Raw genomic sequence first — 57,671 nt, forward strand, 5'->3', positions numbered from 1 at the left:
TACAGGTAATGAAGGTGTTCATTTTGAAACAATGTCGTACGTAACGCAAGTGCCAGTGACTTTGTTTATCGCCCAAACGATTATTGGTGTTCTAGGAGCGGTTATGGATGAAGCTGCAGATATTGTTGCTGCGTTATTTGGTCTGCGTCGTGAAAAAATTGATCGTCACTTCAAGGACTATTGGCATGCGGGAATGAATGTTGGGCGCGATATTATGGGTACATTAATTAATGTACTATTCATGATTTTCATTGCGGAAACAATGCCGATGGTTTTTTTGATGCTACGAAATGGCAATAATTGGCCCTATATACTTGACCAAATTATGAACCTAGGTATTTTACAGACAGTTATTTCTGGAATCGGCATTGTATTAGCTGTCCCTGTCACTAGTGCTTTGGTTGGCTGGATTGCTGAGCGATACAAGGTGGTGGACTAATGAATGCAATTGGATTATTAATAATTATTTTATTTATTTTAATGGTATTTGTTGGCGGTGTTCAGGGAATGAAAGCTTTTGTAGGCTTGGTGTTGAACTTTATCGTCATTTTCATTTTAATGATTTTAATCAATTGGCAATTTAATGCATACATTGTTACGGCTTTAATGAGTGTCATTATTTTGGCTCTTGCAATTTATTTAGGTGCAGAAAATCAATTTGTGACTAATACAGCTTTTAAGACAAGCTTAATAGTTGTGTCAATTTTGATGGTAGTGGCGATTTTGGTTCAGCATTTAGGCCAGTTTCAAGGATTTGCAACCGAAAATTCGGAAGAACTGGAAGGCTTATCGTTGAATGTCGGTCTTCCTTTCACAAAGGTCGCTGTAATTGTAATGGTTATATCCATTTTAGGGGCTGTTGCTGAAGCCGCAATGGCTATTGTGGCGGACTTGAATGAGGTTATAGAGCGTACACCAAATTTGAGCAAAAAAAGTCTATATGCGCATGCACATATTATCGGTGGGCAAATATTAGGTACAGCTATTAACACACTTTTCTTTGGGGTTTTAGGGGCCAATCTACCGCTTTTAATCTGGTTTATTCGCTTACGGTATTCAATCGCAATGTTTTTTAATGCAAAGTTATTAATGATGGAAGTTGTTACAATGTTGTTGGGTATGCTAGGAATTTTGATGAGTATCTGGGTAGCTAGTCGATTAGTTGTACATGAATATGTGAAAATACAAAGCAAAAATATGAGAAAAGGAGAATGAAGTCCACTTCTAAGACTTCATTATTAAAACTTAATTCACTATGAAAGAAACTTTTGATTTAATTGAACGAATCACACGTAATGACGGCAGTTCTTATTTTGAACTAGGAAACATCCCTCATAATGGTCGTGCTGAGTATGCGGCTGAACACGGGTTTATTCAAAGTGTTCAGATTTTGAAAGTGAACATACCACGCTCCACTCACGTAGAAAAAGTGGAAGAGTATATTAATTCACACTATAAACTATTGCCTTTGGAATATGATGGCTGGGAAGAATGGGTTAAGACACCTGAAATTGAAGAAGAGTTACAAAGAATACTTTTGGATAATCGGTTGGGCTAACTGAAAACCGTATTTAAAGACCGATTAGTAACAATGTATATGAAAAGTAACCAAAATGTTGTAATTTTGATCAATTTTATATATAATTAAGAGCGTTGTTGTTTGATGTGACAACGCAAATAAGTTTGGTAGTGTAGCCAAGTGGTAAGGCAACGGTCTGCAAAACCGTGATCGCCGGTTCGACTCCGGTTACTACCTTCTAAATATGATAAACGCTGTAAAATTTTATGGATGCTAGTTTAATTGAACAAGCTGACATTATAATTTTAGCAGTGTTTTTTATATAAGAAATAGTTATGATTGAAGATTTTGCCTGCAAGCGAATAAAAAGCTATTTGGTGAAAAAATAGATAACATGAAAAATATTGTTGATGTCTTTCAACCATTGAATTGATGTTAGCGTTTGACGAGCAAATACAGGCAGACACTGCCAACTATTTTTTAAAAAATGAAGTCAAGAAATGATATAGATAGCATTGCTCTGCTGTTGCTGTTGCCACGCTATCCGTACTTTTTTATATGTTATAATATTCAAGATGATAACCCTAAATGACAATGTGAATATTTTGCCAGGTGTAGGTCCTAAGCGCCTAGATGCGTTACATGAAATTGGTATTTTTACCATTGAGGATTTAATTAATTATTTTCCATTTCGTTATGAAGACTTAGGAGAACGGCTACCCTCTGAAACATTGGATGGAGAAAAGGCTACTTTTAAGGGAATTGTGAGTACACCCGCTGTTGTGACTCGTTTTGGCAAACGATCTCAAACACGTTTTGGACTAATGATAGAGCATGAAAATATACGTGTATCATTCTTTAATCAGCCATGGATTGCTCAAAATGTCGAGGTCGGCCAAGAAGTTGCTGTTTATGGTACTTATGATGCTGCTAAAGCGTCCTTGACAGGAATGAAAGTGATCTCCAAGGCTTCCAATGAACTTGACCCAATTTACCCTTCGTCAAAACAAATAAGCGCTAAAACAATACGTCATTTGATAGAAATTGCGTGGGCTGATGTACGTGGTACAGTTGGCTCGTTAGTGCCCGATAAAATTCGTCAAAAATACCGTTTACTAGACAGAAATACGCAAATTGAAAATATGCATTTTCCCGCTGACATGGAGCAAGCTAAATTAGCACGCCGAAGTATAGCTTTTGAGGAATTTTTTATATTTCAAATGAGATTACAATTGCTCAAATTAGCTGATAAGAACTTTTCCGGTGAAGGTATTAATTATGATAGTAAAGCGCTAAACAAATTTGAAGCTGGCTTACCTTTCACATTGACGGGGGCACAACAAAAAGTTGTTTCTGAAATTTTGAAAGATCAAAAACGTCCAGTTCACATGAACCGCTTATTACAAGGTGATGTAGGTTCTGGTAAAACGGTAGTTGCAGCAATTGCATTATATGCTGTTGTCACCGCAGGAATGCAAGCTGCATTGATGGCGCCGACTGAAATTTTGGCTCAGCAACACGCCATTAATTTAGCTTCAATGTTTGAAAAATCAGGCGTTGACATTCGTATTGAACTATTGACCAGTGGTATGAAAGCTGCGGCTCGACGTCAACTATTAGAAGATTTAGCTGACGGAACAATAGATATCTTAGTTGGCACACATGCGTTGTTACAACCGGATGTAATGTTTCATCACCTAGGTTTAGCAGTGATTGACGAACAACATCGATTTGGTGTCAATCAACGTGCAAAATTACGTGAAAATGGTGTGAATCCTGATATACTAGCAATGACGGCCACGCCAATTCCTCGTACCTTATCTATCACTGCCTATGGAGAAATGGATGTATCAATAATTGATCAACTACCCAATGGTCGCAAGCAAATTCAGACACGAAAGATTAGTCATAATCAAATTGACTCGGCAATTAATTTTCTTAAACAACAACTCTCAGAGGGCGCGCAAGCATATGTTGTGACGCCTCTGATTGAAGAGTCAGAAGCATTAGATGTGCAGAATGCGCAAGCAATGTATGAAGCATTACAACTTGAACTGCCAAATGACACAATTGGCTTACTTCATGGTCGGCTCTCGAACGACGAAAAAAAAGCTTTGATGGCCGACTTTAAAAGAAACAAAATTCAGGTTTTAGTTGCTACTACAGTCATTGAAGTGGGTGTTGATGTACCCAATGCTAGTATCATGTTAATTATGGACGCAGATCGATTTGGATTGGCACAATTACACCAATTGCGCGGTCGAGTTGGTCGTGGTACGAGACAATCGTACACGATTTTAGTCGCAGATCCAAAGACCGATTATGGCCGTGCTAGGCTTGATGCAATGGTTGAGACAACAGATGGTTTTCTCTTAGCGCAAAAAGACCTAGAACTACGCGGTTCTGGCGATATATTAGGAACCAAACAGTCTGGTGTACCAGAATTTGCCGTTGGGGATCCGATTAAAGACTTGAAAATGATGGAAGTCGCTCAGCAAGAAGCAATTAGTATGGTTAGTACTGACGATTGGGATAAATCCTCTGAAAATCAGGAACTAGTGGATTACTTATCAAGAACAATGGCGCATTATCGGCACTTAGATTAAGCAGTGTTGGCGTAAGAATAGAGATTAAAAATGGAAAGGAACGTGTTCAGCTAATATTAGTTGACACATTTAAAAATATGAAAATCGCAATAGATGCAATGGGTGGCGATTACGCACCGATGGAAATAGTCAAGGGTGTAGAAATAGCTCGTGATCGTTATCCAGATATTGAATTTTTACTCTTTGGAACAAGTGAACAGGTTAAGCCACTTGTAAAGGATTGGTCACATATTACCTTAATTCCCACAACTGAAGTTATTGAGATGGGTGATGAGCCGGTTAAAGCAATGCGACGTAAAAAAGACTCATCAATGGTTCGTGCCGCAAATGCCGTTAAAGCTGGCGATGCCGATGCTTTATTTAGTGCTGGAAATACAGGGGCCCTACTATCAAGTGCTATTTTCTTGATTGGTCGTATCAAAGGTGTTGACCGTCCAGCTTTGGCCACCGCTTTACCAAGCTTTGCTGGTGAAAATGATCAATTTGTATTTATGGATTTGGGTGCAAATGCTGAAAGTAAAGCCTCACATTTATATCAATACGGAATTTTAGGGAGCTTTTATGCTTCTCATGTTTTAGGAATTAATGATGCACGAGTGCGTTTATTGAACAATGGCGCAGAAGAGGATAAAGGGGATGAGGTTCATAAAATAGCGCATCAGCTGATGAAAAACTCACAATCTTTTAATTTTTTGGGTAATGTTGAAGCACGTGAATTATTAGAAGGAACTGCAGACGTGGTGGTAGCTGATGGCTTTTCGGGCAATGCAGCATTGAAAGCAACGGAAGGCACTGCATTGATGATGTTGAAGCAAATTAAGCAGGCTATTATGCAAACAGGGCTTCGTGGTAAGATGGGCGGTCTCTTATTAAAGCCAGCTTTCAAAGATATTCAAAAGAAGTTGGACTATAATGAAGCTGGTGGTGCAGTAATCTTAGGTGTTAATGCGCCTGTCGTTAAAACGCATGGTTCTGCCAAAGCTAATGCAGTTGCTAATACAATGGGACAGATTAAAAAAATGATTGAAAAAAATCTAGTGCCAGATATTCGAACATACATTGCAGACCATAAGGATGAGTTGCAAGCTGCGAAGAATGAATTGCAGTCACAAATTAGTGAATAAGTTATGGTATAATAGTTCTTTAGATTAAAGATTCTGGGAGTAATTACTGATGGCAATGGAAAAAGAAGCAATTTATAATATGATGGCGGATGAAATTGCAGAACGATTTAATGTGAAAAGAGATACCATTACGCCGGATTTGAATTTTTTGACAGATATCGATGCGGATTCTATCGACTTTGTTGAGCTGGTATTAGAAGTAGAAGATATGTTTAATGTCGAAATTTCTGATGATGATGCTGAAAATTTGGTTACGTTGCAACAGACAGTCGACTACATTGTTGAACACCAAAATTAAATGTTTAAATACTTTGTGTCATTCATTGGACTAACAAACATTTACAATATAGATACGTTTTAATGATTCCAGGCATTGTACTGAATCATGATATATTTTTGTTAAAGTAAGTCCTCACAAATTGTTATTTGTTTGGGGACTTTTTGTATGGTTGGCCAAAATATTAATTGAAACGATGTGTTAAAATGACAGATAACGAATTACAAAATCTTGTTGAGAAAATATCATTTGATAGTTTTGATCGTCCATTTCAACATCATGCAACATTCAATAGCCATCTACGAACAACAGGTGGTCGCTATCTTTTGAAAACACATGATTTAGAACTCAATCCTAAAATGGTTACATTAGAAGACTTTAACAAAATTATCAAGCATGAATTGGTACACTATCATCTACATTTAAGTCACCAAGGGTACCAACATAAGGATAGCGATTTTAAACAATTATTAGTACGTGTGGGCGGTATTCGATATGCACCTGATATTGGTGAAAGACAATCATCTAAGTGTCAGTGGTTATATCGTTGTGAAAATGGGCATGATATTATTCGAAAACGCCGATTTCAAACTGAACGCTATCGATGTGGTCAGTGTCAAGCACGGATAAAATTTATTGGTAAATTATCGAATAAATAAACTGTTTTGTTATAATGAATGTACAAACACAATTGGAGATTATAATGATAAAATTGATTCTTTCAGATTTAGATGAAACGTTGCTCGATGATGATGGTACGATTAATTCTCAAAATGTCACTGCTGTTCAAAAATTTGTGAAAAATGGCGGCTATTTTGTTCCTAATACTGGGCGTTCTTATAAGTCTGTTTTTGGTACATTAAAGGATCTAGGCTTAAACAAGCAAAACAAACAGTACGTGGTTTCATACAACGGTGGTGCAATCGTGGAAATCCATGAAGATGGTGGCGAAAAGATTATTGTCCAACACGGCATGGATTTAGAATTAGCCAAGAAAATTTTCTCTCTTGGCCAGATTCAGGCGGACATTGATACACACATCTACACGATAGATACACTATTCATTTATAATATTTCAAAAAATGATGAACAATATATGAGAGAACGTAGTGTGCCATATCAAGAAATGGCCAACGATAAGTTAGATTTTCTTTCGAATGAAAAAACGATAATGAAAGTTATTTTTGAACATCATGATCCAGATGTATTACAAAAAATTGCTGATACGGTTAATGCTCAGCTTGCTGATAGGGTATTGACAACATTCAGTTCCAATCGTTATGTTGAGTTCAATCCCAAGGGGAGTGACAAGGGTTCTGCCGGATTAGAATTAGCTGACATGCTGGGAATATCACGAAACGAAGTTGCTGCGTTGGGTGATAATTTGAATGATGCAGCTCAAATCAAAGCCGCAGGCGTAGGTGTTGCCGTGGCAAATGCTAAACCGGAAATTAAAGAAATTGCTGACTTGGTATTGTCAAAAACAAATAATGAAGGCGCGGTTGCGGAATTCATTAATGAACATACAGGAAAATAAATGGGTAATTTAATTACGAGAATCATACTGTCGGTTGTTAGTTTCGCACTTTTTGTCCTAATATTCTTGTTGAGTGACCAACAAAACTGGCCATTATGGGTAACGATAACGCTTGTTGCTGTTTTGTTCATCGTGTTTAACATTTGTTTTGTATGGCTGTATTGGCAAAAGAAAAAGCGCACACTGGATGAGGATGACGATGCTTGAAACGACAAATGAAGTAAGACCAAAATCTTTACTGCTTAGAATAATCAATGTTGTTTTTACGCTATTTTTAATAGTTGTGGCACCCATCCCTTTGGTCCTTGCTACAAAAACAGATAATATATTTTTACAAATATTGTGTGCCGCAACAATGTTCATTTTTTATATAGGCATTGGGTTCTATGCTTATAGACTACTAAGAAAAAATGTACCTGGCCCAGTCTTTACCAAACCAGATATTCGAAACTGGCGAGGCCTCTGGTGGCTAGTAGGTATGTGGTTTGTTATGATAGCCATCGAGATGATACTAGCTCAATTACGGGTTCAACTAACAGGGGTTACCACAACCGAAAATCAAGAGGCTATTAATGAGCTAACTTCAAATTTAAATGTGACAATGGTTGCTATGGTAATTTATGGTACGTTTTTGGCACCTGTAGTTGAAGAATTAGTTTTTCGTGGGCTTATTTTAAATTATTTTTTCCGCAAAAGTTGGTGGTGGGCAAATATTATTTTGTCGGGGGCAGTTTTTGCACTGCCACACATGGATACGATTCCCACTAATCTCGCCGACACCTTAAGTTATGTGATATACGCTAGCATGGGGATGGTGCTCGCCTACATTTACAAAAAAAATGGTGATTTGAAAAATAGTATTGCCGTTCATATGTTGAATAATGGTATAACAATGATACCATTGCTAATTGTAGCAATTATGAATGCTATATAATAAAAGACCAATGACTTAAGTCATTGGTCTTTTATTTATTTCAGAATTGTAGTAGTTCTTTGGTTGTGTGCGTATAAGGAATGAAACCTTCTTTACTCATATAACCACTATCTTCAATACGGACACCAGCAACACCTGGAACGTAGATACCAGGTTCAATAGAAAAGACCATGCCTTCTTCAAGAATCATATCATTTCCCGCCATGATTGAAGGAAACTCATGTACTGATGAGCCTAAGCCATGTCCGAGTCGATGATTAAAATATTGACCATAGCCAGCTTTTGTAATGATATTTCGTGCGATGTCATCCAGTTCGCTGGCTGTCATACCAATTTTAGCTTGTGATTGGGCCGTGAGTTGTGCTTCGAGCGTAATAGCATGTATTTTTTTGGCTTCGTCGCTCACGTTTCCAAAAGCTACTGTCCTTGTGGCATCTGAGGCATATCCTTCAGTCATCGTTCCTAAATCAAACAACGCCATTTCACCAGTATTGAGTGTATTTGTTGATGTTGAACCATGTGGGTCAGCGGCGTGGGCCCCAAATTGAACTAGCGTTTCAAAACTCATGCTAGCTACGCCTGCTTTTTTGAGTTCATATTCTAATTCAGCGGCAACGGCTAACTCTGATATACCAATCTCTAGAGCGTTAAAGCCAATCTCAAAGGCGCGATCCGCATCACGACCAGCGGCCTTCATATGTGCTATTTCGTCTGGTGTTTTTATTAGGCGAAGTTGATTAATTTGATCTGTAATGTCAATAGAAAACTCTCCATCAGGAAAGGCGGTTTGCAGTAATTTAAGACGTGCAACTGTTAGATTATCGGCCTCAATGGCAAACTTTTTACCGTTGGTTAATGTTCTAATATGGTTAGTTAAATTTAACCAAGGATTTTCATGGTCTTCATAGCCAAAAGCAGCATAGCGCCAGCCACTTTCTTTCATACTGTTGACTTCCAGTGCTGGTCCAAACAAAAAAGGTTCACTATTTTCCAGTAGAACGAGCGCTAAAACACGTTCTATTGGATCAGATTCAAAACTGCTTAAATAGGCAACACTGTGGTAATTTGTAATGATAGCGCCTGACAACTCTTGTTTGGTCAGCCAGCTAGTTAATGCGCTGATTTTTTCTGCATTCATGACACTAACTCCTGTGAAATTTTATATAAATACATTGTATCACTTTCATCATGATGAATCTTTTCTTGTAACAAAGTGAAACAATGATGAAAACACTTATAATTAATGTTGTAAGCGTTTGCAATTTGATTCTGATTTGATATAATAGTGTAGATAACTTCTAAAAAAAATAATAATAAATGTATTAAAGAGGAACAAATTATGCAAAAAAAGCAAACGGCTACAATTTATGATGTTGCTAGTCGAGTTGGTGTATCACTAGCAACAGTATCGCGAGTTGTAAATGGCAACAGTAATGTCCGTGAATCTACGAAACGTAAAGTATTGGATGCGATTGAAGAATTAGGTTACCATCCCAATGCTGTAGCACGTGGGTTGGCTTCAAAAAAGACGACTACCATTGGTGTTGTGATGCCAGACGTAACAGACATGTACTATTCAGAGCTGGCACGAGGCATTGATGATGTCGCTAATATGTATCATTATGATGTCTTGCTAACAAATACAGATGAAGATCCTGTGCGTGAAACAATGGCTATTAACAATCTTGCCAGCAAGCAAGTTGATGGCATTATTTTTATGGGCAATGAATTGGATCGTGAAGTTTTAAAGACAATCTCCTCTGTTGATGCACCGTTTGTTTTAGCTGGTTCTATTGATGCTGAAAAGGTTTTGCCAAGTGTTAACATTGACTATATTGTAGCTACTAAAGAAGCGGTTGAAATGGTAGTTAAAAATGGACATGAACGTGTAGCGTTAGTTACCGGACCAATGGAATATGCAATTAACAAACAACATCGCTTAGTTGGCTACCAAGCAGGTCTAGAAGCTGCCGGACAAGAGTTTGATGAGGATTTGTTATTTGCCTCTCATCAGGACTATTCTGCTGGCTATCAAATCGCTGATAAAATTTTTGCTACTAATGCAACAGCAGCTATTGTTCATGATGATGAAGTTGCATTAGGAATCATGAATTATATGCGCGATCAAGGGAAGTCAGTTCCTGAAGATTTTGAAATCATCACATCAAATGATACAAAATTTGCAATTGTGACGCGTCCTGCGCTAACATCAATCGGTCAACCTAAGTACGATATTGGTGCAGTCGCAATGCGTATGTTAACTAAATTGATGAATAATGAAGTGGTGGATAACATGCAAGTTACGTTACCACATACATTTGAAAAACGAGGAACAACAATTAATTAAGAAATAATATTGAAATATTTGACATGTTACGTTAATAAAAGTAAAATTAGAGAAATGATGTAGATTTCGTGTATTTGAGATTATTGAGGGAACATAACGGTCAAAATTATGGAAATTCCAAAAAGACGTTATATCAAGGGATTTGATGGCTTACGTGCTTTAGCTGTCATTGGTGTTATTTTATTTCACTTAATGCCCACAAAATTTGTCGGTGGCTGGTTTGGCGTGCCACTTTTTTTTGTGATTTCAGGATATTTAATTACTGATCAATTGATACAAGAGTTTGATCGTAATCACAAGATTGCAATTTTTAAGTTTTATAAACGCAGATTAAAGCGTTTGTATCCGGCTTTAGTAGCCATGATGTTGATAGTGACTGCGGTGATTTTGCTTTTTGATCATCAGTTAATCTACAATTTACGTCCTACTGTTGAAACTAATTTATTGTATGTCTTTAACTTTTGGGCAATTGGCCATGGACCGTCCTATTTTCAACAATTTGGTGGTGCTTCGCCTTTCACACATCTATGGTCACTTTCGATAGAGGGACAATTTTATTTTATTTGGCCGTTAGTTGTTTGGGCTATTTTACGATTGGGTTTGAAGCGAATAAATATTGCTAGAGTACTAATTTTGCTTTCATTAATTAGTGCAATATTAATGGCTGTTTTGTATGATCCTACTGCTATTAATCGAGTATATTATGGCACGGATACCCGACTATTTGCTATCCTATTGGGCACAGCCCTAGCATTTGTTTGGCCCTCGATTAAGCTCTCTAATCATGTTAGTAGCAAGGTGCAACGCTATCTTAATATTGCGGGATTCTGTTCCTTTTTACTTTGGGGATTAGGAACACTATGGTTGAATGGGCAACATCCTGCGACTTATTATGGATTAATGTACTTGTTAACTATAGCAAGTACTGTTTTGGTTGCTGTAACAGCTCATCCGGCTTCCTGGCATGCCAAAATATTGGATAACAAACTTTTAAATTATTTAGGGAAACGTTCCTATAGTATCTACTTATATCAATTACCAGTTTTTGTGTTTTACGAAAAATTTATCCCACATTATCAACCAAATGTTTTGAATATATTGATTGAAATTGCGCTTGTTCTGTTGCTAAGTGAATTGAGCTACCGCTATGTTGAAAATTTGTTCCGTAATGGAGAAAACCTGCGCCAAGTTGGTCATTGGTTGGTGCAATCACGTAATCGATTTTTCTTAATTTTAACGCCTGCGCTGATTTTTTTGTTTTTCATAGGTCATGGATTGGCAAGTCAAAATGCTGGTCAACCGCAACCACAGACTGAATTACAAAAGAAATTACTCAAAAATAAATTGGCGGTGAAAAAAAGTAATCAAATCGCTCAAAAATCGGCTAAACACTCTTCTAAGCAATCAAGTAATAAAAACATGTCGGCAGCTGATAAAAAAGTAATTGCAACATATGATTTAAACGCTGCACAATACATGAGCTTCAAGAATATGTCATTTACAGCTATTGGTGATTCGGTTATGTTAGATTCAGCACCATATCTCCAAGACATTAATCCCAAGATAGTGGTCGACGCAAAGGTGGGGCGTCAAGCCTACGAGGCACCGAATTTAGTGAAAAAAATGGCTCGCAACGATGAGTTGGCACCGAACGTCATAGTAGGATTAGGAACAAATGGTGAGATTAGAAGACAAGATTTAGATCGCATGATGAAAACCTTTGGTACAAAGCGACAGGTTTATTGGATTAATAATTTAGTACAGAGTAAACCTTGGCAGAAAGATAACAATGATATGTTGGCGAAAGCTAATAATGATTATAAAAATCTACATATTATTGACTGGTATCGTTTGGCAAAAAAACATTCGGATTGGTTCGCTGATGATGGTGTCCACCAAGGACCTCTTGGCGCACGAAATTACGTCAGATTGATTGTTGAAAAAACAGGTGATGTGAACAAAATCAAGTAAGAATTAGCGCATGCAACGTTTTAACATAATATCATTATAAATTATCCGTCAAAAGTTGAATTTTATACTTATTTATATTAGAATGAATATAAATAAGTGTTTGAGGGGGTATTATGTTTAAAAACATCAGAAAATTAACACCATTTTCACTTGCGTTATTATCAATTGCATTTATCATGTCGATTAGTCAATCTACTATGACAACGGCTTATCCGATTTTGATGAAAAGTTTTAATGTTAACGCGAGCACTGTTCAGTGGTTAACAACAGGTTTTATGGTTGCAATGACACTAGTCATGCCGCTAAGTCCTTGGCTTTTGGATAATGTGTCCTTACGTAAATTACTCAATGGAATTGTAGCCCTCTTTTTACTAGGAACGTTTTTGGCTATGGTTACACCCAACTTTACCGGTATTATTATCGGTCGGTTGTTAGAAGGTTTAGCGGTGGGGGCCTTATTTCCAACTTTTCAAAGTGTCATCATGGAAAATACTGATAAAAATCAACGAGGTGTAGCTATGGGCGTAGTTGGTTTAGTTATGGGTTCAGCCTTAGCTGTTGGTCCGATTATTTCTGGCGTGGTCCTGCAATGGATTTCTTGGCGTGCTTTATTTATGTTATTTTTTGTCATATTGCTGATTTTGATTATTGTTTTGCAAAATAAAATAGAAAACACGCACACTATGGAACCATCTGAATTCGATTGGTTTTCGGCTATAACCTTACTCGGATTTGGCGGCATTTTGTATGACATTTCAATCATTCCAACATCAGGAATTAACTTCTCGTGGTGGTTGATTTTAATAATTAGTGTCAGTTTATTAGCCATATTTATCGTTCGTCAAGTAAAATTACCTCAACCGTTTTTAGATTTAGCGGTGCTCAAATATAGAGGTTATGTTCCAGCTATGTTTTTAACGGGATTATCATATTCAGGACTAATTATTGCAACGGTTCTGATGCCTTTGTTTTATCAAAAAGTTTTTCATTTTAGCCCATTGTGGTCAGGACTACTCATGGTACCTGCAGCAATCTTTCTCAGCCAATTGAATCCAAGATCAGGGGCGATGCTCAACAGAATTGGGTTAAAAAAATTAGTTTATATTGGTATGGCAATGATGCTTGTAGGGTATGCGATTTTGGGTACTTTAGGGTCATTTTCGTGGATAGCGTGTTTGATAGCAGCTATGTTACTTGAAGGTGGCAATGCTTTCATTATGATGCCCGCAATTACTGCGGCAAATAACGCACTACCTAAAAATTTAGTTAGTCATGGTACTGCGATTATTACTACGATGCGTCAAGTCATTGGTGCAGGAAGTGTGGTTGTTGCTTCTATTTTAATCACCGCAATTAATACCAATTCATCATTTGTACATGCGTTGTTAATGACAAGTCGCTGGTTTATTGTTGTGCCACTCATTGGATTACTACTGACAGTCAGAATCAAGTCGAATTAACTATTCGGTTGAGAAGATGTGATGCCGACTTGATTGCGTTCCACGATAAAGCATGCTAGTATTGGATATAATAAATTATTAACGGTTGGGCGAAAGCTTCAAGAAGTTAACTAGTCGGGGAGCTAGTTGATTTTTGAAGCTTTTTTCTTTTTGTTTAGGAGAAATAAACGATATGATAAATGTTCTATTATTAATCACAGTAACTCTATTTTTCGGAAAAGTAGCTGTAAAATTAGGCCTTTCAGAGGTCATAGGTCAATTACTTGCTGGCATTGTCTTGGGCATGAGCTTTTTAAACGTCGTTCATAGCACATATTTAGTTCATGTGCTGTCTGAAATTGGTATTTTTATATTGATGCTAAGTTCTGGATTGGCGTCAGATATGAAAACAATGAAAAAATATGTCAAAGCTTCATCATTAATAGCAATCATGGGTATTGTTATTCCGATGATTGCATTTCCAATTGCGTTTATTTTAATGGGATATAGTGTATCAGTCTCTTTGTTTTCGGGTATAGTTTTTTCTGCCACATCAATATCAATTACATTAGCTGTTTTAGCTGAGCAAAAAAAATTAACATCAGCAGTTGGCGCAATAATATTGTCAGCCGCCATAATTGACGATGTCATTTCATTGCTAGCCGTTACTTTATTTTCCGTATTTATTGGTAATGGTGGCTTCAATATGAGTAGCCTGTTACCATTAATTGCTTTTGTTATCGGCATTTTTCTGAGGAAAACATTGATTGCGGATCAAATATTCGAAAATACAAATCGGGTTGGACAGTGGATTTTTTATCCTATGTTCTTTGGATCAATAGGCTTGAATGTTTCGATAGGACAATTGAACAATAAAATTGTAGCGATTGTCTTATTTATTTTGTTAGCGATTATCACAAAATTTGTTGGATCATGGATTGGAGCTAAAATATCTGGCTTGAACGATACAGCTGCAAAAGCTATTGGTGCGGGTATGGTATCGAGAGGTGAAATGGCATTAGTCATTACACAGATAGGTTTATCATCACAAGTCATTAGCGCTGCAGTCTCAGGAGAGCTTATCTTGGTGATTATTTTTTCTACGCTCATTGCGCCAATTTTAATGAAACCATTATTTGCTAACATATAAAAAGCTTATTTTATATTAAAAAAAGAATATAATAACAAAATAGGTATACGAATCTCATCGATTAGGTTATTCTAAATTATAACTAGTATTCGAAAGGGATCAATTGGGATGAAAAAGCAGGGCATAATTTGTGGGGTTTTAAGTGCGACTTTATTTGGGATTAGTGGCATATTGGCAAGTATTTTATTTCGTAATCAAAATATTAATCCGGAGTGGCTGGTTGGTGTCAGAATGAGCTTGTCAGGAATAATTTTGTTAATTGTATTATTTTGTTTTTTAGGCCGTCGGGTTTTTGAAATATGGTTGAACAAAAAAGATGTTGTTCTAATTATTTTATACGGTATCGTTGGTGTTTTGTTAGCACAATCCAGTTTCTTTTTATCTGTATACTTTGGTGACGCAGCAACAGCAACTATTCTGCAATCACTTGGCCCAACTATCATTGTTATTTTATTGAGCTTAGCGACGAGAACGCTTCCTTCTCGCTTAGATATTTGGTCAATTCTGATTGCCTTAACTGGTGTATTTTTGTTAATTACTAATGGCAACATCAATCAGTTAGTAGTAAACTCTAAAGCTTTATTTTGGGGTATACTATCTGCATTTGGTTTAGTTGCGTATACACTTATTCCAAAACCTTTGCTTGAAAAACAGTCACCCTTGGTTGTAGTTGCTTGGGGGTTATTGGTGGGTGGAACAGCTGAGAACTTTTTTCATCCCATTTGGTATATACCATCTCAGGTGAGCACTAAAGACTGGATTATCATGGTGTTTATTATTATAGCTGGCACATTACTACCATATGCTTTATATGTTATGAGCCTGAGCCAATTAAAACCTACTACAGCAAGTTTATTATCTACCATTGAGCCGATGGTGGCGACTCTTTTGTCGGTGACACTTTTACATGTTCACTTAAGGATGTTTCAAGTTGTAGGAATCTTGTTCATTATTTCAACAATATTTTTAATCAGCTTACCCCTCGAACGTATCTTTAAAAAAAGGCTTAGTGATCCCAAAATAAATTAAGTATTTGCTCAATTTTTCTGGTTTATTTGCATTATTATACTGATAAACTTAAAATGATAGGTAAGAAGTGAGGCAAAACATGACAACAATATATCAACATGGTACATTAGCACAATTAGTAGCGCGCCAAATGTCAGGGACAATAACAGTCGCTGAAATGTTGGAACATGGGGACACTGGCATTGGTACTTTTGAGGGTCTCAACGGCGAAGCTATTTTTCTAAACGGGGAAGCCTATCAAGCTGATAGTACAGGAAAAGTTCACCACATTACTGATAAACAAACTACATTACCTTTTGCATCAATCCATTTTGATCAACCAGAGGCAAGCCAAAAATTACCTTTTAAAAAAATAAAATATAGTAATTTGACTCAGAACTTGAAAGATGAGCAGTTATTTAACGTTTTCTCTGCTTTAAAACTGCATGGTGAGTTTGCCCACGTTCACGTTCGTATTGTAACAAAACAAGAGAAGCCATATCCAAGTTTGTTACAAGTAGCTGAACAGCAGCCTGAATTCAAAGCAGACAACATAACTGGTACATTAGTTGGATATTACGCACCAAAAGTTTTTGGCGGTCCAACCGCAGCAGGGTGGCATTTACACTTTTTGTCAGATGATTTAACCTTTGCTGGGCACGTTTTGGATTTTGAAGCAACAGATGTCGATGGTACTTTAGAAGTTTTTGATAACTTTTTGCAACATCTACCTATTAATAATGCTGACTTTAGAAGCATGAATCAGGATATAGCTGGTTTGGATAAAGCCATTGAGGCCAGTGAAGGCGGAAAAAATTAGCAGTATTCCTGTGGCGAATGCTATGTGAAAAGTAATAATATCAAAAAAAGGAGCTCATTGAGCTCCTTTTTAATGTGATCTTGTTTCTTCAATAACATCGCGCATGGTATCAACAACACTCTGAGTATCTTGCGATAAATGTGAACCAACTAAAGTAAATAAAGTATCGATGATTGTAAGTTGTGCGATTAACGAACTCATGGATTCGCTTCGGAAATTAACTTCTTCTGCCAATGATAATAATACTAGATCCGCTAGTTTTGCTAGCGGCGAATCTTTAAATGAAGTTACTGCGATAATTTTAACATGTTGTTCGTGCAACTTTTTTGCGATGAGAAGTGTGTCTTTATTTCGACCGGAATGTGAAATAACAACTGCAGTATCATTTGAATTGAGTTTAACGGCTTGCATTAATTGAACATCATAATCTGGATGGGCGATAACGTCAATTGGTGTGCGCAGAAATTTGTGGTAGGCATTAAAAGCAACAATAGAAGATCCACCAATACCAAAAAAACCAACGCGCCGAGCAGATATTAAAGCCAATGTGGCTTCGTCCAACTGTGTTGCTGTTAAGTTACTAACGGTTGCTGCTAAAGCATTTTCTGCACCGCCAAAAACTTTTTGAGCAACCGCAATGGTATCATCTGTATCAGCTATTTCTCCAAATAAATCGACAGATGCTGCCATTTGCGTGGCAGCACTTGCTAGTGAAACAGAAAATTCACGAAATGATTCTAAGCCGATTTTTTTGACAAAACGTGAAATAGTGGCGGTAGAAACACCTGATAATTCAGACATTTCCTGAATGTTGGCCTCTCGAGCTTCACTAACATGATTAATAATGAAATCAATTAATTTTTGTTCAGTTGTATTATATTGTTTACGTTGTGCCCGTAATTGGGCTATGATGTTATTTGCCATTTTTAATGCTCCAATAAACTAATAATACAAGATTAGAAAACAATTTTCAATAATAAGGTTGCAATGTGTAAATTATTTTCATATAATAAAAGTGTATTAAAAACTCAAAAAACAAAGAGGTAAGTAGACATGAAGTTTGCGATGATCGGCCTTGGTAAGATGGGCTTGAACTTGGTAAAGAACGCCGTTGATAACGGTCACGAAGTTGTTGCGTTTGATTTAAACGCTGACTTTGTTAAGGAAGCAACTGACTATTCAGCATCAGTTGAAGCTGCTTCTGACATTGATGATATGTTGTCAAAGTTGCCATCTCCAAAGGCAGTTTGGGTTATGGTGCCAGCTGGTGTACCAACTAACTCAACAATCGATACATTGATTGAGAAGATGGACAAGGGTGACATCATTATTGATGGTGGTAACTCTAACTACAAGGATAACTTGGAACAAAACAAGCGCACATCTGCTGCTGGTATTAAGTTCTTTGATGCCGGAACTTCTGGTGGAATGAATGGTGCCCGTAATGGTGGTAACTTCATGATTGGTGGCGATGATGCCGAAGCTTGGAAGATCATCGAACCTTTGTTTAAGTCAATTTCTGAAGAAGATGGTTACTTGTACACAGGTCGTTTGGGTTCAGGTCACTACTTGAAGATGGTTCACAATGGTATCGAATACGGTATGATGCAAGCAATTGCTGAAGGATTCGAAGTATTGGAAGCCTCACAATTTGACTACGACTATGAAGCTGTTTCAAAGTTGTGGAACCACGGATCAGTTATCCGTTCATGGTTGATGGAATTGGCTGAAGAACAATTCGCCAAGGATCCACATTTGGATGCTATCGCTGGTCGTATGCATTCTTCAGGTGAAGGTAAGTGGACAGTTCAAGAATCATTGGACTTGGACGTACCGGCACCAGTTATCTACTTATCATTAGCAATGCGTTACCGTTCATTGCAAGATGACACATTTACTGGTAAGGTTGTTTCAGCTTTGCGTAACGGCTTCGGCGGTCACGCAATGGATGCAGCTAAGTAATTAATAGAAAAACTGTTCAGCTTAATGAACAAAGCTCCCGCTTAAGGGAGCTTTTTCTGTTTTGGAGAGAAAATATTAAACGCTTAACATCGATTGGAGGTAAACAAATGGAGTATATGATAGGAGTTGATATCGGCACGACATCAACGAAGGCAGTTCTGTTTGATGATAAGAACGTTGTCGTAGCAAGTGCGAATAAAAGTTATGCTTTGTACCGTGATTTGCCTGATATGGCTGAAGAAGATCTTGATGAACTTTTTGAGGCATTGGTTTCCGCATTATCAGAGGTTGTACGTGTAGCTGATTTGAATAAAGGTAATCAGATTACTGCCGTATCATTTAGTTCAGCAATGCACTCATTAATTGCATTTGATGAAGATTGGAACCCATTGACACGCGCCATTACTTGGGCAGATACGCGCGCGGTGAAATACACCGAAGAATTGAAGGCCAACGGTATAGGCCAACAAATTTATAAAAATACCGGTACACCTATCCATCCAATGGCGCCATTGTCCAAGCTATTATGGTTAAAATCAGAACATACTGATACTTATCAAAAAGCAGCGCATTATTTGGGCATTAAGGAATACCTATTCCATCGACTTTTTGGTTCAAATAAGATGGACATTTCTATTGCTTCTGGAACTGGTTTGTTCAACATTTTTAATTTGGATTGGGATGACCAAGCCTTGTCAGTAACTGGTGTTCGTAAAGAACAGCTGCCACAACCAGTTGAACCTTATGAATACGAAACAAGTATGTTTGAAAAATATGCTGCGTTGATTGGTCTTCCAGCAAACACACCATTTGTTTACGGTGCCGGTGATGGGCCGCTTTCAAACCTAGGTGTTAACGCAGTTAAACCTGGTGTTGCGGCAATTACAATTGGTACTTCAGGTGCTATTCGAGTCGTGTCAGAGCAACCGGTTATCGACCCTAAAGGTCGTACGTTCACCTATGCTTTGGATAAAGATAATTGGGTTGTGGGTGGTCCTGTTAATAATGGTGGGGATGTCTTCCGTTGGGCACGTGATAATATGTTTGATGCTGAAAAATCAACAGCTGCCTTACTTGGAAAAGATTCCTATGATTTGTTAACGGAAATTGCCGAGCGTATTCCAGCTGGGTCCGAGGGGTTGATTTTTCATCCATACCTAGGTGGTGAACGTGCACCAATTTGGGATGCCAATGCGCGAGGATCGTTCTTTGGTCTTAATCATGGGCATACGCGTGCACATATGTTACGCGCAGTATTAGAAGGTATTACTTTTAATGTGTTTATGGTTAGCTTGGCACTCGAAGAAGTTGTAGGTGATTTGAAATCAATCCAAGCAACGGGTGGTTTCGCACGCTCACCACTATGGCGGCAAATGTTTGCGGATATTTTTGAACAACCTGTAACAGTTCCAGAGGCATTTGAATCTGGGGCGCTGGCCGCAGTTATTGTTGCACAAAAAGCACTAGGAAAAATTGATAGTTTATATGAGATTGAGAAATACATTGGGGCAGCTAATACGTATTTTCCTGAGCCAAAAAACTTTGAAGCCTATCGAGAATTAGCACCAATATTTATCCGATTATCTCGTCAATTGCAGACAGAATATCAAAATATTGCTAATTATCAAAGGAAGCATTCAAAATAGTTTAGTAAATAGTTACTGAGTATGAGTGGGGAAGAATGTATTTGTAAATGAAAAGGAGATAACGGTCAGAGACCGTTAATGCAAGTAGATGGAATTTGTTATGTTGATTGTGTCAATTTTGATTTTGCTTATTTTGATTGCAAAGTTAAAGTTAAATACATTTGTTTCACTAATTATTACTGCTTTTATTCTTGCCTTGTTGCTTGGCATGAAGCCCATGGAGATACCAAGTGCCGTACTTGGTAGTGAAGGAGTAGGAAATATTCTTGGTCCAAACTCGGTAATCTTTATTTTTGGTGGTATGATTGGTCGCTTAGTCGCTGATGCAGGTGGATCATACCGTATTGCCAAAACATTGATTGATTGGTTTGGTGTTAAGCGTCTGCAGTGGGCAGTATTGATCGCATCGTTTATTATTGGTATCTCAATGATTTTTGGTGTTGGCATGGTGTTGTTAATTCCAATCGTATTTGCTGTTGCTATTGAAGCTGGTGTGCCATTGCTTTACTTAGGTATCTCAATGACAGCTGCCTTAAGTTCGGCACAAGGATTTTTGCCACCACAGCCGGCGCCAACAGCTGTTGCCTCAGCTTTAGGTGCTAATATTGGAATGATGTTGATTTTTGGTTTGATTGTATCAGTAATTACTGCAGTTGTGGCCGGCCCAGCATTTACAAAATTAGCACAAAAATATGCACCAGATGCTTTTCAATTTAAAACAGAAATTGAAGCAGTTGGACCCGCAAAAAAGTATGACTTGGATGCGACACCAAAGTTCGGTTTGTCCGTACTAACTTCTGTCTTTCCATTGATATTCATGATCATTGCTACAATTTATAAGTTAATTTACACAGGTGGTGTAACGCCAAAGAACCCAAATACAATTGATCAAATTGTTGAGTTTGTGGCTAATCCTGCAGTAGCTATGACAATCGCACTAGTTTTTGCTATTTTTACAATGGGTATTTGGCAAAAGAAAACAATGGTTGAAGTAGGAAAATCATTGAACGAAGGAATGTCAGCTGTTGCTGGAATTTTGTTAATTGTTGGTGGTGGTGGCGCCTTGCGTGGTGTCTTGGTTACTTCGGGGTTGTCTGACAAGATTGCGACGATTTTCCAAGCTGGTGGTGCCATGAGCCCAATTGCTATTGTGTTGTTTGCTTGGGCTGTTGCGGCAGTCTTACGAGTTTCAGTTGGTTCAGCTACAGTGGCTGGTATGACTGCGGCGGGGATTGTTACGGGTATTTTAGCCGCCAATCCTGGTAACACATTATTGCCAGTATTCGTAGCGTTAGCTATTGGTGCCGGGTCATTAATAGCTTCACACGTGAACGATGCAGGATTTTGGATTTTTAAAGAATTTTTCGACTTATCAGTTAAGCAGACATTCCAAATTTGGACTGTTTTGGAAACAATTATTTCCGTAACTGGTTTGATTATTATTTTAATTTTAACGTCAGTATTTGCTTAAATTAAAAATGCTATTCCGATTGGAATAGCATTTTTAATTTGGAAAGGTGGTAAGTAACAGATTTATTCTATTAAACTTTATCGAAACGCTATTTTATTATCAAAATCCAACTAAAATAATAATTTGATTGGCATAATCATTCCTTATATGGGAAACGTTGACAATAAAATTAGAAAATGTTAATATATTAAAGTAACTTTTATAGAGTTGAAGGGATAAACATATGTCAGAATCAAAAACAAGAACAGGGTGGCTACATAAAGCGACTCCTGCTAGTTTTACCACTAGTGATCGACATCTACGTAAGACGTTAGGTGTTAAAGAAATGTTAGCTTTAGGTATTGGGACTATCGTATCTACAGCTATCTTTACCTTACCAGGTATTGTTGCAGCTAACCATGCTGGACCAGCGGTTGCAATTTCATTCGTAATTGCGGCAATTGTTTCAGGACTTGCTGCGTTTGCTTATGCGGAGTTTGCTTCGGCATTACCATTTGCCGGATCTGCTTATTCTTGGGCAAACGTTGTCTTTGGTGAAGTATTTGGCTGGATTGCCGGTTGGGCACTTTTGGCGGAATATTTCATCGCTGTCGCTTTCGTGGCTTCAGGGTGGTCAGCAAACTTCAAATTATTCCTTGGCTCACATAACTTAGTATTGCCAAAGGCTTTGGCTGGTTCATTTGCTGCTGGAAATGGCGGTGTCATTGACATAGCTTCACTATTTGCGGTGTTGATTGTCGCAGTATTGCTATGGCGCGGAACAAACACGACGGCTCGTGTTGAAAATGTGCTGGTTGTTGGTAAAGTATTAGTTATCTTAATCTTTATTGGTGTTGGTTTAACAGCTATTCACCCTGGTAATTATGTACCATTTATACCTGCTCATAAGGCAGGCACTGATTTTGGTGGTTGGTCGGGTATATTCGCAGGTGCTTCACAAATTTTCTTAGCCTACATTGGATTTGATTCAATTGCTGCTAGTTCAGCTGAAGCAAAGGATCCCAAAAAGACCATGCCTCGAGGTATCATTGGTTCATTAATTGTAGCAACAATCCTTTTCGTGACAGTAGCGCTTGTATTAGTTGGTATGTTCCACTATACAGAGTATAAAGACAATGCCGCTCCTGCTGCCTGGGCATTATTGCACTCAGGTCATGAATTTACATCTAATTTGTTATCAGTGGTTGCCTTAATCGGTATGTTTACAGCAATTATTGGTATGATGCTGGCTGGTTCACGATTGCTTTACGCCTTCGGTCGTGACGGTTTGTTACCAAGTTTCTTAGGAAAAGTTAATGATAAAGGATTACCTAACAACGCTTTGTTAGTATTGTCAGTCATTGCTATCTTGATTGGATCAGTATTTAGCTTTACTGAATTAGCTGGTTTGATCTCTGCCGGTACATTGATTGCCTTTATCATTGTTTCTCTTGGTATTTATGCATTACGTCCTCGTGAAGGTAAAGATATACAAGAACCTGGCTTCAAAATGCCATTTTACCCAGTGATGCCAGCATTGGCCGCATTGGGATCTGGATTTATTTTCTATGAGTTGGATAATCAAGCAAAGATTTATGCCTTTGGTTGGTTTGTGGTCGGTATAATCATTTATGCCGTTTACGGTTCTAAGCATAGTAAGTTGTCTCAAAAATAATCTAACAAAAAGTCCTGAATTTACAGGGCTTTTCTTGTATATAAATCTAAAAATAAATGTGAAAGCTGCTAAAAATGTCAAAAAATAAAGAGATTTTAGAAGAAGAAAAAATTCACTTGGCAAATGCAACGCGGGTTAAATATTTTGATATTGTCATTGATCACGGAAAAGGAGCCATCATTACGGATGCAGATGGGCATGACTATATTGACTTATTGGCTAGTGCAAGTGCCACTAATACAGGTCATTCACATCCAAAGGTTGTGGAAGCAATTACTAGCCAAGCTCAAAAATTAATTCAGTATACGCCTGCATATTTTGCTAACACGGTGACTGCAAAATTAGCTGATCGCTTAGTGAATGTAGCACCAGGGAACTTCCAAAAACAAGTTGCTTTTGGTAATTCGGGATCGGATGCAAACGATGCGATTATCAAGTTTGCCCGTGGATATACTGGGCGACAATATGTTGTCAGTTTTACGGGTGCTTATCACGGCTCTACATATGGTTCGCTTTCTATCTCAGGAGTCAGCTTGAATATGACTCGAAAAATTGGGCCACTATTGCCAAACACGGTGAAAGTACCTTTTCCTGATCAGACGCAACGAATAGCCGGAGAAAGCGACAATGATTTTTCCGAACGTTTATTTAAACAGTTTAAATTACCATTTGAGACTTATTTACCAGCAGATGAAGTGGCGTTAGTTATTATTGAACCTATTCAAGGTGATGGTGGAATTATCAAAGCACCACAACATTATGTTGAATTGGTTTATGAGTTTACACGTGAACATGGCATTGTTTTTGCTGTCGATGAGGTTAATCAAGGCCTTGGACGAACTGGTAAAATGTGGTCAATTGATCATTTTGGGATTGCCCCAGATTTAATGAGTGTTGGTAAATCGATTGCCAGTGGATTGCCTTTAAGTGCAGTTATTGGGCGCAAAGAAATTATGGACAGTCTGCAAGCACCAGCTAATGTTTACACGACCGCTGGTAACCCAGTAACAGCAGCGGCAGCGCTAGCAACGCTAGACGTTATTGAAGAGGAGAACTTAGTTGCACGTTCTCGACAACTGGGTGAGTTGGCTAAAGCATTCTTTGAGTCTGCTGCTAAACGTTATGCCTTTATTGGAGACGTCCGTTTATATGGTTTGAATGGTGGTATTGATATTATCAATGATCATGGTGAAGCTGATAATGAGGCAACTAATAAGTTAATTTATCGTATTTTTGAGTTAGGGGCGATTATGATTAGCCTAAGAGGAAACACCTTGCGTTTTCAACCCCCACTAGTTATTCGAGAAGAGGAGTTGCAGCGCGCCTTTGAAATATTAGAAAAAGCATTTTCTGATTTAGCGTCGGGTAAAATTGCATTACCAAAAACTGATAATCACATTGGTTGGTAATATGATATAATGATTAAGAATTCTGGACATACGAATTAGCCGTCCGTCAGTTAGAAATGTGCTGGGTGATGAAAAGCACACGTTGGCTTTTTTGCGCTACCAGACTTAATTGTGATTGAAAAATCACCGCTGCTCAGCGTTATGAGACATAAAGGTAAAGATTTTATTCAAGATCATTACAAATTGCGGTGGTACCACGGTAGAGCGTCCGCACTTTGTTTTGGTCTTTTTATATTATTTAAGGAGAAAATTTTTTATGAAAGACTTGAGTTCAGCAGAAATTCGCCAAATGTTTTTAGATTTTTTTGCTTCGAAGGGTCACGAAGTTGTACCTTCAAAAAATCTAATTCCGCAAGATGATCCAACATTGTTATGGATTAATTCCGGTGTTGCGACTTTAAAAAAATATTTTGATGGTACAGTGGTCCCAAATAATCCACGTATCACCAATTCTCAAAAGGCAATTCGTACCAATGATATCGAAAACGTTGGAAAAACAGCTCGACATCATACACTTTTTGAAATGATGGGCAACTTTTCAATTGGTGATTATTTTAAAGAACAAGCAATTCCTTGGGCTTGGGAGTTATTGACTAGTCCTGAGTGGTATGGCTTAGATGCTGAAAAATTGTATGTAACTGTGTATCCTAAAGATCAGGAAGCCAGAAAAATTTGGGAAGAAAAAACTAGCTTGCCGGATGGTCACATTTATGAAGTTGAAGACAACTTTTGGGACATTGGGGAGGGACCTTCTGGCCCTGATTCTGAAATATTCTTTGATCGTGGCAGTTCATTTCAAGATTTACCTGATGATGATCCAGAAATGTATCCGGGTGGTGAAAATGAACGTTATCTAGAAATTTGGAATCTTGTTTTCTCCCAATTTAATCATTTACCAGGATTAACAGATAATTCACAATACCCTGAGTTACCGCACAAAAACATTGATACTGGTATGGGGCTTGAACGTGTCGTATCTGTTTTCCAAAATGGCCGCACTAACTTTGATACAGACTTGTTTTTACCTATCATTCGGGCCACAGAGAAATTATCAAATCAATTTACCTATGATGATAGCCAAGATTCAGAGGTCAATACGAGCTTTAAAGTAATTGCCGACCATATTCGTGCAATAACGTTTGCAATTGGGGATGGGGCTTTGCCTTCAAACGAGGGACGTGGATATGTTATTCGTCGCTTGTTGCGTCGCGCAGTTTTGCATGGACAAAAATTAGGCATTAAAGGACAGTTTTTAACTAACTTGGTACCAATTGTTGGGGACATCATGGAAAGCTACTACCCAGAAGTTAAAGCCAACACTGCCAAGATTCAAAAGACTGTTGCTGCTGAAGAAAAGCGTTTTAATGCAACATTAACAGGCGGACTTTCTTTGTTGAATGATGTGATTAAAGAAGCTAAAAAGACGGGTCAGACACAAATTAGTGGTGCCGATGCCTTCAAATTATCTGATACTTATGGATTCCCACTTGAGTTGACGCAAGAGCAAGCTGAAGATGCTGGGTTGACAGTGGATGTGGATGGATACAATGATGAGTTGCAAGCGCAACGCGTTCGCGCTCGTGCTGCACGCTCTAATACTAAGTCAATGGGCGTTCAAAATGCTGTATTAACTGATTTGCGTGTCGATTCAAAGTATGTCGGTTGGTCCCAAACTGAAGTCAATCATGCGGAAATCGTTGCTATTATTGGCGAAGATGAACAAGGTGTTGATGCGCTATTGGATAATGCTGATGTTGATGCTACCGTACAAGTAGCCTTTGATGTAACACCTTTTTATGCCGAAATGGGTGGACAAGTGCCTGACTTTGGTGATGTTTTGAACACCAATGGAGATGTGATTGCTCATGTGACAGATGTTCAAACAGCTCCAAACGGACAACATATTCATACTGTTGATGTCATTTCAAGCTTTACTCTTGGTGATAAAGTAGATTTGAAGGTTGATATGGCACGTCATATCGCCGTATCCAAAAACCATACAGCAACGCATATGTTAGACCAATCATTACGTAATGTACTTGGCGGTGATGTTCATCAGGCGGGTTCATTAGTAGAACCGGAATATTTAAGGTTTGATTTCAATAATGAGGGACCCGTTTCAAGCGAAGATCTTGATAAAATAGAATCGATGATGAATCAAGAAATTGCTAAGAACCTACCGGTTACTTGGTTAGAAACTGACATTGAGTCTGCGAAAAAATTAGGTGCAGTTGCCGTATTTGGTGAGAAATATGGTGATCAGGTCCGTGTTGTATCCATTGGTGACTTCAACAAAGAGTTTGATGGCGGTACTCATGCTAACTCAACCGCAGAGTTAGGTCTGTTTAAAATAGTTAGTGAATCAGGAATTGGTGCAGGGGTACGCCGTATTGAAGCGGTAACTGGTCTACAAGCACTTTCACAATATAAGGCTCAGGAAAAAGCTTTGAAGGAAATAGCTACTGCTTTGAAAGCACAAAAACTGACCGATGCTCCGGAGAAAGTATATGATTTGCAAGCTGATTTACGTACGGTACAGCGCCATGCCGAATCATTAGAAGCTAAATTAGCTAATGCTACAGCAGGTGAAATATTTAATGATGTAAAAACTGTCAATGGACATACTTATATTACTGCCCAGTTACAGGTTTCTGGCATGGATGGCTTACGACAAGTTGCGGATAACTGGAAAGAAAATTATCCATCAGATGTTTTGGTACTAGCAACCGTTGCTGATGAAAAAGTAAGTTTGATTGTTGCTGCTGCTCCAGATGCTAATCAATCGGGCATTAAGGCCGGCGAACTCATTAAATCTATTGCACCACACATAGGTGGCGGTGGCGGTGGACGTCCGGATATGGCTCAAGCTGGTGGGAAAAAGCCTGCAGGTATTCCAGATGCATTTGCCGCAGTTTCGGCATTCTTAGCAGATAAGTAACTTGTTTGTAACTTGATTGATGTGATTATAGCGTAGTATAATGAGTGAATAAACAAGGCAGTATGGAGATAATTTCTAAAGAAAGGAGCGTGTACTATGACAGTAGGAGATGAAACAGCAATATTTGATTTTGGTAATCAAATGCCAAAAGATATCCATGAAACACTTGAGATTGTGTATAGTTCATTGGAAGAAAAAGGGTATAATCCAATTAATCAAATAGTTGGTTACTTGATGTCTGGCGATCCGGCCTATATTCCACGTTTAAATGACGCACGTAATTTAATTAAACGTCATGAACGCGATGAAATCATTGAAGAACTTGTACACGCCTATTTGAAAAAATAATGCGCATATTAGGACTAGATGTTGGTAGTCGAACAGTTGGTGTATCGGTTAGTGATCCGATGGGGTGGACAGCGCAAGGTGTTGAAATCATCCGCATCAACGAGGATGATAAAGAATTTGGCATTGATCGATTGGGAGAGATCATCAAAGAGAAAAACGCAACAGGTGTTGTTCTTGGTTTGCCAAAAAACATGAATAATAGTGAGGGACCACGTGCGGAAGCATCCCGAAACTATGCAAAGTTGATTGAGGAAACCTTTGGTTTACCAACTGATTTTCAGGATGAACGGTTAACTACGGTAGAAGCTGAGCGTATGCTCATTGAAGAAGCTAATATATCACGTAAAAAGCGAAAAAAAGTTATCGATAAAATAGCTGCTGAATTTATTTTACAAAATTATTTAGATTCGAAAGGCAAGTTAACCAAGTAGAATAAAAGCCTTGTCCCTATACGGAACAAGGCTTTTATTGTATAATGAACTTATGACATTTGATAAGGAAAAGAAAATGAGCGAAAATAACGCAGAAGTACAAAAAATTACGTTAATTGATGAAAGTGGCGATGAAGCATTATATGAAGTGTTATTCACATTCCATTCAGATGAGTACAATAAAGACTATATTTTGTTAGTACCAGAAGGTATTGAAGATGATGAAGAAGTTGATATTCAAGCATACATTTTCAACCCCGATGAAAACGGCGATGCTACAGAAGAAGAATTAATTCAAATTGAAGATGATAAAGAATGGGATATGGTTGAAGAAGTTTTGAATACTTTCCTTGAAGACGATTCAAATTTTAATTAATAGTGTGCATTAATAATAAATACTGATATTCATGATTCAAACATCATGGGTATTTTTATTTTGTGTTAAAAAGGGGCAAATTACTTTCAACGTAGCTTATCAAGTGATAAACTAGAAAAGGTAGAAACTACTTAGTTTAGAGTTAGTTTAAATATTTGAGGTAGACATGTCGAAATTTTGATCGTGTCTTTTGGAGGAATTATTATGGTTACGTTAGTGGGCATACTTGATTTAGCGCGTTTTCAGTTTGCGATGACCACGATTTTTCATTTTTTCTTTGTACCGATGTCAATTGGTTTAGCAGTTGTCGTTGCATCAATGGAAACAATGTATGTGATTAAGAAGGAAGAAGTGTATAAGAAAATGGCCCAATTTTGGAGCAAAATTTTCTTACTTAGCTTCGCCGTTGGTGTGGTAACGGGTATTATTCAAGAATTTCAGTTTGGTATGAATTGGTCGGCATATTCACGTTATGTAGGTGACATTTTTGGGGCACCATTAGCAATAGAAGCGCTCGTTGCTTTCTTTGCTGAATCAACCTTCATTGGTTTATGGTCATTTACCTGGGACCGTTTTAAACCGGCAATTCATGTCATTTTTATTTGGATTGTAGCCATTGCCTCTAGCCTATCAGCGTTATGGATTTTGGCCGCTAACTCATTTATGCAAAATCCTGTTGGGTATGCCATTGATAATAATATGGGGCGTGCAGAGCTGACAAGTATTTTTGCATTAATGACAAATCAACAGCTATGGATTGAATTTCCGCACGTTTTGATGGGGACTTTTGTTGCCGGTGGCTTTATCATTGCAGGAATGTCTGCATTTAAGTTGTTGAAGCTTAAAAAAGATGATGTGCAGGTTGATTTTTTCCGTAAGTCCATTAATATTGCTTTAGTTGTTGGTTTGATTGGTGTTGGTGGTACGGTAATTACCGGGGATCGTCATGCTTTTGAGTTGCAGTCTATGCAACCAATGAAGTACGCTGCTATGGAAGGCGTTGATGAGACAATGGATTCGTCAAAACGCGCTGATAAAGCACAGCCTTGGTCATTGTTATCTGTTACTAATCCGAAAACACATAAAGTAATCGCAAGAATTGAGGTACCATACGTACTATCAATTCTAGGAAATCATTCCTTAACTGGTGGCACAACTGTAGGGACAACTGAGTTAAACAAGCAATTTGAAAAAAAATATGGAAAAACACATGATGGCATTAAAGATTACTATGTGCCAGAAAATACGTTATTCTATGCTTTCCGTGTGATGGCAGTTGGCGCCGGATTATTAGGTATGGTGGCTCTTGTAGCGCTTTGGTTCAATCGTAGAAAAACGAATTTAATTTTGACTCAGCGTTGGTTCTTATGGATTCTAGGAATCATGACGTTCTTCCCATTTGTTGTGAATACCGCGGGATGGTTGGTAACAGAATTAGGACGTTATCCTTGGGTTGTATATGGATTAATGACAATCGCTGATGCTGTATCACCGAATGTTTCTGCCGCTTCGTTACTCATTTCAAATATAGTTTACTTCTTAACCTTCGCGTCACTTGGTGGCGTTATGATCTGGTTGTCTCGTCGTGTGTTGCACGATGGACCTGATGCAGAAAAAGAGGAAGAGCTATCACCACGTGATCCATATGAGGATTTAGCAGGAAGTGAGGAGGCAGCAAGATGAGTTTCTTACAAATTTTATGGTTTGTTTTGATTGCCATATTATGGTCAGGATTCTTCTTTTTAGAAGGCTATGATTTTGGCATTGGCATGCAGTTTATTTTCAATTCCCGTAATCAAGATGATCGAGAAGCGCTGTATGAATCTATCGGACCTCATTGGGATGCCAATGAAGTTTGGTTAATTACTGCGGGTGGCGCAATGTTTGCAGCTTTCCCTTATTGGTACGCATCACTGTTTTCAGGATTTTACTTACTATTGTTCATTGTACTGATGGCATTGATTTATCGCGGTGTTTCCTTTGAATTTCGTGAACATATGCCTACCATTCAGGGGTCACAGTTGTGGGAACGTTTCATTGCAATTAGCTCGTTTATCGCACCATTTTTCTTAGGAATGATTTTTACTGCAATGGTATCAGGTATGCCAATGGATGCTAAGGGAAACTTGTCGGCTGGATTTTTCGATTATGTAACACCATTTACGCTTGTGGGCGGTATTGCTGTCACATTAATGAGTTATGTACATGGCTTGAATTATACACGACTGCGTATTATCGGTGATATTCGCACAAGAGCAATGGCACAATTGAAAGTTCTATATCCAATTTTGTTGGCTGGAGAAGCACTATTTGCAATTCTGCTGTTCTTCTACACGGATTTTTTCCAAACTAAATTGTTATGGACATTAATTATACTAGTGGCAATTGTCCTATCCACAGTTATTGGTTGGTATTTAACGGTTAATAAGAAAAAAGAAGTGTTCCCATTTATTTTATCTGGTTTGACTTTGGTTGAAGTCGTTATCTTAATATTCGTTGGCCTATTCCCACGTTTAATGGTAGCTAACAATCCGTTACACAGTTTAAAAATTATTAATGCATCGTCATCGCCATATACATTAAAAGTGATGTCATTTGTTGTATTAACAGCTTTACCATTGACATTAGGATATCAAATATGGAGTTTCTGGGTTTTCCGTAAGCGTATTGTAGCTGATAAGGTAGTTGAATAATAATTCTAAAAACGTTTACAATTGATTGTAGGCGTTTTTTTATTTAAGGAGAGTGTTTGGCAGGGTATTGTTATAGAGATAACAAACCATTGTTTAACACATATAAAAAATATGATAGATAAAAGACTTTTTGCGTTACCAGGTATTATTAGTTCTTTGGTAATCTTAGTTATTTTGACAGGAATTCAAGCATTTTCGATTATATTCCAGGGAGTTTTCTTGGCCCGAGCAATTGCTGATTTATGGCAAGGTAAAAGCATTGACCAAACACTCATTAATGTATTGTTTTTTGCGTTTTCTTTTTTGATGAGACAACTATTGATTGTGTTAAAAAATAACTATATGTCGAAATTTGCTGATCGTACAGTGGAAAATTATCGTATTCAATTGTTGGCTAAGTATGCCGAAATTGGCCCTAGTATTATTAAACAATCGGGTACAGGAAATGCGGTTACAACACTAGGTGCGGGATTGGATAATGTTAAAAACTATTTTCAACTACTACTGATTAAAGTTTTTGATTTGAGTATTATTCCTTGGTTAATTCTGCTATATATTGTTTATCTTAAGTGGGAACAGGGACTATTTTTATTGCTAGTATTTCCAGTGGTTATATTGTTTTTCATCATTTTGGGCTTGGCAGCACAAAGTAAAGCTGATGCAGAGTTCGCTAATTTTAAGAACTTAAATAATCGTTTTGTAGATGCTTTACGAGGCCTGCCAACCTTGAAGCAACTAGGTTTATCGCAATCATATGGTGACGAAATTTATAATATTTCAGAAGATTATCGAAAAACAACCATGCGAACGCTGAGAATTGCGATTACATCAACATTTGCGCTTGATTTTTTTACGACTTTATCAGTTGCAATTGTTGCTGTGTTTTTAGGAATGGATTTAATGAACGCCAAAATGGCACTTTTCCCAGCGTTGACAATTTTGATTTTAGCGCCAGAATATTTTCTTCCTTTGCGTAATTTTGCTGATGATTATCACGCAACTTTGAATGGTAAAAATTCACTAACTGATGTTTTGGAAGTAATTGATACCAAAATTGTCGGTCCACAAGATGAACTTCAATTAAATAAATGGCAAGCAGAGAGTGAATTGTCATTGAACGCTGTGCAGTTTTCTTATGACTCAAAAGTCACCTTGAAAGATATTTCGTTGCACGCTAAAGGGTATCAAAAAATTGCTTTGGTTGGGGAAAGTGGTTCTGGTAAATCTACACTACTAAGTATTTTGGGAGGCTTCTTACAACCTGAACAAGGAACGATAAATATCAATGGACAGGAGATCAAATATTTAACACAACAGCAATGGCAGAAGCAGTTTTTTTATATGCCACAAACACCTTATATTTTTCATGAATCGTTACGTGATAATATTAGGTTTTACGCACCAAGTGCTAGTGACGAAGCAATCAATGAAGCTGTTGAAAAAGCAGGTTTATCCAGTTTGATTGATGAATTGCCAGCAGGGTTGAATACAATAATTGGTGAGAGTGGGCGTCAACTATCTGGCGGGCAGGCGCAGCGTGTAGCCTTAGCAAGAATGTTGCTAGATTCATCTCGTAAAGTGCTCCTTTTTGATGAACCAACGGCTCATTTAGATATTGAAACTGAAATTGATTTAAAGAGAACGATGTCAACTATCTTGGATAAGCACTTAGTTTTTTTTGCAACACACCGGTTACACTGGTTAGATCAAATGGATTTAGTTATTGTGATACGTGACGGGCGCATTGTGGAAACTGGCGTGCCTGGTGTCTTACTAGCTGATACCAATAGTGCTTTGAATGCGCTGCGTCATGAATTACATAAAGGTGGTCTGAAATGAAGCGATTGAAAAAATTATTGTCACAAGATAGATGGATTCTTCCGTCCTTAAGTCAACAAAAATCTGGCCTTTTTTGGTCGATATTTTTGAATTTTATGATTACTTTTGCCGCTGGTGCATTAATGTTTGTATCCGGATTTCTAATTTCTCGTTCTGCGCAACATCCTTCTAATATTCTCATTATTTATGTTCCAATTGTGCTGACACGTGCATTTGGCATTGCGCGTCCAGTTTTTCGTTATGCACAGCGTTTGGTGTCACACAATTGGGTATTACGTGTCGTTTCGAAAACACGTAAGCGTTTATACGAAAGTGCGGCCAGCACGGCTAGCAGTATTCGAGGACAACTGCAAACAGGTGAAGTACTTAGTTTACTTGCTGACGATTTAGACCGTTTACAAAATCTCTACCTTAGAACGCTTTTTCCATTAGGTTCAGGTATGGTATTGTACCTTTTTCTCACAATAGCAATTGGCACAATTAATTGGTTATTCATGTTGTGGTGGTTTGTTATGTTGGCTGTTATCTTGGTTATTGTGCCATTATTGAGTTTGGCAGTGAACTATAAAGGTGTGCAACAACAAAAGAAATTACAGCAAAGTCTTTATATAGATGCAACCGATGCTATTTTAGGTTTGCAAGATTGGGTGCTATCAGGACGACAAGAAGATTTAGTACAAAATCAAGGCGAAACAATGTCAAGATTAGCTCATGTTAAGAACCAAAGTATGAAATTTGGCTGGTGGCGTGATTTTGTCATTCAAGTTTTAGTATTGATATTGACTATAACAACCTTAATGTGGGCAACCAATCAGTTTTCTGATAGTTCAAGTACAGTTAATTATATTGCGGCTTTCACACTTGCAATATTTCCTCTAATTGATAGCTTTATTGCTGTGAATCAAGGTGTAAGTGAATCCTCATTCTACGAAGATAGCATTGTGCGGTTAAATGATTTACCAGAACCAACCTTGCTACAGGAGACTAGACACACAACTAACTCAGCAGTAATTAATTTTAATCAAGTCACATTTAAGTATGGGGACAAAACAATTGTTGATAATTTGTCATTTGAAGTTCAGCCTAAAGAAAAAATTGCGTTACTTGGTCGTTCAGGCGCAGGAAAAACAACTTTATTAAAGCTTTTGGCAGGTGATATCCAATCATCTTTGGGTGAAGTAACAATCGATGAAACGCCAGTCCAGAACTTACAAGGGAGTATGTCTAGTTTGGTGGCTGTGTTGGATCAACAGGCGTATTTATTTGATACAACGATTATGAACAACGTGCGTATGGGAAATATTCATGCCACTGATGAGCAAGTTCAAAAAGCAATTAAGCAAGCTGGGTTACAGCCATTAATCAATTCCTTACCCAACGGATACTATACACAAATGCAGGAAGCAGGAACACGCTTTTCTGGTGGAGAACGGCAAAGATTTGCCTTAGCACGAATCATGCTGCAAGATGCGCCAATTGTGGTGCTAGATGAACCAACAGTATCACTAGATCCCAAAACAGAGTACGAGGTTTTATCCCAAATATTTTCAGTTCTCAAAGATCGAACGATTATTTGGGTCACACATCATTTGACAGGAATCGAAAATGTTGATAAAGTTTACTTTTTAGAGAATGGAAAATTCACGTTGAGCGGTTCACCGGCTGAATTGCATCAAACTTCAGCAAGATTTAAACAATTATTACTCATGGATCAATATTAATGGCGAAAAAAAAGCGAAGAAGATCAAAAAAAGGATTACAAAAACAGCGATTGCGTATGTTGTGTGGCTTGTTAGTTGCATTGGTTATTTTAGCCGCCGTCACATCCAACACTGCGATTTATGAAAGACCTCAAAACAATCAGATCAATACAAACAGTGAAGAAGCAAAGAAGGTGGCTTGGATTAATGAACTAGCGCCATATGCTCGTGAACTGCAAGAAAAATATGGGGTCCTGGCATCAATTAGCATTGCGCAAGCTATCTTAGAGTCTGACTGGCACACAAGTACGTTATCAACAAAGTATAATAATCTATATGGCATTAAAGCGGATGCAGGACAAAAAAGTGCTGTATTACCAACGCAAGAGTATGTTAATGGTGAATGGATCACCATTCAAGGACGTTTTGCGGCTTATGATAGTTGGCAAGAAAGTATGAAAGCACATGCAAAACTATTGCATGATGGTACGAGTTGGAATGCAAAACAATATCAACACGTCTTGGATGCAGATGATTACGCTTCGGCTGCCAAAGCATTAACACAGGATGGTTACGCGACGGATCCTAATTACGCTAAAAAGTTAATTACAATTATTCAAACTTGGCATTTGGAAAGATTTGATGCAACAAAAAAGTAGACGTTAGTCTACTTTTTTTGTTTTTAAAATGTAAATTCATGCGGGAAAATACCCATCATTAAACTGTCATGGTATTCTCCTTCAGCAAAAAAATGTTGACGGAGAGTACCTTCAGGAATGAAACCAATTTTTTTATAAATGTGAATAGCTGCCGAATTATTCACATCAACATACAAGTAAACTTTATGCATATTCAGTACTGTGAAGGCATACTCTATTCCTGCTCTCATAGCAGCCTGTGCGTAACCATGACCTTGGAACTCTGAATGGATAATGATTTGAATTTCTGTGTGTCTGTGTAGCGTATCGATATCCATTAATTCAACAACACCGATAAAACGATCGTTCTCTTCCACAACAAAACGACGTTCAGTTTGATCTAAAATATGACGATCGTAAAGAATTTGTAATTCATCAAAAGATGTATAAGGTTCTTCAAACCATAATGCCATCACCTTACGTGAATTTTCTTGTTCGTAAATATAAGGGAGATCTCTTTTTTCAAGTGGTCTTAATTTCATAGAATGCTTCTTTCCTTCAATATGCTTTTACTGGTGATTATGCTTATTATTTTATCATTGATTATGAGGGACGTGTGCGTAAAAATGTTAGAATGACAATGGAAGCATGTTCGGAAGAGCCATTAGAGTTATTACATGAAAAATGGTAAAATAAAGGAAGTTATTTTTACAAGTAAGGACATAAAAATGCCAATTGAAACCCTAATTCAAGGAATGAATGATAAACAGTCAGAGGCTGTTCAAACCACTGAAGGACCATTATTGATTATGGCTGGCGCTGGTTCTGGTAAGACTCGCGTTTTGACACATCGTATTGCCCATTTGGTGCAAGATAAAAATGTATACCCATGGCGTATTTTGGCAATTACATTTACCAACAAGGCTGCTCGTGAAATGCGTGAACGTATTGCACAACTAGTTGATCCAGAAATTGCAAGAGAAATTTGGGTCTCAACATTTCACGCTATGGCCGTGCGAATTTTACGTCGAGATGGCGAGAGAATTGGCCTAGCACGTAATTTTACAATTATCGATACAAGTGCCCAACGCACGTTAATGAAGCGGGTTATTAACGATCTGAACTTAGATACTAATCAATATGACCCACGCACAATTTTAGGCACAGTTTCCAATGCTAAGAATGATATGTTGACAGCTAAGGCTTATGCTAAGCAGGCTGGTAATGTATATGAGGAAACTGTCGCTGAAGTGTATGCCGCATATCAAGCAGAGCTACGTCGCGCTCAGAGCGTTGATTTTGATGACCTAATTATGTCTACGATTGATCTATTCAAACAAGCGCCAGACGTTCTGGAACGATACCAAAATCAGTTTGAATACCTGCATGTTGACGAATATCAAGATACCAATGATGCGCAATATACGATTGTTAACTTACTAGCGAAACGTTCACGTAATTTAGCTGTTGTAGGTGATGCAGATCAGTCTATTTATGGTTGGCGTGGGGCTAACATGAATAATATTTTAAACTTCGAAAAAGACTATCCAGACGCTCACACAGTTTTGCTTGAACAAAACTATCGTTCAACCCAAAATATTTTAGATGCAGCGAATGCAGTTATCAATAATAATAATGAGCGCATCGACAAAAGCCTTTGGACTGAAAATGGCAAAGGCGATAAGATTACTTATTATCGCGCGCAAACAGAACGTGACGAAGCTAACTTTGTCTTGGCCAACATTCAAAAATCACGCCAAGAGAAGAATGCAGCATACAGTGATTTTGCAGTATTATATCGTACGAACGCGCAGTCACGTGGTATTGAAGAAGCACTTGTGAAAGCTAATATGCCATACACCATGGTTGGTGGACATAAGTTCTATGAGCGTAAAGAAATTCTTGATATCATGTCATACATGAATCTGATGACAAATCCTGCTGATAATGCGGCGTTTGAACGAGTAGTTAATGAACCTAAACGTGGTATTGGTGCAACATCGATTAATCGGTTACGGGATTTTGCCAATCGAATGAATTTGTCTTATATGGGCGCAATTGAAAATATTGAATTAGCACCAGAAATTACAGCTAAGGCAGCTTCAAAATTAATTCAGTTTGCTGAAATGATGCACAATTTGCGTCAACAGACTGAGTTTTTAACTGTGACCGAACTTGCTGAATTAGCGATGACAAAATCTGGCTATCGTCAAAAGCTAGCCGAAAAAAATGATCCTGAAAGTCAAGGTCGTCTAGAAAACTTGGAAGAATTTTTGTCAGTTACAAAGGAATTCGACTTAAAATACAATCCAGACGATTCCGAATCCGTTGATCCGATGACTGATTTTTTGAGTTCAACTGCACTAATGAGTGATTTGGATGATTTTGAAGAAGGTGACGGGGCAGTTACCTTAATGACTTTACACGCAGCTAAAGGATTGGAGTTTCCTGTTGTCTTTTTAGTTGGTATGGAGGAAGGTATTTTTCCTTTGTCACGGGCTATGATGGATGATGACCAACTGGAAGAAGAACGTCGTTTGGCTTATGTTGGTATTACACGAGCGATGAAAAAATTATATCTAACTAATGCTTTTTCACGCTTATTGTATGGTCGCACGCAAGCAAATGAACCTTCGAGGTTTATTGATGAAATTTCAAGCGAGTTATTGGATACACAATATGGTGGTATCTCTTCTTCATCAAATGATCGATCTTTTCCATTTGATAAGAAAATGCAACGAGCAACAGCCACAACCTATAAGGCGGCCAGCCCAGTAACCAAAATAACTTCAGGAACAACCGGTGCTGATAGTACGGTTTGGCAGCCTGGTGATAAGGTGTCTCATAAAAAATGGGGAATTGGTACGATTGTTTCTGTGTCGGGATCTGCACAAGATCAAGAATTAAAAGTTGCTTTCCCATCAGAAGGGGTAAAGCAGCTATTAGCCGCTTTTGCACCAATTAAACGAGCAGAATGACAACGCTAATTATTATACGTGGCAATTCTGGTAGCGGTAAAACAACATTAGCCCATCAATTACATCGTGTTTTACCAGATAGCCTACTCATATCTCAAGATATTGTTCGTCGGGAAATGCTCAATGTTAAGGATCAGGTGGGTAACTTATCGATATCGCTAATCGAACAGTTACTTGAGTTTGGTAATCAACAAGAACAGTTTGTGATACTAGAGGGCATTTTGAAAAATAGTGTTTATGGTCCAATGATACGTAAGCAAATCCAATATTTTAGTCAAGTGGTTACTGTTTATTACCAATTATCCTTGAACGAGACAGTTCGGCGCCATTGCACTAAGCAAGTCACTGACTTTACTCCTAATGATTTAACTCGTTGGTATCAAAGGGATGACTCACTTCGCATAGAAGGTGAAATGATTTTTGATGAGTCTGTGAGTTTGATGATGGCGGAAAAACAAATACTTACTAAAATAAATAAATATTGAGGTCGAGAATGTTACCAGATTTTACGCCAATTGAAAAATTAACAACACAAGACGCGCAACAAGAAACCGCGCGATTACAAAAGCAGCTTGTGCAATATGGCACGGCTTATTATGAAGATGACGCGCCACTAGTTGAGGACTACATTTACGATGCATTATATGCGCGGTTAGTTGCGTTAGAAGAAAAATTTCCACAATATGTGATTCCAGATTCACCAACACAGAATGTTGGTAGCGCAGATACAAAGTCTGAATTACAAAAAGTGGTACATCCTGCCCCAATGCTGTCGTTAGGTGATGTATTTAGCTTAGACGAACTTAACGACTGGGATGCAAGAACAACCAAGTCGCTTGGAAACCAAGCACCTTATAATTTAGAGTTAAAAATTGATGGCTTAGCAGTTGCATTGACCTACGTTGACGGGCAACTAGTACAAGCTTCTACGCGTGGAAATGGTATCGTTGGTGAAGATGTTACAGCGAATGTGAAAACAATTAAAGCAATACCAAAAAAACTGACTGAACCATTAACCATTGAGGTACGTGGCGAAATTTATATGCCAAAAGCTAGTTTTGCTGCTCTAAATAAGCAGCGAGAGGCTGATGGTTTAGAACCTTTTGCTAATCCTCGTAATGCTGCAGCCGGTTCCTTACGTCAATTGAACGTTAAAATTACTAAGTCACGAAACCTAGCGGCTTTTGTATACTATACGGCTGAACCTGAAATGCTAGGAGTGACAACTCAAAGTGGTGCGTTAGAACGATTTGCAGAATTAGGTTTGCCAACAGACACACACAATCGTGTCATCAATAAAATGGCCGATATTGCTGGCTATATTGATGAGTATACTTCGGAGCGCGAAAGCTTGTCTTATGGTATCGATGGTGTTGTTGTTAAAGTGAATCAACTAGACTTACAGTTTGATTTAGGGAATACAGTTAAAATCCCACGTTGGGCTATCGCTTATAAATTTCCTCCGGAAGAAGCTTTGACAATCGTTCGTGACATTGAATGGACTGTTGGACGAACTGGGGCGGTAACACCTACTGCAGTTATGGACCCCGTTTTGCTAGCGGGTACAACTGTGCAACGTGCTAGTTTGCATAATCCTGATTATTTAAGGGAAAAGGATATTCAAATTGGTGATACGGTTACGCTACACAAAGCGGGTGATATCATTCCAGAAATTGGGCAAGTCATTTTAGAAAAACGTCCGACAGATAGTGAAACTTATCAGGTTCCGACAATATGTCCTGCCTGTGAATCAAATTTAGTTCACATTGAAGGTGAAGTAGCACTCCGCTGTATTAATCCATTCTGTTCAGCTCAAATTCAAGAAGGACTAACACATTTTGCGTCAAGAAATGCAATGAATATTGATGGCATGGGACCAAGAGTTGTCGGTCAACTACTAAAGGCAGGCTATATTAAAGATGTGGCGTCCATTTACCGCATAACGGTTGAACAATTACTAACTTTAGACAAGTTCCAAGAGAAATCAGCTGTGAAGTTAATTGATGCAATTAACAGTTCAAAGGAAAATTCTCTTGAACGCTTATTATTTGGCTTAGGGATTCGCATGGTTGGTGCAAAAGCGGCTCGACTGATAGCAGAAAAGTTCAGGACCTTATCAGCTGTTTCAGAAGCCTCTGTTGAAGACATCGCAAATATTAATGGTATTGGTCACACGATTGCCCAGTCAATTGTTCAATACTTTAGTACGCCAGAATCTAAGCAACTACTTGTCGAACTAGCTTCTTCCGGTGTTAACCAATCATATTTATCTGATACAGTGATTGACGAAAATTCATTTTTCTATGGCAAAAAGGTAGTCTTAACTGGTAAACTAGAACAGAGTAGTCGACCTGCTGCAACAAAATGGTTGCAAGATCATGGGGCTAACGTCGCCGGATCAGTGTCAGTGAAAACAGACTTAGTTATTGCAGGAGAAGCTGCAGGTAGCAAACTTGATAAAGCTAGTCAATTAGGTGTTACAGTTTGGACCGAACAACAGTTTGTTGATGAACAAGTAAAAGAGGACGGAAAATAATGAAGCGGATTGGTTTTCGTGGTTATATAGCGATTGTCGTTGGTATTTTGATTATCGCCGTTGGCATTTTATATTTTTTCAATGTGAATCGTGTCACACTAACAACAAGTAAAAAAACAAGTGGTGTCCAGTTGACTCAGAGCACACCAGGTCAGTACCAAACGGTGATCAAAAATGGTCGTTATTTGGTGAGTGCAGCTCGTGGTATTACGTCAACTTCTGAGACGAATAGTCTTGATGTGAAAAACTTTGAATCATCATTGCTTGATTTGGCTAAAACACATTTTAAGACGAGCAGTTATATTTTTCAAGAGGGACAATATTTGAGTTCGTCTACTGTTACTTCATTACTTGAGCGTAAAAATAGCAGTAATAGTGATGGATTAAATCCTGAAGATAATGGTAAGACAGATAGTTCACGTAATCCGATTTACGTTCAAACACTAACCGAACAAGATTTCATGACCAAAGATGGTGACGACCTTAAATTAGCTGGTATGGTTATCGGCGTAGCGATGAACACACAGGATGAATACCAAAAAGAACAATATGGTGCTACATATACACAAAACATTTCAGATGCTGATCGCATAGCTTATGGTAAAAAAATTGCACCAGAAATTATCAAAAAAGTGCGAGAACAAAAAGGGGTTGATTCAGATACGCCTATTGTGATTGCCATGTATGCCAATTCAAAAACAGATTCATTAGCGCCAGGGAATTTTTATGCAGAGTCTACAAGTAGTAGCGGAACTGACTTGAAAGAATGGACTAGCATTAATCAAAAGTCTATTGTTTTGCCTAAGGAATCAACTGATACATCAAGCTTGGGTTCAGAGGCTAACACATCTTTTGCTAACTTTAAAAATGATGTTTCAAATTTCTTTCCCAATATAGCTGGTGCTACGGCAGTTGCTAATTTTAAGTCAGGTACGCTTTCTAGTATGAAAGTTACAGTGACGACACAGTTCTACAGTCAAACTGAGATTGAAAGTTTTGCGACATATGTATCTCAATCGGCGTTAAAGTATTTACCAACGAATGTACCGATTCGAATAATTATTAAAGCCGCCAATGAAATGCAAGCAATTCTAATCCGTAATTCAGGTGACAAAACATTTACGACAACAATATTAGACTAAAAAAATCGACCAACTTGGTCGATTTTTTTATAGCTTGTTAATATAAATACTGTTAATCCATCCTTTAGTAGCTATTTTATACCAAACAATGTTATTATCATCGTGAATTTCTTCCGTTATTGCCACAAAATCACTATCGGAAACACTACCGATTGGCAACCCATAAGGTTCAGCATAGACTTCTATAGATCGATCGGGAAGGAAATTAACAACCGCGTTAGGCTGATTACTTTTACTTTTTTCTGCATCATTAAAATAGTTAATATTTTCAACTTCTGGAGCTGTGTCTGACAATTTCATTTGGGTAGCATCATAACGAATCCAATGATAGTCACCAATTTGATACCAAAATTGACCATTACCAGAAATAGCGCGTAATTGAGTTGCCCAAAAAGTATTTGGGTTTAAGTTTGTCCTAACGTTTGATAAATTATCTGGCTCTAGAAAAACTTGTACGCTGGTTACTGTTTCGATAAACATGTTAATACGGTGTACAGCTTGCCATTCTTGTGGCCGATAATAAAGCTCTAATGACTGAGGTAGGCTACCAAACAATCCCGTCAAAGATCCTGAAGTATCGATATACTGATAATTGGCGATATCTAAAATTGCGATTTCGTAAGGTGCGCCTGCTTCGCCATCTAATCTTGTTGGTTCGTGTAACTCATCACCAGTTGCTATATTTTTATAATAAACCCATACGGGCGATGTATTTGCCATAATATCCCCTTTGAATATACCTACATATTATATCACAAACAAAAAACGACCCGAAAGTCGTTTCATATCACACGTAAGTTAAATTTTATTTACAGTAACTGGTTCTGGCTTAACTTCACTAATAACAAATTCATTATGAACAATGTCAGCTTGCAAATGATGAACATCTGGGTGTTCTAAATAGAAATCGGCGATACCATCGGCGATTTTATCTTGCATGACACGACGGAGAGGTCGAGCACCCATTGCAGGGTCATAACCGAGCTCCACTAATTTCTGCTTAGCAGCAGTGCTTAAATCAATGTGCAAATCGTTGTCAGACAAGTTATCATTCATATCAGTCAATAACAAGTCGACAATTTTTAGTAGATGATCTTGTGACAAAGGTTGGAAATCAATGATATCGTCTAAACGGTTCAAGAACTCTGGACGGAAATAATTTTCCAAACGTTGCATCAAACGATTTTGTTGATCAACTTGGGCGAATCCCACAGGTGTATTTCCTGTGTCTGTTGAACCAGCGTTAGAAGTCATAATAATGACAGTATCTTTGAAACTCACTATGTGACCTTGTGCATCAGTTAGACGGCCATCATCAAGAATCTGTAAGAACATGTTCATTACATCTGGATGTGCTTTTTCTACTTCATCAAAGAGCACCAGTGAGTAGGGACGACGGCGAACTTGTTCTGTTAATTGACCAGCCTCTTCGTAACCGACATAACCGGCAGGAGCACCAATCATTTTAGAAACGGTATGTTTTTCCATGTACTCTGACATGTCGAAACGAACCATTGCATCTTTGCTACCAAACATTTCCTTAGCTAATTGCTTGGCAGTTTCAGTTTTACCAACACCGGTCGGCCCGACAAATAGGAATGATCCAATTGGACGACCAGATTTTGTTAGACCAATACGATTACGGCGAATCGCCTTGGCTAGTTTTTCTACTGCCTCATCTTGACCAATAACATGTTTCGATAAGTTTTTGTCCAAATCTTTTAGTTGATTAGCCTCGTTTTCTTTTAAAGCTCCGACCGGAATATCAGTTTTATCTTCAACAATTTTTAATATATCTTGCTCTGTTACTGTTTGTGGCTTCGACATTTCGGGGTGAGCCTCGACTTGTGCCTTTTGTGACTCAAGTTGGTTTACCTGATCACGCCAATAGCTTGCTTTTTCAAAATCTTCTTTATCAATTGCTTCTTGCTTTAATTTATCAGCTGCTTCGATATTCACTTGAATAGTTTTGGGGTCCGCAACTTTCATTGTCAAATTTTTACGTGAGCCAGCTTCATCAAGTAAATCAATTGCTTTATCCGGTAGGAATCTTTCTGGAATGTAACGATCAGATAGTTCAACAGCTGCTTGAAGGGCAGAATCACTGAACGTAACATAGTGATACTTTTCATACCGTTCACTAATTCCTTCTAAAATCGTGATAGTTTCTTCTTTAGAAGGTTCTTCGACTTGCACTGGCTGGAAACGACGGGCAATAGCACCATCTTTTTCAATTTTTCGATACTCATTTAAAGTTGTTGCACCGATTAATTGGAACTCACCACGAGCTAGGGCAGGCTTCAAAATATTACCTGCATCCATACCACCTTCAGCATTTCCGGCACCCATAATTTCATGAATTTCATCAATGAACAAGATGACATCATCGCTGTTCGTAACTTCTTTCATTAATTCACGCATCCGTGCTTCGAATTGACCACGCATGCTCGTACCTTGAACTAAGGCCGACATTTCCAAACGAATAACTTCTTTATGCTGTAACTTTTCAGGCACCTTTCCAGCCACAATAGCTTGCGCTAGGCCTTCAACAATAGCTGTTTTACCAACACCAGGTTCACCAATTAGTACTGGATTATTCTTTGTACGACGATTTAAAATTTCAATTGTGCGAGCAACTTCGTTATCTCGACCAATAACAGGGTCGAGCTTTCCGTCGCGAGCTTGTTTGGTTAAATTAATACCAAACTCATCAAGTAAGCGTCTTTTTTTATTACCATTATTATTTTTTTGTGCTTGTGTATTTTGTTGTCCTTGTGCTTGCGCCATTTGTTCATTCATTGCGCGAAACATTTCATCTAAATTACCAAAACCAAACGAATCTTGTTGTGCCATATCTTTTACTTAGTGTGAAGCACCATGGAATACAGTTATTGCATTTCACCATAGTATTGCACACGATTCCTTTCTGTAGGTTATGCTTTAATTATAGCACGATTTAAGAAAAATGCAATTAAAATTAGCACTCGTTAAAGTAGAGTGCTAATTTTAAAAATGTTATACTGTCTATGAGGTGAATTATGGATTATACACAAGCATTAAATGATTTGCGTGATGGGAAAATAGACGAAATTGAAGTGACACCAGCAGTATTTCCGGAATTTCAAAAGGCATGGGCAAATTTCGCATATCAGAATACTATTCGTGGTATTGCTCACGCTCACGGTAAAGTTACATATGTTCGCTCAAATTGATGTGCGAATTAAACCAGTTTTATGCTACAATATTATAAGTTAAGTAAAATTTAAATGTGTTGCAATTGCAGTCGTAACACGATAAGGGGCAGTACAGTGGCATTTTCATTTGGACAAAAAAATGTTGGTATCGATCTGGGTACCGCTAACACATATGTATATATCGAAGGTCGTGGCATCATATTGCGTGAACCATCAGTAGTTGCGCGTAATACACAAACCAATGAAGTCGTTGCTGTAGGTTCTGAAGCTAAAGACATGTTAGGCCGAACACCTGCAAGTATCGCTGCTATTCGTCCGATGCGTGACGGTGTTATTGCCGATTATGATACAACCGTTGCAATGATTCGTTACTATTTGCAAAAAGCACTTGGCGGACGTATTGGCAAACCTTATGTAACGATTGGCGTACCTTCAGGTGTAACAGCTGTTGAAAGACGTGCTGTTATTGATGCTGCTCGTGTTGCTGGCGCGCGTGACGCTTATGTTATAGAGGAGCCTTTTGCCGCAGCGGTTGGTGCTGGGTTACCAGTTATGGATCCTACTGGATCAATGGTTGTTGACATGGGCGGCGGAACGACTGATGTTGCGACAATTTCATTAGGTGGAATTGTTTCAAGCCGTTCAATCCGTATAGCCGGAGACAAGCTGGACGAAGCAATTGCTAATTTTGTTCGTAACAAATATAATGTTACCATTGGTGAGCCGACAGCTGAAAGACTCAAAATCGAAATTGGTGCTGCATCACTAGCTTTAGCACGTACCTTACCAAATGCTACAGTCAGAGGTCGTGACTTATTGACTGGTTTGCCTAAGACAATTGATGTTACCGCTGAAGATGTAGCCACATCAATTCAAGAACCAGTGCAAGAAATCGTGGCAGCTATTCGTGAGACGTTGGAATCGACTCAACCGGAGTTAGCTGCAGATGTTATTGATCACGGTATGATTTTGACCGGTGGTGGAGCATTATTGCGCGACATTGAAAAAATTATTCAGGATGCAACTAAGGTACCAGTTTTAATAGCTAACGAGCCATTAGATGCAGTTGCTATTGGTACTGGTGAGGCGTTGAAATCTATTGATGTCATGCGACAAAAGTAATGGTAGTTTAAAATAGCGTGGCGCTTGCGCTACGCTATTATTTATTTTCAAGAATTAATGTCAAATAAAAGTTTCTAAGTAAAACAAGGTAGCATACCATTGAAAGTAGATGAAACTGTCAACTGTTTTTAGAAGTGGTAACTGGCTTTTTGGGGAAATACATGAAAAAAATATTTTCATCACGCACGTTGGTATCAATAATTGTTGCGTTTATAGTAATTGTAAGTTTAATTGCAGGATCAAATTGGTGGGCCAAGAGAACGAATACGCCACCTTTTTTACAGCGTTTTGGGAATGATTTAGCGGGTGGCGTTAGTCGTATTATTGCTGTTCCAACGACTGCCGTTGGGCGTACAGCAAATAGTATTAGTAACCTGTTAGATACATTTGAAGAAAACAAGCGGTTGAAATCTAAGATTGATGAATTTGCTCAAGACAAGGTTCACCTACAAACAGTTGAAGAAGAGAACAAATCTCTGAAGCAACAATTAAAACTAAAAGCCACATTGACAGACTATAAAACAGTTTCGGCTGTGACCATTAGTCGTTCACCGACAACATGGCAGTCACAATTAGTTATTGATGAAGGATCCAATTCAGGTTTGAAAAAAGGGATGCCAGTGCTTGCAGGTGCCGGAATTATTGGCCGTATTAGTGAAGTAAACACAACTAATTCAAAAGTGGCTTTGATTTCTGATACTAGTTCCGATGCCAATAGATTTGCGATTAAAATTAAGGGTGATGATGGCGATGTTAACGGCATTGTAACAAGTTTTAACCGTGAGAAAAATCAACTGATTATGGGGCAAGTTACGTCAAATAATAAAATTAGTAAAGGTGATTTAGTTGAAACTTCTGGCCTCGGTGGTGTTATTCCAGCAGGATTGTACGTTGGTAAGGTTGCTAGTGTCACGACGGATGATTATGGTTTATCCAAGAAAATATACATTGAACCTGCGGCTGATCTAGGTAATATCACCACAGTTATGGTTGCAATTTCACAGATAGGAGCAAATTAATGGCATTTTGGCAATTGACGAGATTGCGTGTAATTTATCCTGTGTTATTATTTTTGATACTGTTTGTTGATGGAACATTCATGTCTAGTATGGGGGGGTTATTTACACAATTTCCTTGGCACATTTTACCCACTTTGACACTTGGTTGGCTCTTTTTGGGTGTCCAATTTGATGTTGAAAACGAGTTACCTTTATGGTTTTATGTTGTGGTCATTGGTATATTGTTTGATATGTACTACACTGGTATTTTTGGTACATATACTTTTGCATTTATTGCCGCGGTAGCTGTGATGAAGCAACTGCACAAAGTGCTAGATGAGCGTCTAGTAAGTGGCTTGCTTTTATATTTAGCTGGCTTGCTTATTTACCTACTAATTTCTTATGTTAGTGGATTTGTTACTGGAATTGCTAATGTTAGTATATTATCGTTTTTATTGTACGAGGTATTGCCAACAGTAATTTTAAATCTAGTTTTTGCGGCTGTGTCATATTATCCCGTATGGTCTTTATTTCAGTTTCTGCGTTGACAAGTTATCTTTTTATAGTATAATTATGACCATATAGTAAAACGTTGAGTAGAAGAGTAGTTCATTTTAAATTTAGAAGAGAATTTGCGGTTGCTGTGAGCAAATAGTTAAATTGAACGAAACACATCTATGAGTATAAAGCTGAACAAAGTAAGCTTTGTCGGAAGTGTCCGTTATCACATAACAGTCTTTGACTTATTGAGATGCTACTAGTGATAGTAGCATAACAAAGAGGTGGAACCGCGATGAAACGCCCTCTAAATACATTTCTTGTATTTGGGGCGTTTTTAATTGGTTAGAAGACTGGTGGAGAGCTTTTGTGTGAGCAAAAGTTGAATTCGAGGTGGAACCACGCTTTTGCGTCCTCTTACAGTAGAAATACTGTAAGAGGATTTTTTCGTTTTATAAATACATTATAAATGTGATTGTTCTTTCTCGTGAAAATATATGAGTTATAAGTGCAATTCAACAAAGGAGTTTCAATTATGAGTTATCTAACTACAATTCTTCCCAGTTTATTGGCTGGACTAAAAACGACGCTAGGGGTGTTCTTCCTAACAATCATTGGATCTGTACCATTGGGAATTTTAGTATCCTTAGGGATGAAATCACCTTACTTTACAATACGTTGGTTGATTAACGGTTATATCTGGATTATGCGTGGTACGCCGTTACTTTTACAATTGATTTTTATCTACTATGGTCTTGGAATGATGGGTATAGCATTTCCACGATTTGAAGCTGCTATCATAGCGTTTATTATCAATTATGCAGCCTATCTTGCTGAAATTTTCCGTGGTGGACTACAATCAGTCCCAAGAGGGCAATATGATGCTGCTAAAGTACTTGGCTTTAGTAAAATACAAACATTTTTTAAAATAATTTTGCCACAAGTAATCAAGATTGTCGTTCCTTCATTTGGTAATGAGGTGATTAACTTGGTCAAGGACACTTCTTTAGTTTATGTTATTGGCTTAGGTGACATCTTGCGAGCAGGGAATATTGCGGCTAGTCGTGACGTGACTTTGATGCCATATCTATTAGTTGGATTGATATATTTGATTATGACGGCGGTTGTCACATTATTATTGCGCCGTAGTGAAACAGTTTTGAATACATGGAGGTAATTTAATGTTAGAAATCAAAAACTTAACTAAAAAATACGATCAAAATGTGATCTTTAAATCCTTGAATTTAACAGTACATGATGGTGAAGTATTAAGCATTGTCGGCCCATCTGGTATTGGTAAAACAACCTTAATTAAAATTATGGCAGGATTAGAAACTGCAGACGATGGCGAAATTATTTTAAATGGTGAAAACATCGATATTACAAGTGAAAGCTCCGATACGAATATTGGCATGATTTTCCAAGATTTTAATCTATTCCCAAACTACACAGTCATTGACAATATCACGTTAGCACCTATTAATGTTAATAAACAGTCTTCATCGAAGGCCGTTGAACAAGGGCAGGAGCTTTTGGAATCCTTAGGCATGTTAGATAAAGCTAATTTGTTTCCCTATCAATTATCTGGTGGTCAAAAGCAGCGTGCAGCAATTGCACGTGCACTGGCCATGAACCCGAAAATTTTGGCATATGATGAACCTACAAGTGGATTGGATGAAGCATCGACACACCAAGTCGCTGATGTTGTTAAAACGCTTAAGAAACGTGGTGTAACACAAGTTATTATTACGCACGATCAGCCATTTGCTGAAATGGTTTCTGATCGCGTGTTTGATTTTGCAACGGAGGTAAAACGCTAATGCCAAGCATGAAAAAGAAGATTGTTGTTAATAGTATTGTTGGTATTTTATTTATCGCACTGGTCGTTATGGCAGCTCTCTCTTTATCTAATAATTCCCAAAAAAGCAAAAGTACAGAACAGACAGTAGTGAAAACAGATCAATGGTCACGAATAAAGAGGGAAAAGCAAATTACGATTGGTCTAGATGATACATTTGTTCCAATGGGATTTCGCGATAAATCGGGTAAATTAGTAGGATTTGATGTTGATTTGGCAACCGCTGTGTTCAAAAGTTTGGGTATCAAGGTAAAATGGCAACCCATTGATTGGTCAATGAAAGAAACAGAATTAAATACCAGAAACATTGATGCTATCTGGAACGGTTATACAATTACAGATGACCGGAAAAAGAAGGTTGCTTTTTCAACACCTTATCACAAGGCAACGCAAGTGCTTGTTACTTTAAAGAAAAGTAACGTTAATAAGTTTTCTGATATGCAAGATAAAGTATTAGGCGATCAAACAGCTTCAAGTGGTGATCAAACTTTTGCACAGTATCCTAAAGTTTTGAAACAATATGTTAAAGATCAAAAGGTTATTGGCTATGATACATTTGACAAAGCATTCAATGATTTGAATGCGAGTCGCATTGATGGGTTATTGATTGATGAAGACTATGCACGTTATTATGTTGCGCATCAGTCTAACCCAAATGATTACACAATCACAACAGGTGGTTTCCCAGTAAATGACAATGCAGTTGGCTTCCGCAAAGCAGATAAAAAATTACGACAAGCAGTAAATAAAGAATTAAAAACTTATAAAAAAGACGGTCGTTTACAAAAATATAGTACGAAATGGTTTGGTAATTGACACATACTTTAGCAGCACCGTAATGGTGCTGCTTTTATGTTAGAATGGTATTAATAGTTTTTGTTGCGCTGGGGAGGGCAGTATGCTTAGGACATCTTTTTGGATTGTTATATTAATAGCATTGGTTATCAATACAATTATTTCATTTATTGCTGTTTTTCGGCAAAAACGTGAAATTGCTACAATTTGGGCATGGATGCTTGTGCTTTTGTTGTTGCCTGTTGTAGGATTTGCCATCTTCTTTTTGGCTGGTAGTCGTATTTCTAGTAAAAAGATATTTCGCTTACGGACTCAAGAACAACGTGGTTTAGATCAGATTGCTTTAAATCAAAAAAAACAGTTACAAGATATTGAGAACTTACTTCCTATTCCATACAGTGCAACAGAATTGTTGAAATTATTTTTATCATCTGATCGCGCAGTTTTGACACGTGGTAATAAAATTACAATTTTTAGTGATGGACAAAAAAAGTTTGATAAATTATTCTCAGATATTAGGGCTGCAAAGGAACATATTCATTTAGAATATTTTTCTATTTTTGATGATAAAATAGGACATCAGCTAGTTGACCTATTAACTGAAAAAGCTAGTGAAGGTGTTGAAGTTCGCGTTATTTACGATCAGTTTGGTTCTCATGGACAACATCCTAAAATGTATAGACAATTACGTGCAGCTGGGGGTGTTGCTGTACCTTTCTTAATGCGACGCTTTCAGCTACTAACTTTGCGCTTCAACTTCAGAAATCACCGTAAAATTGCTATTATTGATGGTAAAATTGGATACATCGGTGGATTTAATGTCGGTGATCAATATATTGGTGAATCTAAAAAATTTGGTTATTGGCGTGATACTCATACTCGAATTATTGGGGATGCAGTATTATCACTGCAAAGTCGATTTTTAATGGATTGGAACGCCACCGCTGAAGGTAGAGAATTATTGACCCAGACGACAAAGTACTTTCCTGAAAACTTCTCGTTACCAGGGAAGTCTATGGTTCAAATTGTTTCCAGTGGTCCGGATGACGATATGAAGCAGATCAAACAAGGTTACATGAGAATGTTTTCTTCTGCCCGTGAGAGCATAAGTATTCAAACCCCTTATTTCATTCCGGATGGTCCTGTGTTAGAAACACTTGAAGTTGCTATTTTATCTGGGGTTAAGGTGAGATTAATGATACCTAATCAGCCTGACCATCCTTTAGTTTATCGGGCAACAGAATATTATGCTCAAGAATTAATTGATCTCGGCGCGACAGTTTACCGCTATGATGGTGGTTTTTTACATAGCAAGGTTGTGATCATTGATAACGAGGTAGCAACTGTCGGGTCAGCTAATATGGATATCCGTTCATTTTCTCTTAATTTTGAAGGCAACGCATTTATATATGATCCGGACTTTGCAGCTGATCTAGAAGATTTATTTGAGCAAGATGTATTAAAGTCCACAAAATTAACAATGGAATATTTTGAGAAACAGTCTGCCTGGATGAAGTTTAAGCAAAAGTTTAGTAGACTTTTCTCACCAATACTATGAAAAAAACAATAATTAATCATGGCGCGAATCTTGTGATTCTGCCAACTACACAATTTAAAACATTGCACATCGCCGTTGATTTTTCAACAGCAGTTGAGCCTGAGAACATTAGTGCACGTGCATTAGTGTCTTATTTGACTGCTGTTAGCTCGGCGCGTTATAAAACGCAACAACAAGTGGCGCAAAAAACAATTGATTTGTACGGTGCCCAATATCAAACTGATGTTTTCCGCATTGGTCAAACGCATCATGTTCGCTTTACTTTGCAAATACCAGCACCCACCTACATAGTGGGTGGAAAACAGCTTCTGACCGAAGCTTTTGATTTTTTACGCGAGATGATATTTAATCCTTTGACGGAGAATCATGCATTCAATGAACAAGTATTTGCCAATGAGCAGCAAAGCCTAATTAATGAACTTGCCAGCGTTAAAGATGATAAAAGTCGTTACGCGGTGGCTAAACTTCGTGAAATAACCTATGATAAATCTGGCATGCGTGTATCCGCTAGTGGTAATGAAGAGACTGTTGCTCATTTAAATCCATCTGGTGTTTATCAAGCTTATCAGAACATGATCAACGACGATGCTATGAATATCGTTGTGCTTGGTGATATTAATCAACAGCAAATTATTTCATTGTTAGAGAAGTGGCCGATTGTGCCACATCAAGCTAAGGAAGAAAAAGAGCCATTTTATAGGCAAGCCTCTCGATTACATCTTAGTGAATTAGTTGAGCATAAAACTTCGATTAATCAGGCTATGCTTACCATGGCTTATCAATTAAATGTTAAACCATTTGATGATCAGCGTTTTGCTGTTATGGTCATGAATTCGTTGTTGGGTGGTACGCCACTATCAAAATTATTTATGAATGTGCGCGAGAAGGAGTCACTAGCATATAGCATCTATTCTCGTTGGCAACATGATACTGGATTTTTAACTATTGCGGCTGGCTTGGATACTACAAAAGTGCGTCAGACTGACACGATGATACAAGAACAAATTAAAGCCGTTCAAGAGGGCGACTTTGACAATCAAACAGTTGATGCGATTAAGATGAGCTTAATTAGTGATTACTTAAGTCAACGTGACTCACCTGCAAGTCAAATGGAAGTTGCTTTTTCTCGATTACTCACAAGAAGAGAAACGAGTGAACAGGAATGGATTGATCGCGTTAAGTCTGTGACTGCTGACGATATTCAAAATGCTGCTCAAAAGATATCGCTTCAAAGTCGTTATATATTATTGCCTGAGGTCTAATATGAAAACAAAACATTATCTAAAGCTAAAAGAAGATGTGATTACAGAAACGTTAGATAATGGTCTGTCAATAGTGATGGTTCCGAAGTCTAATTACCATAAAACTTTTGCTGTGTTAACAACGGCTTATGGTGCGTTAGAGCAAAAATTTGCTATCGATGATGCACAACCAATTCAGATTCCTGCTGGCACAGCACATTTTCTGGAGCACAAACTATTTGAAAAAGAAAATGAAGATGCATTCGCAAGATTTGGTGAATTGGGGGCTGATGCTAATGCATTTACCAATGCTTATCAAACAAGTTATCTGTTTTCAACTACTCAAAACTTAATACCAGCCTTAACACATTTATTAGATTTTGTTCAAACGCCTTATTTTTCAAAACAAACAGTAGAAAAAGAACAAGGAATTATTGGGCAAGAAATACAAATGTATGATGATGACCCTAATTGGGCACTCTATATGGGATTGTTAAATACATTATATCCCGACTCGTCAATTGCTAAAGATATCGCTGGAACCCGTGAAACGATTGCAACCATCACACCTGAACTACTATACGCTATTCATTCTGCATTTTATCAACCTACACAGCTGACACTACACATTGTGGGGCATTTTAATCCTGAAGAAATATTAGCAGTTGTTAAAGATAATCAATTCAAAAAAGATTTACGTCCTAAAAAGTTAACCCGTTTCCAGGAAAAAAATTTACCAGCAAAAGAACAACAATCAGAACGCTACTTTAATGTTTCGCGTCCTAAAGTTGCCTTTGGTATCCGACTTGATCAGAATCAGGTCGCTGGTATAGAAGCAACCAAACGTATTTTAATTGCTGATATTTTGGATGATTTATTGTTTGGCGAGCAAACAGATTGGTATCAGAATTTATATAGTCATGGTATTATTGATACAGAATTTGACACATCATTTGATATTATAAAACATTATCAGTATGTGAGTTTTTTTGCGGAAACGGACGATTATGACATTCTGACGCAAGAAATTCAAAATCAAATTGATGATTATCAAAATGTTTTAGAAAACCAACAAAATGCTTTTGAGTCACTACGAAGAGCTACAGTTGGCGAGGGGATCCAGAAATTGAATTCCTTAGAAAATATGGCTTTGCAAGGTGATGATGTCTTGTTTGGAACTAATCTTTTTGATAAGATAGAGTTGTTACAAGATTTAACATTTGATGACATTCTTGTAACAGCGGATAAAATATATCGAAATGCTACGTTGCAACGATTTGTGTTGCATAAGTAGTCTTGTGGGCTATTATGAATGAAACTTTAACAAATCAAATAGGCGAGCAACTTAAGGCTGCTCGCTTAGAAAAACAATTATCATTGGATGATATCCAAGAAATTACAAAAATCCAACGCCGGTATTTATCAGCTATTGAAGAAAACAATCTTAGCGTTTTACCTGGTGATTTTTACGTTCGTGCTTTTATTCGGCAATATGCATTAGCTGTTGGGTTACATCCCGATGAGTTATTAGGAGAAACAAAACCAATTTCTATGTCTCGAACTAGCGACTTGAGCCGGGCACACAGGGATAATGATGGTATTGTTCGTGCGGGGATAGATAATACCCCAACAGCAAGATCACGGTTGGCAAACTCTATGCCAACAATTGGTTTAGGGCTATTGATTCTTGTGGCTTTAATAGTTATTTGGTTTGTATTGACACACATAGGAACCAATTCTCAACAGACATCTAACGGCGGTAATATCTCTGTTTCTAGTTCTGAGGTTTCCAAATCCTCTAGTAAATCATCAGCATCGAAGTCATCTGCTTCTAGTTCCAGTGAGGAATCCTCGACACTTGATTTAGGTACACCAGAAACAAATACAAGTTTGCAGACGACAATCTATAATTTGTCTAATGAAAATACTAAAAAGCATACAGTTGTTATAACAGCAAAGAACACAGGTACTTCAGTTAAGGTCAATGATGCTAGTAGTAACATTTTACTAAATGAAACATTGGCTAGTGGCAGTAAAACAGTAGAAATTCCATCGGGAACAACGGCATTTAATCTACAATTTTCTAATGTTAATAATGCTTCAGTTACAGTTGATGGACAAAATGTCGAAGTAAGTGGTGCAACAACATCATTTTGGAATGTGCTTTTTAATCTCAATAAATAAAGGATGTATCATGAATTTACCCAATAAACTAACTGTTTTCAGAATTATTTTAATTCCAGTATTTATTTTATTGCTGACAGTACCATATGCTTGGTCTAATATCAGCTTTTTAGGAGCAACCATGCCCGTTAATTGGTTGATTGCCGCTGTTGTCTTTGCAATAGCCTCTGCAACTGACTTCTTGGACGGTCAGATAGCTCGTAGCCAGCATTTAGTTACCAATTTTGGAAAGTTTGCGGATCCTTTGGCTGACAAACTTTTGGTTATGACAGCGTTGATTTTCTTAACGAGCTTCAATGTTGTTCCAGCTTGGATGACTGCGGTTATCGTTATTCGAGAGTTAGCCGTTACAGGTTTACGTACACTAATTGTTGAAAACAATGGCAAGGTTTTGGCAGCACAGATGCCAGGAAAGATAAAAACATTTTCACAAATGTTTGCTATTTTCTTCTTATATATTCACAACGCGCCATTTTCCATTATTAATTTTCCTATTGGGGATGTCTTATTGTGGGTTGCTGTTATCTTTACAATTTATTCTGGTATCGATTATTTTTGGCAAAATAGAAATGTCTTTTCTGATGGTATGTAAGGAACTAAAAGCGCTTTTAGCGCTTTTTTCGTATAATCAAGAAGAAAGCAAACAGAAACGAACAAATGTTCGAAAAACACTTGCTTTTGACTCGCGAAAAAGGTACACTAATCAAGTAAGATAAAAGGAGTTAGCCGCAATGGTAGCAAAGAAAACGACTAAAAAAGACGATCAAGCAAAGAAAGATGGTCGTCGAGCCGCGCTAGATGAAGCGCTAAAGAAAATTGAAAAGAACTTTGGGAAAGGTTCAGTGATGACGTTAGGAGATAACGCGCTAACGCAGATCGAAACGATCCCTTCTGGTTCTGTTAAAATTGATGTTGCTTTGGGTGTTGGTGGCTATCCCAAGGGGCGTATTATTGAAGTATACGGTCCAGAATCATCAGGTAAAACAACCATCGCACTTCATGCAGTTGCTGAAGTTCAAAAGCAAGGCGGAACGGCTGCCTATATTGATGCTGAAAATGCTTTGGACGTTAAATATGCTGAAGCCCTCGGCGTTAAAAAAGACGAATTACTTTTGTCACAACCGGATACAGGCGAACAGGGATTAGAAATTGCTGATGCTTTGGTACAATCAGGTGCCGTAGATATGATTGTTGTTGACTCAGTTGCTGCATTAGTACCTCGTGCCGAAATCGAAGGTGAAATGGGTGATGCGCACGTTGGATTGCAAGCTCGTTTAATGAGTCAAGCACTACGTAAGTTAGCAGGAACCCTGAACCGAACGGGAACAATTGCTATTTTCATCAATCAAATTCGTGAAAAAGTCGGCGTAATGTTTGGAAACCCAGAAACTACACCCGGTGGTCGTGCACTAAAGTTTTATTCGACAGTACGTTTAGAAGTTAGACGTTCAACACAAATTAAAGACGGTACTGATGTCACTGGTAATTTGACAAAAGTTAAAATTGTTAAAAACAAGGTGGCTCCACCATTCAAAGTTGCTGAAGTTGATATTATGTATGGCCATGGTATTTCACAAACTGGTGAAATTCTTGATCTCGCTGTTGATCAAGATATTATCGACAAAGCAGGTGCATGGTATGCTTACGAAGGTGAACGAATTGGTCAAGGGCGTGAGAAAGCTAAAGACTATTTGGATGATCCTGAGCATGCCGCATTGCGACAAGAACTA

Annotated in this window: 52 protein-coding genes, 1 tRNA gene and 1 other annotated feature (2 of these 54 running past the window's edge); of the genes, 48 read left to right on the plus strand and 5 right to left on the minus strand. The window is 37.9% G+C overall.

The features are described from left to right. The 11 genes from RHP64_RS02620 to RHP64_RS02670 all read left to right on the plus strand — a co-directional run. Positions 1-439 carry the 3' portion of a YibE/F family protein gene (locus RHP64_RS02620; RefSeq protein ID WP_025267846.1) on the plus strand. It extends 647 nt beyond the left edge of the window, so the window shows 439 of its 1,086 coding nt (coding positions 648-1,086); its start codon lies off the left edge, out of view; the stop codon is at positions 437-439. Next, positions 439-1,215 carry a YibE/F family protein gene (locus RHP64_RS02625; RefSeq protein WP_014324393.1) on the plus strand — a complete coding sequence of 259 codons (777 nt, stop codon included), beginning with the start codon at positions 439-441 and terminating at the stop codon, positions 1,213-1,215. The genes RHP64_RS02620 and RHP64_RS02625 overlap by 1 nt, the downstream gene beginning before the upstream one ends. A gap of 40 nt (positions 1,216-1,255) precedes the next feature. After that, a complete protein-coding gene (locus RHP64_RS02630; protein ID WP_010289461.1) occupies positions 1,256-1,558 on the plus strand; it encodes a hypothetical protein in 303 nt (100 codons plus the stop codon). Between the two features lie 127 nt (positions 1,559-1,685). After that, positions 1,686-1,756, plus strand: a tRNA-Cys gene (locus RHP64_RS02635). Positions 1,757-2,094: 338 nt separating this feature from the next. Then, positions 2,095-4,125 carry an ATP-dependent DNA helicase RecG gene (recG, locus tag RHP64_RS02640; protein ID WP_025267847.1) on the plus strand — a complete coding sequence of 677 codons (2,031 nt, stop codon included), beginning with the start codon at positions 2,095-2,097 and terminating at the stop codon, positions 4,123-4,125. Between the two features lie 77 nt (positions 4,126-4,202). After that, positions 4,203-5,249 carry a phosphate acyltransferase PlsX gene (gene plsX, locus RHP64_RS02645; protein ID WP_025267848.1) on the plus strand — a complete coding sequence of 349 codons (1,047 nt, stop codon included), beginning with the start codon at positions 4,203-4,205 and terminating at the stop codon, positions 5,247-5,249. Positions 5,250-5,298: 49 nt separating this feature from the next. Beyond that, entirely contained in the window at positions 5,299-5,547 is a 249-nt protein-coding gene (acpP, locus tag RHP64_RS02650) for an acyl carrier protein (protein WP_010284595.1), read from the plus strand. 185 nt (positions 5,548-5,732) lie between these two features. Continuing rightward, complete coding sequence (locus tag RHP64_RS02655; RefSeq protein WP_025267849.1) at positions 5,733-6,185, plus strand: SprT family protein; 453 nt, start codon at positions 5,733-5,735, stop codon at positions 6,183-6,185. A gap of 44 nt (positions 6,186-6,229) precedes the next feature. Next, complete coding sequence (locus tag RHP64_RS02660; RefSeq protein WP_025267850.1) at positions 6,230-7,063, plus strand: Cof-type HAD-IIB family hydrolase; 834 nt, start codon at positions 6,230-6,232, stop codon at positions 7,061-7,063. Beyond that, positions 7,064-7,270: a hypothetical protein gene (locus RHP64_RS02665; RefSeq protein ID WP_011679369.1), complete on the plus strand. Its 207-nt coding sequence runs from the start codon at positions 7,064-7,066 to the stop codon at positions 7,268-7,270. Further along, on the plus strand, positions 7,263-7,997 hold the full coding sequence (locus tag RHP64_RS02670) for a CPBP family intramembrane glutamic endopeptidase (RefSeq protein WP_150288601.1): 735 nt from the start codon (positions 7,263-7,265) through the stop codon (positions 7,995-7,997). The genes RHP64_RS02665 and RHP64_RS02670 overlap by 8 nt, the downstream gene beginning before the upstream one ends. Positions 7,998-8,037: 40 nt before the next feature. Here RHP64_RS02670 and RHP64_RS02675 read toward each other — a convergent pair whose 3' ends face one another. Next, positions 8,038-9,135 carry an aminopeptidase P family protein gene (locus RHP64_RS02675; RefSeq protein WP_025267852.1) on the minus strand — a complete coding sequence of 366 codons (1,098 nt, stop codon included), beginning with the start codon at positions 9,133-9,135 and terminating at the stop codon, positions 8,038-8,040. Positions 9,136-9,336: 201 nt separating this feature from the next. Here RHP64_RS02675 and ccpA point away from each other — a divergent pair, with 201 nt between their 5' ends. From ccpA to budA, 6 genes are all read left to right on the plus strand, one after another. Next, a complete protein-coding gene (gene ccpA, locus RHP64_RS02680; RefSeq protein ID WP_462785059.1) occupies positions 9,337-10,344 on the plus strand; it encodes a catabolite control protein A in 1,008 nt (335 codons plus the stop codon). A gap of 108 nt (positions 10,345-10,452) precedes the next feature. Beyond that, the gene (locus RHP64_RS02685; RefSeq protein WP_174202635.1) at positions 10,453-12,315 is read left to right on the plus strand and encodes an acyltransferase family protein; all 1,863 of its coding nucleotides are present in this window, start codon (positions 10,453-10,455) and stop codon (positions 12,313-12,315) included. 113 nt (positions 12,316-12,428) lie between these two features. After that, entirely contained in the window at positions 12,429-13,775 is a 1,347-nt protein-coding gene (locus RHP64_RS02690) for an MFS transporter (protein ID WP_071951835.1), read from the plus strand. Positions 13,776-13,947: 172 nt separating this feature from the next. Next, on the plus strand, positions 13,948-14,904 hold the full coding sequence (locus RHP64_RS02695; RefSeq protein WP_025267856.1) for a cation:proton antiporter: 957 nt from the start codon (positions 13,948-13,950) through the stop codon (positions 14,902-14,904). A gap of 108 nt (positions 14,905-15,012) precedes the next feature. After that, positions 15,013-15,933 (plus strand): DMT family transporter, encoded by a 921-nt coding sequence (locus tag RHP64_RS02700; RefSeq protein WP_014324403.1) that lies wholly within the window; start codon positions 15,013-15,015, stop codon positions 15,931-15,933. Between the two features lie 79 nt (positions 15,934-16,012). Beyond that, complete coding sequence (gene budA / locus RHP64_RS02705; protein ID WP_011679376.1) at positions 16,013-16,732, plus strand: acetolactate decarboxylase; 720 nt, start codon at positions 16,013-16,015, stop codon at positions 16,730-16,732. 69 nt (positions 16,733-16,801) lie between these two features. Here budA and RHP64_RS02710 read toward each other — a convergent pair whose 3' ends face one another. Further along, positions 16,802-17,656 carry a MurR/RpiR family transcriptional regulator gene (locus tag RHP64_RS02710; RefSeq protein ID WP_004164526.1) on the minus strand — a complete coding sequence of 285 codons (855 nt, stop codon included), beginning with the start codon at positions 17,654-17,656 and terminating at the stop codon, positions 16,802-16,804. Between the two features lie 129 nt (positions 17,657-17,785). On the opposite strand from RHP64_RS02710, the gene gnd reads away from it, so the two are divergent. The 14 genes from gnd to RHP64_RS02780 all read left to right on the plus strand — a co-directional run bounded on the left by gnd (position 17,786) and on the right by RHP64_RS02780 (position 35,858). Beyond that, positions 17,786-18,694 (plus strand): phosphogluconate dehydrogenase (NAD(+)-dependent, decarboxylating), encoded by a 909-nt coding sequence (gene gnd, locus RHP64_RS02715; RefSeq protein ID WP_011679377.1) that lies wholly within the window; start codon positions 17,786-17,788, stop codon positions 18,692-18,694. 107 nt (positions 18,695-18,801) lie between these two features. Then, complete coding sequence (gene gntK, locus RHP64_RS02720; RefSeq protein WP_025267857.1) at positions 18,802-20,340, plus strand: gluconokinase; 1,539 nt, start codon at positions 18,802-18,804, stop codon at positions 20,338-20,340. Positions 20,341-20,428: 88 nt separating this feature from the next. Beyond that, positions 20,429-21,811, plus strand: a complete 1,383-nt coding sequence (locus tag RHP64_RS02725; RefSeq protein ID WP_025267858.1) for a gluconate:H+ symporter — start codon at positions 20,429-20,431, stop codon at positions 21,809-21,811. A 223-nt stretch (positions 21,812-22,034) separates the two neighbouring features. Continuing rightward, positions 22,035-23,465, plus strand: coding sequence for an APC family permease (locus RHP64_RS02730; RefSeq protein WP_011679380.1), 1,431 nt, complete (start codon positions 22,035-22,037; stop codon positions 23,463-23,465). 74 nt (positions 23,466-23,539) lie between these two features. Continuing rightward, positions 23,540-24,874: an aspartate aminotransferase family protein gene (locus RHP64_RS02735; protein ID WP_025267859.1), complete on the plus strand. Its 1,335-nt coding sequence runs from the start codon at positions 23,540-23,542 to the stop codon at positions 24,872-24,874. A 256-nt stretch (positions 24,875-25,130) separates the two neighbouring features. Then, positions 25,131-27,812: an alanine--tRNA ligase gene (alaS, locus tag RHP64_RS02740; protein ID WP_014324407.1), complete on the plus strand. Its 2,682-nt coding sequence runs from the start codon at positions 25,131-25,133 to the stop codon at positions 27,810-27,812. Positions 27,813-27,908: 96 nt separating this feature from the next. Continuing rightward, positions 27,909-28,160 carry an IreB family regulatory phosphoprotein gene (locus RHP64_RS02745; RefSeq protein WP_004164519.1) on the plus strand — a complete coding sequence of 84 codons (252 nt, stop codon included), beginning with the start codon at positions 27,909-27,911 and terminating at the stop codon, positions 28,158-28,160. Then, positions 28,160-28,591, plus strand: a complete 432-nt coding sequence (gene ruvX, locus RHP64_RS02750) for a Holliday junction resolvase RuvX (RefSeq protein WP_014324408.1) — start codon at positions 28,160-28,162, stop codon at positions 28,589-28,591. Before RHP64_RS02745 ends, ruvX begins: the two co-directional genes overlap by 1 nt. 76 nt (positions 28,592-28,667) lie before the next feature. After that, positions 28,668-28,967 carry a DUF1292 domain-containing protein gene (locus RHP64_RS02755; RefSeq protein ID WP_011679384.1) on the plus strand — a complete coding sequence of 100 codons (300 nt, stop codon included), beginning with the start codon at positions 28,668-28,670 and terminating at the stop codon, positions 28,965-28,967. Between the two features lie 204 nt (positions 28,968-29,171). After that, a complete protein-coding gene (locus tag RHP64_RS02760; RefSeq protein WP_014324409.1) occupies positions 29,172-30,650 on the plus strand; it encodes a cytochrome ubiquinol oxidase subunit I in 1,479 nt (492 codons plus the stop codon). Next, positions 30,647-31,660, plus strand: a complete 1,014-nt coding sequence (gene cydB, locus RHP64_RS02765; RefSeq protein ID WP_011679386.1) for a cytochrome d ubiquinol oxidase subunit II — start codon at positions 30,647-30,649, stop codon at positions 31,658-31,660. Before RHP64_RS02760 ends, cydB begins: the two co-directional genes overlap by 4 nt. Before the next feature lie 111 nt (positions 31,661-31,771). Continuing rightward, on the plus strand, positions 31,772-33,499 hold the full coding sequence (gene cydD / locus RHP64_RS02770) for a thiol reductant ABC exporter subunit CydD (RefSeq protein WP_025267860.1): 1,728 nt from the start codon (positions 31,772-31,774) through the stop codon (positions 33,497-33,499). Continuing rightward, entirely contained in the window at positions 33,496-35,220 is a 1,725-nt protein-coding gene (cydC, locus tag RHP64_RS02775) for a thiol reductant ABC exporter subunit CydC (protein ID WP_025267861.1), read from the plus strand. Before cydD ends, cydC begins: the two co-directional genes overlap by 4 nt. Then, positions 35,220-35,858, plus strand: a complete 639-nt coding sequence (locus tag RHP64_RS02780; RefSeq protein WP_025267862.1) for a glycoside hydrolase family 73 protein — start codon at positions 35,220-35,222, stop codon at positions 35,856-35,858. The genes cydC and RHP64_RS02780 overlap by 1 nt, the downstream gene beginning before the upstream one ends. A gap of 23 nt (positions 35,859-35,881) precedes the next feature. On the opposite strand, the gene RHP64_RS02785 is transcribed toward RHP64_RS02780, so the two are convergent. After that, on the minus strand, positions 35,882-36,379 hold the full coding sequence (locus RHP64_RS02785) for a GNAT family N-acetyltransferase (RefSeq protein ID WP_011679390.1): 498 nt from the start codon (positions 36,377-36,379) through the stop codon (positions 35,882-35,884). Positions 36,380-36,565: 186 nt separating this feature from the next. Here RHP64_RS02785 and pcrA point away from each other — a divergent pair, with 186 nt between their 5' ends. Genes pcrA through RHP64_RS02805 form a run of 4 tightly spaced genes read left to right on the plus strand, consistent with a single transcriptional unit; the run spans position 36,566 to position 42,493 of the window. Further along, entirely contained in the window at positions 36,566-38,815 is a 2,250-nt protein-coding gene (gene pcrA, locus RHP64_RS02790) for a DNA helicase PcrA (protein ID WP_025267863.1), read from the plus strand. Further along, complete coding sequence (locus tag RHP64_RS02795; RefSeq protein ID WP_025267864.1) at positions 38,812-39,300, plus strand: kinase; 489 nt, start codon at positions 38,812-38,814, stop codon at positions 39,298-39,300. The genes pcrA and RHP64_RS02795 overlap by 4 nt, the downstream gene beginning before the upstream one ends. An 8-nt stretch (positions 39,301-39,308) precedes the next feature. Then, positions 39,309-41,351, plus strand: a complete 2,043-nt coding sequence (ligA, locus tag RHP64_RS02800) for an NAD-dependent DNA ligase LigA (protein WP_014324416.1) — start codon at positions 39,309-39,311, stop codon at positions 41,349-41,351. Beyond that, complete coding sequence (locus tag RHP64_RS02805; RefSeq protein WP_025267865.1) at positions 41,351-42,493, plus strand: CamS family sex pheromone protein; 1,143 nt, start codon at positions 41,351-41,353, stop codon at positions 42,491-42,493. Before ligA ends, RHP64_RS02805 begins: the two co-directional genes overlap by 1 nt. A 27-nt stretch (positions 42,494-42,520) precedes the next feature. On the opposite strand, the gene RHP64_RS02810 is transcribed toward RHP64_RS02805, so the two are convergent. Together RHP64_RS02810 and RHP64_RS02815 are read right to left on the minus strand one after the other, a co-directional pair. Further along, complete coding sequence (locus RHP64_RS02810; protein ID WP_025267866.1) at positions 42,521-43,213, minus strand: MucBP domain-containing protein; 693 nt, start codon at positions 43,211-43,213, stop codon at positions 42,521-42,523. 78 nt (positions 43,214-43,291) lie between these two features. Next, on the minus strand, positions 43,292-45,346 hold the full coding sequence (locus tag RHP64_RS02815; protein WP_025267867.1) for an ATP-dependent Clp protease ATP-binding subunit: 2,055 nt from the start codon (positions 45,344-45,346) through the stop codon (positions 43,292-43,294). A 185-nt stretch (positions 45,347-45,531) separates the two neighbouring features. On the opposite strand from RHP64_RS02815, the gene RHP64_RS02820 reads away from it, so the two are divergent. The 13 genes from RHP64_RS02820 to recA all read left to right on the plus strand — a co-directional run. Then, complete coding sequence (locus RHP64_RS02820) at positions 45,532-45,705, plus strand: hypothetical protein (RefSeq protein ID WP_004164495.1); 174 nt, start codon at positions 45,532-45,534, stop codon at positions 45,703-45,705. Between the two features lie 96 nt (positions 45,706-45,801). Continuing rightward, entirely contained in the window at positions 45,802-46,809 is a 1,008-nt protein-coding gene (locus RHP64_RS02825) for a rod shape-determining protein (protein ID WP_004164494.1), read from the plus strand. Positions 46,810-46,970: 161 nt separating this feature from the next. Continuing rightward, entirely contained in the window at positions 46,971-47,828 is an 858-nt protein-coding gene (mreC, locus tag RHP64_RS02830) for a rod shape-determining protein MreC (protein WP_011679397.1), read from the plus strand. Further along, complete coding sequence (gene mreD, locus RHP64_RS02835; RefSeq protein ID WP_004164492.1) at positions 47,828-48,355, plus strand: rod shape-determining protein MreD; 528 nt, start codon at positions 47,828-47,830, stop codon at positions 48,353-48,355. The genes mreC and mreD overlap by 1 nt, the downstream gene beginning before the upstream one ends. Positions 48,356-48,390: 35 nt before the next feature. Further along, positions 48,391-48,616: a binding site (T-box leader), on the plus strand. Positions 48,617-48,840: 224 nt separating this feature from the next. Next, positions 48,841-49,482, plus strand: coding sequence for an amino acid ABC transporter permease (locus tag RHP64_RS02840; protein ID WP_011679399.1), 642 nt, complete (start codon positions 48,841-48,843; stop codon positions 49,480-49,482). A gap of 4 nt (positions 49,483-49,486) precedes the next feature. Continuing rightward, positions 49,487-50,125: an amino acid ABC transporter ATP-binding protein gene (locus RHP64_RS02845; protein ID WP_061514794.1), complete on the plus strand. Its 639-nt coding sequence runs from the start codon at positions 49,487-49,489 to the stop codon at positions 50,123-50,125. Next, entirely contained in the window at positions 50,125-50,979 is an 855-nt protein-coding gene (locus RHP64_RS02850) for an amino acid ABC transporter substrate-binding protein (protein ID WP_025267869.1), read from the plus strand. The genes RHP64_RS02845 and RHP64_RS02850 overlap by 1 nt, the downstream gene beginning before the upstream one ends. Positions 50,980-51,061: 82 nt before the next feature. Then, positions 51,062-52,516 carry a cardiolipin synthase gene (cls, locus tag RHP64_RS02855; RefSeq protein ID WP_014324422.1) on the plus strand — a complete coding sequence of 485 codons (1,455 nt, stop codon included), beginning with the start codon at positions 51,062-51,064 and terminating at the stop codon, positions 52,514-52,516. Then, positions 52,513-53,778 carry an EF-P 5-aminopentanol modification-associated protein YfmF gene (yfmF, locus tag RHP64_RS02860; RefSeq protein WP_011679402.1) on the plus strand — a complete coding sequence of 422 codons (1,266 nt, stop codon included), beginning with the start codon at positions 52,513-52,515 and terminating at the stop codon, positions 53,776-53,778. Before cls ends, yfmF begins: the two co-directional genes overlap by 4 nt. A gap of 1 nt (position 53,779) precedes the next feature. Beyond that, a complete protein-coding gene (gene yfmH, locus RHP64_RS02865; protein WP_014324423.1) occupies positions 53,780-55,051 on the plus strand; it encodes an EF-P 5-aminopentanol modification-associated protein YfmH in 1,272 nt (423 codons plus the stop codon). 14 nt (positions 55,052-55,065) lie between these two features. After that, complete coding sequence (locus RHP64_RS02870; RefSeq protein ID WP_462785060.1) at positions 55,066-55,941, plus strand: helix-turn-helix domain-containing protein; 876 nt, start codon at positions 55,066-55,068, stop codon at positions 55,939-55,941. A 10-nt stretch (positions 55,942-55,951) separates the two neighbouring features. Further along, positions 55,952-56,533 (plus strand): CDP-diacylglycerol--glycerol-3-phosphate 3-phosphatidyltransferase, encoded by a 582-nt coding sequence (pgsA, locus tag RHP64_RS02875; RefSeq protein ID WP_010285285.1) that lies wholly within the window; start codon positions 55,952-55,954, stop codon positions 56,531-56,533. A gap of 139 nt (positions 56,534-56,672) precedes the next feature. Then, on the plus strand, positions 56,673-57,671 hold the 5' portion of the coding sequence (gene recA / locus RHP64_RS02880) for a recombinase RecA (RefSeq protein ID WP_011679405.1). The gene runs 159 nt beyond the window's last position; 999 of the gene's 1,158 nt are visible here — the first part of the coding sequence; its start codon is at positions 56,673-56,675; its stop codon lies beyond the right edge, outside the window.

It is taken from the genome of Leuconostoc sp. XM4, from assembly GCF_055698815.1.

Excerpts from the sequence above, each read along its gene's own strand:
- pcrA (WP_025267863.1), top strand. The coding sequence starts at position 36,566 with ATGCCAATTGAAACCCTAATTCAAGGAATGAATGATAAACAGTCAGAG.
- RHP64_RS02625 (WP_014324393.1), top strand. The coding sequence starts at position 439 with ATGAATGCAATTGGATTATTAATAATTATTTTATTTATTTTAATGGTA.
- mreD (WP_004164492.1), top strand. The coding sequence starts at position 47,828 with ATGGCATTTTGGCAATTGACGAGATTGCGTGTAATTTATCCTGTGTTA.
- RHP64_RS02665 (WP_011679369.1), top strand. The coding sequence starts at position 7,064 with ATGGGTAATTTAATTACGAGAATCATACTGTCGGTTGTTAGTTTCGCA.
- gntK (WP_025267857.1), top strand. The coding sequence starts at position 18,802 with ATGGAGTATATGATAGGAGTTGATATCGGCACGACATCAACGAAGGCA.
- RHP64_RS02730 (WP_011679380.1), top strand. The coding sequence starts at position 22,035 with ATGTCAGAATCAAAAACAAGAACAGGGTGGCTACATAAAGCGACTCCT.
- RHP64_RS02820 (WP_004164495.1), top strand. The coding sequence starts at position 45,532 with ATGGATTATACACAAGCATTAAATGATTTGCGTGATGGGAAAATAGAC.
- RHP64_RS02805 (WP_025267865.1), top strand. The coding sequence starts at position 41,351 with ATGAAGCGGATTGGTTTTCGTGGTTATATAGCGATTGTCGTTGGTATT.
- yfmF (WP_011679402.1), top strand. The coding sequence starts at position 52,513 with ATGAAAAAAACAATAATTAATCATGGCGCGAATCTTGTGATTCTGCCA.
- plsX (WP_025267848.1), top strand. The coding sequence starts at position 4,203 with ATGAAAATCGCAATAGATGCAATGGGTGGCGATTACGCACCGATGGAA.
- RHP64_RS02850 (WP_025267869.1), top strand. The coding sequence starts at position 50,125 with ATGCCAAGCATGAAAAAGAAGATTGTTGTTAATAGTATTGTTGGTATT.
- cydC (WP_025267861.1), top strand. The coding sequence starts at position 33,496 with ATGAAGCGATTGAAAAAATTATTGTCACAAGATAGATGGATTCTTCCG.
- RHP64_RS02695 (WP_025267856.1), top strand. The coding sequence starts at position 13,948 with ATGATAAATGTTCTATTATTAATCACAGTAACTCTATTTTTCGGAAAA.
- ccpA (WP_462785059.1), top strand. The coding sequence starts at position 9,337 with ATGCAAAAAAAGCAAACGGCTACAATTTATGATGTTGCTAGTCGAGTT.
- RHP64_RS02795 (WP_025267864.1), top strand. The coding sequence starts at position 38,812 with ATGACAACGCTAATTATTATACGTGGCAATTCTGGTAGCGGTAAAACA.
- ruvX (WP_014324408.1), top strand. The coding sequence starts at position 28,160 with ATGCGCATATTAGGACTAGATGTTGGTAGTCGAACAGTTGGTGTATCG.
- RHP64_RS02870 (WP_462785060.1), top strand. The coding sequence starts at position 55,066 with ATGAATGAAACTTTAACAAATCAAATAGGCGAGCAACTTAAGGCTGCT.
- acpP (WP_010284595.1), top strand. The coding sequence starts at position 5,299 with ATGGCAATGGAAAAAGAAGCAATTTATAATATGATGGCGGATGAAATT.
- RHP64_RS02840 (WP_011679399.1), top strand. The coding sequence starts at position 48,841 with ATGAGTTATCTAACTACAATTCTTCCCAGTTTATTGGCTGGACTAAAA.
- RHP64_RS02815 (WP_025267867.1), bottom strand. The coding sequence starts at position 45,346 with ATGGCACAACAAGATTCGTTTGGTTTTGGTAATTTAGATGAAATGTTT.
- yfmH (WP_014324423.1), top strand. The coding sequence starts at position 53,780 with ATGAAAACAAAACATTATCTAAAGCTAAAAGAAGATGTGATTACAGAA.
- RHP64_RS02845 (WP_061514794.1), top strand. The coding sequence starts at position 49,487 with ATGTTAGAAATCAAAAACTTAACTAAAAAATACGATCAAAATGTGATC.
- mreC (WP_011679397.1), top strand. The coding sequence starts at position 46,971 with ATGAAAAAAATATTTTCATCACGCACGTTGGTATCAATAATTGTTGCG.
- RHP64_RS02735 (WP_025267859.1), top strand. The coding sequence starts at position 23,540 with ATGTCAAAAAATAAAGAGATTTTAGAAGAAGAAAAAATTCACTTGGCA.
- RHP64_RS02755 (WP_011679384.1), top strand. The coding sequence starts at position 28,668 with ATGAGCGAAAATAACGCAGAAGTACAAAAAATTACGTTAATTGATGAA.
- RHP64_RS02725 (WP_025267858.1), top strand. The coding sequence starts at position 20,429 with ATGGAATTTGTTATGTTGATTGTGTCAATTTTGATTTTGCTTATTTTG.
- RHP64_RS02675 (WP_025267852.1), bottom strand. The coding sequence starts at position 9,135 with ATGAATGCAGAAAAAATCAGCGCATTAACTAGCTGGCTGACCAAACAA.
- RHP64_RS02710 (WP_004164526.1), bottom strand. The coding sequence starts at position 17,656 with ATGGCAAATAACATCATAGCCCAATTACGGGCACAACGTAAACAATAT.
- RHP64_RS02745 (WP_004164519.1), top strand. The coding sequence starts at position 27,909 with ATGACAGTAGGAGATGAAACAGCAATATTTGATTTTGGTAATCAAATG.
- cydB (WP_011679386.1), top strand. The coding sequence starts at position 30,647 with ATGAGTTTCTTACAAATTTTATGGTTTGTTTTGATTGCCATATTATGG.
- gnd (WP_011679377.1), top strand. The coding sequence starts at position 17,786 with ATGAAGTTTGCGATGATCGGCCTTGGTAAGATGGGCTTGAACTTGGTA.
- cls (WP_014324422.1), top strand. The coding sequence starts at position 51,062 with ATGCTTAGGACATCTTTTTGGATTGTTATATTAATAGCATTGGTTATC.
- budA (WP_011679376.1), top strand. The coding sequence starts at position 16,013 with ATGACAACAATATATCAACATGGTACATTAGCACAATTAGTAGCGCGC.
- pgsA (WP_010285285.1), top strand. The coding sequence starts at position 55,952 with ATGAATTTACCCAATAAACTAACTGTTTTCAGAATTATTTTAATTCCA.
- ligA (WP_014324416.1), top strand. The coding sequence starts at position 39,309 with ATGTTACCAGATTTTACGCCAATTGAAAAATTAACAACACAAGACGCG.
- recG (WP_025267847.1), top strand. The coding sequence starts at position 2,095 with ATGATAACCCTAAATGACAATGTGAATATTTTGCCAGGTGTAGGTCCT.
- cydD (WP_025267860.1), top strand. The coding sequence starts at position 31,772 with ATGATAGATAAAAGACTTTTTGCGTTACCAGGTATTATTAGTTCTTTG.
- alaS (WP_014324407.1), top strand. The coding sequence starts at position 25,131 with ATGAAAGACTTGAGTTCAGCAGAAATTCGCCAAATGTTTTTAGATTTT.
- RHP64_RS02780 (WP_025267862.1), top strand. The coding sequence starts at position 35,220 with ATGGCGAAAAAAAAGCGAAGAAGATCAAAAAAAGGATTACAAAAACAG.
- RHP64_RS02655 (WP_025267849.1), top strand. The coding sequence starts at position 5,733 with ATGACAGATAACGAATTACAAAATCTTGTTGAGAAAATATCATTTGAT.
- RHP64_RS02760 (WP_014324409.1), top strand. The coding sequence starts at position 29,172 with ATGGTTACGTTAGTGGGCATACTTGATTTAGCGCGTTTTCAGTTTGCG.
- RHP64_RS02630 (WP_010289461.1), top strand. The coding sequence starts at position 1,256 with ATGAAAGAAACTTTTGATTTAATTGAACGAATCACACGTAATGACGGC.
- RHP64_RS02660 (WP_025267850.1), top strand. The coding sequence starts at position 6,230 with ATGATAAAATTGATTCTTTCAGATTTAGATGAAACGTTGCTCGATGAT.
- RHP64_RS02685 (WP_174202635.1), top strand. The coding sequence starts at position 10,453 with ATGGAAATTCCAAAAAGACGTTATATCAAGGGATTTGATGGCTTACGT.
- RHP64_RS02670 (WP_150288601.1), top strand. The coding sequence starts at position 7,263 with ATGCTTGAAACGACAAATGAAGTAAGACCAAAATCTTTACTGCTTAGA.
- RHP64_RS02690 (WP_071951835.1), top strand. The coding sequence starts at position 12,429 with ATGTTTAAAAACATCAGAAAATTAACACCATTTTCACTTGCGTTATTA.
- RHP64_RS02810 (WP_025267866.1), bottom strand. The coding sequence starts at position 43,213 with ATGGCAAATACATCGCCCGTATGGGTTTATTATAAAAATATAGCAACT.
- RHP64_RS02785 (WP_011679390.1), bottom strand. The coding sequence starts at position 36,379 with ATGAAATTAAGACCACTTGAAAAAAGAGATCTCCCTTATATTTACGAA.
- RHP64_RS02700 (WP_014324403.1), top strand. The coding sequence starts at position 15,013 with ATGAAAAAGCAGGGCATAATTTGTGGGGTTTTAAGTGCGACTTTATTT.